At 70.1% G+C, this 54,338-nt stretch carries 56 protein-coding genes, 1 pseudogene and 1 riboswitch; of the genes and pseudogenes, 35 read left to right on the top strand and 22 right to left on the bottom strand.

The window, feature by feature from the left end:
• The first annotated feature begins 101 nt into the window (after window positions 1–101).
• Complete coding sequence (locus tag ACFQ7F_RS13455) at window positions 102–1,079, top strand: hypothetical protein (RefSeq protein ID WP_383269954.1); 978 nt, start codon at window positions 102–104, stop codon at window positions 1,077–1,079.
• Window positions 1,080–1,135: 56 nt separating this feature from the next.
• Here the strand turns inward: ACFQ7F_RS13455 and ACFQ7F_RS13450 are convergent, their stop codons facing one another.
• Complete coding sequence (locus ACFQ7F_RS13450) at window positions 1,136–1,597, bottom strand: hypothetical protein (protein WP_383269953.1); 462 nt, start codon at window positions 1,595–1,597, stop codon at window positions 1,136–1,138.
• Between the two features lie 349 nt (window positions 1,598–1,946).
• Window positions 1,947–2,618: a maleylpyruvate isomerase family mycothiol-dependent enzyme gene (locus tag ACFQ7F_RS13445; protein ID WP_383269952.1), complete on the bottom strand. Its 672-nt coding sequence runs from the start codon at window positions 2,616–2,618 to the stop codon at window positions 1,947–1,949.
• A gap of 73 nt (window positions 2,619–2,691) precedes the next feature.
• Between ACFQ7F_RS13445 and ACFQ7F_RS13440 the strand changes: the two genes are divergently transcribed.
• Together ACFQ7F_RS13440 and ACFQ7F_RS13435 are read left to right on the top strand one after the other, a co-directional pair.
• Window positions 2,692–3,330 (top strand): hypothetical protein, encoded by a 639-nt coding sequence (locus ACFQ7F_RS13440; RefSeq protein ID WP_383269951.1) that lies wholly within the window; start codon window positions 2,692–2,694, stop codon window positions 3,328–3,330.
• Between the two features lie 29 nt (window positions 3,331–3,359).
• The gene (locus tag ACFQ7F_RS13435) at window positions 3,360–4,430 is read left to right on the top strand and encodes a GNAT family N-acetyltransferase (RefSeq protein ID WP_383269985.1); all 1,071 of its coding nucleotides are present in this window, start codon (window positions 3,360–3,362) and stop codon (window positions 4,428–4,430) included.
• A gap of 45 nt (window positions 4,431–4,475) precedes the next feature.
• Here ACFQ7F_RS13435 and ACFQ7F_RS13430 read toward each other — a convergent pair whose 3' ends face one another.
• The 3 genes from ACFQ7F_RS13430 to ACFQ7F_RS13420 all read right to left on the bottom strand — a co-directional run bounded on the left by ACFQ7F_RS13430 (window position 4,476) and on the right by ACFQ7F_RS13420 (window position 7,750).
• Entirely contained in the window at window positions 4,476–5,141 is a 666-nt protein-coding gene (locus tag ACFQ7F_RS13430; protein ID WP_383269950.1) for an O-methyltransferase, read from the bottom strand.
• 73 nt (window positions 5,142–5,214) lie between these two features.
• Window positions 5,215–6,108, bottom strand: a complete 894-nt coding sequence (locus tag ACFQ7F_RS13425; protein WP_383269948.1) for an SDR family oxidoreductase — start codon at window positions 6,106–6,108, stop codon at window positions 5,215–5,217.
• Window positions 6,109–6,256: 148 nt separating this feature from the next.
• A complete protein-coding gene (locus ACFQ7F_RS13420; protein WP_383269947.1) occupies window positions 6,257–7,750 on the bottom strand; it encodes an MFS transporter in 1,494 nt (497 codons plus the stop codon).
• A 167-nt stretch (window positions 7,751–7,917) separates the two neighbouring features.
• On the opposite strand from ACFQ7F_RS13420, the gene ACFQ7F_RS13415 reads away from it, so the two are divergent.
• The 5 genes from ACFQ7F_RS13415 (at window position 7,918) to ACFQ7F_RS13395 (ending at window position 15,538) form a co-directional block, all read left to right on the top strand.
• A complete protein-coding gene (locus tag ACFQ7F_RS13415; protein ID WP_383269945.1) occupies window positions 7,918–8,496 on the top strand; it encodes a TetR/AcrR family transcriptional regulator in 579 nt (192 codons plus the stop codon).
• A gap of 198 nt (window positions 8,497–8,694) precedes the next feature.
• A complete protein-coding gene (locus ACFQ7F_RS13410; protein WP_383269983.1) occupies window positions 8,695–9,921 on the top strand; it encodes a Cmx/CmrA family chloramphenicol efflux MFS transporter in 1,227 nt (408 codons plus the stop codon).
• 61 nt (window positions 9,922–9,982) lie between these two features.
• Window positions 9,983–10,363 (top strand): hypothetical protein, encoded by a 381-nt coding sequence (locus ACFQ7F_RS13405; RefSeq protein ID WP_383269944.1) that lies wholly within the window; start codon window positions 9,983–9,985, stop codon window positions 10,361–10,363.
• Window positions 10,364–10,373: 10 nt separating this feature from the next.
• Entirely contained in the window at window positions 10,374–15,044 is a 4,671-nt protein-coding gene (locus ACFQ7F_RS13400; protein WP_383269943.1) for a caspase family protein, read from the top strand.
• 41 nt (window positions 15,045–15,085) lie between these two features.
• Window positions 15,086–15,538 (top strand): hypothetical protein, encoded by a 453-nt coding sequence (locus tag ACFQ7F_RS13395; RefSeq protein WP_383269941.1) that lies wholly within the window; start codon window positions 15,086–15,088, stop codon window positions 15,536–15,538.
• A 48-nt stretch (window positions 15,539–15,586) separates the two neighbouring features.
• Here the strand turns inward: ACFQ7F_RS13395 and ACFQ7F_RS13390 are convergent, their stop codons facing one another.
• Window positions 15,587–15,853, bottom strand: coding sequence for a DUF4031 domain-containing protein (locus tag ACFQ7F_RS13390; RefSeq protein ID WP_383269940.1), 267 nt, complete (start codon window positions 15,851–15,853; stop codon window positions 15,587–15,589).
• Window positions 15,850–16,257, bottom strand: coding sequence for a hypothetical protein (locus ACFQ7F_RS13385; protein WP_383269938.1), 408 nt, complete (start codon window positions 16,255–16,257; stop codon window positions 15,850–15,852). Before ACFQ7F_RS13385 ends, ACFQ7F_RS13390 begins: the two co-directional genes overlap by 4 nt.
• 141 nt (window positions 16,258–16,398) lie before the next feature.
• Between ACFQ7F_RS13385 and ACFQ7F_RS13380 the strand changes: the two genes are divergently transcribed.
• The 3 genes from ACFQ7F_RS13380 (at window position 16,399) to ACFQ7F_RS13370 (ending at window position 20,011) form a co-directional block, all read left to right on the top strand.
• Window positions 16,399–17,322 (top strand): MurR/RpiR family transcriptional regulator, encoded by a 924-nt coding sequence (locus ACFQ7F_RS13380; protein WP_383269937.1) that lies wholly within the window; start codon window positions 16,399–16,401, stop codon window positions 17,320–17,322.
• An 84-nt stretch (window positions 17,323–17,406) separates the two neighbouring features.
• Window positions 17,407–18,405, top strand: coding sequence for an N-acetylmuramic acid 6-phosphate etherase (murQ, locus tag ACFQ7F_RS13375; protein ID WP_383269935.1), 999 nt, complete (start codon window positions 17,407–17,409; stop codon window positions 18,403–18,405).
• 94 nt (window positions 18,406–18,499) lie between these two features.
• Window positions 18,500–20,011 carry a PTS transporter subunit EIIC gene (locus ACFQ7F_RS13370; protein WP_383269933.1) on the top strand — a complete coding sequence of 504 codons (1,512 nt, stop codon included), beginning with the start codon at window positions 18,500–18,502 and terminating at the stop codon, window positions 20,009–20,011.
• 86 nt (window positions 20,012–20,097) lie between these two features.
• Here ACFQ7F_RS13370 and ACFQ7F_RS13365 read toward each other — a convergent pair whose 3' ends face one another.
• Entirely contained in the window at window positions 20,098–20,676 is a 579-nt protein-coding gene (locus tag ACFQ7F_RS13365; RefSeq protein WP_383269931.1) for a TetR/AcrR family transcriptional regulator, read from the bottom strand.
• Between the two features lie 91 nt (window positions 20,677–20,767).
• Here ACFQ7F_RS13365 and ACFQ7F_RS13360 point away from each other — a divergent pair, with 91 nt between their 5' ends.
• From ACFQ7F_RS13360 to ACFQ7F_RS13340, 5 genes are all read left to right on the top strand, one after another.
• Window positions 20,768–21,214, top strand: a complete 447-nt coding sequence (locus tag ACFQ7F_RS13360; RefSeq protein ID WP_383269929.1) for an anthrone oxygenase family protein — start codon at window positions 20,768–20,770, stop codon at window positions 21,212–21,214.
• A gap of 111 nt (window positions 21,215–21,325) precedes the next feature.
• Window positions 21,326–21,676: an antibiotic biosynthesis monooxygenase family protein gene (locus ACFQ7F_RS13355; protein ID WP_383269928.1), complete on the top strand. Its 351-nt coding sequence runs from the start codon at window positions 21,326–21,328 to the stop codon at window positions 21,674–21,676.
• A 149-nt stretch (window positions 21,677–21,825) separates the two neighbouring features.
• Window positions 21,826–22,254, top strand: coding sequence for a DUF4267 domain-containing protein (locus ACFQ7F_RS13350; protein WP_383269926.1), 429 nt, complete (start codon window positions 21,826–21,828; stop codon window positions 22,252–22,254).
• Between the two features lie 243 nt (window positions 22,255–22,497).
• A complete protein-coding gene (locus ACFQ7F_RS13345; protein ID WP_383269924.1) occupies window positions 22,498–23,736 on the top strand; it encodes a YwqG family protein in 1,239 nt (412 codons plus the stop codon).
• A 101-nt stretch (window positions 23,737–23,837) separates the two neighbouring features.
• A complete protein-coding gene (locus ACFQ7F_RS13340) occupies window positions 23,838–24,173 on the top strand; it encodes a helix-turn-helix domain-containing protein (protein ID WP_383269922.1) in 336 nt (111 codons plus the stop codon).
• A gap of 87 nt (window positions 24,174–24,260) precedes the next feature.
• Here ACFQ7F_RS13340 and ACFQ7F_RS13335 read toward each other — a convergent pair whose 3' ends face one another.
• Window positions 24,261–24,827 (bottom strand): TetR/AcrR family transcriptional regulator, encoded by a 567-nt coding sequence (locus ACFQ7F_RS13335; protein WP_383269920.1) that lies wholly within the window; start codon window positions 24,825–24,827, stop codon window positions 24,261–24,263.
• Between the two features lie 105 nt (window positions 24,828–24,932).
• Here ACFQ7F_RS13335 and ACFQ7F_RS13330 point away from each other — a divergent pair, with 105 nt between their 5' ends.
• The gene (locus ACFQ7F_RS13330; protein WP_383269918.1) at window positions 24,933–25,841 is read left to right on the top strand and encodes an NmrA/HSCARG family protein; all 909 of its coding nucleotides are present in this window, start codon (window positions 24,933–24,935) and stop codon (window positions 25,839–25,841) included.
• 49 nt (window positions 25,842–25,890) lie between these two features.
• On the opposite strand, the gene ACFQ7F_RS13325 is transcribed toward ACFQ7F_RS13330, so the two are convergent.
• From ACFQ7F_RS13325 to ACFQ7F_RS13315, 3 genes are all read right to left on the bottom strand, one after another.
• A complete protein-coding gene (locus tag ACFQ7F_RS13325; protein WP_383269916.1) occupies window positions 25,891–26,493 on the bottom strand; it encodes a Uma2 family endonuclease in 603 nt (200 codons plus the stop codon).
• A gap of 113 nt (window positions 26,494–26,606) precedes the next feature.
• Window positions 26,607–26,837, bottom strand: a complete 231-nt coding sequence (locus tag ACFQ7F_RS13320) for a hypothetical protein (protein ID WP_383269914.1) — start codon at window positions 26,835–26,837, stop codon at window positions 26,607–26,609.
• Window positions 26,834–27,046, bottom strand: coding sequence for a hypothetical protein (locus ACFQ7F_RS13315; RefSeq protein WP_383269912.1), 213 nt, complete (start codon window positions 27,044–27,046; stop codon window positions 26,834–26,836). The genes ACFQ7F_RS13320 and ACFQ7F_RS13315 overlap by 4 nt, the downstream gene beginning before the upstream one ends.
• A 117-nt stretch (window positions 27,047–27,163) precedes the next feature.
• On the opposite strand from ACFQ7F_RS13315, the gene ACFQ7F_RS13310 reads away from it, so the two are divergent.
• The 4 genes and pseudogenes from ACFQ7F_RS13310 to ACFQ7F_RS13295 all read left to right on the top strand — a co-directional run bounded on the left by ACFQ7F_RS13310 (window position 27,164) and on the right by ACFQ7F_RS13295 (window position 29,868).
• A complete protein-coding gene (locus tag ACFQ7F_RS13310) occupies window positions 27,164–28,003 on the top strand; it encodes a helix-turn-helix domain-containing protein (RefSeq protein ID WP_383269910.1) in 840 nt (279 codons plus the stop codon).
• On the top strand, window positions 27,987–28,256 hold the full coding sequence (locus ACFQ7F_RS13305; protein ID WP_383269908.1) for a DUF397 domain-containing protein: 270 nt from the start codon (window positions 27,987–27,989) through the stop codon (window positions 28,254–28,256). The genes ACFQ7F_RS13310 and ACFQ7F_RS13305 overlap by 17 nt, the downstream gene beginning before the upstream one ends.
• 233 nt (window positions 28,257–28,489) lie before the next feature.
• Entirely contained in the window at window positions 28,490–29,380 is an 891-nt protein-coding gene (locus ACFQ7F_RS13300; RefSeq protein ID WP_383269906.1) for a hypothetical protein, read from the top strand.
• Window positions 29,361–29,868, top strand: a pseudogene (locus ACFQ7F_RS13295) (Uma2 family endonuclease). Before ACFQ7F_RS13300 ends, ACFQ7F_RS13295 begins: the two are co-directional and overlap by 20 nt.
• Window positions 29,869–29,889: 21 nt before the next feature.
• Here the strand turns inward: ACFQ7F_RS13295 and ACFQ7F_RS13290 are convergent.
• Both ACFQ7F_RS13290 and ACFQ7F_RS13285 read right to left on the bottom strand, forming a co-directional pair.
• A complete protein-coding gene (locus tag ACFQ7F_RS13290) occupies window positions 29,890–30,750 on the bottom strand; it encodes a hypothetical protein (RefSeq protein WP_383269905.1) in 861 nt (286 codons plus the stop codon).
• On the bottom strand, window positions 30,747–31,517 hold the full coding sequence (locus tag ACFQ7F_RS13285; RefSeq protein ID WP_383269903.1) for a GntR family transcriptional regulator: 771 nt from the start codon (window positions 31,515–31,517) through the stop codon (window positions 30,747–30,749). The genes ACFQ7F_RS13290 and ACFQ7F_RS13285 overlap by 4 nt, the downstream gene beginning before the upstream one ends.
• 344 nt (window positions 31,518–31,861) lie before the next feature.
• Here ACFQ7F_RS13285 and ACFQ7F_RS13280 point away from each other — a divergent pair, with 344 nt between their 5' ends.
• Window positions 31,862–33,112 (top strand): esterase/lipase family protein, encoded by a 1,251-nt coding sequence (locus ACFQ7F_RS13280; protein ID WP_383269901.1) that lies wholly within the window; start codon window positions 31,862–31,864, stop codon window positions 33,110–33,112.
• Here the strand turns inward: ACFQ7F_RS13280 and ACFQ7F_RS13275 are convergent.
• A complete protein-coding gene (locus tag ACFQ7F_RS13275) occupies window positions 33,090–34,181 on the bottom strand; it encodes a PP2C family protein-serine/threonine phosphatase (protein WP_383269899.1) in 1,092 nt (363 codons plus the stop codon). The two genes, ACFQ7F_RS13280 and ACFQ7F_RS13275, sit on opposite strands and share 23 nt — an antisense overlap.
• Before the next feature lie 305 nt (window positions 34,182–34,486).
• Here ACFQ7F_RS13275 and ACFQ7F_RS13270 point away from each other — a divergent pair, with 305 nt between their 5' ends.
• Window positions 34,487–36,568 carry an ATP-binding protein gene (locus ACFQ7F_RS13270; protein ID WP_383269897.1) on the top strand — a complete coding sequence of 694 codons (2,082 nt, stop codon included), beginning with the start codon at window positions 34,487–34,489 and terminating at the stop codon, window positions 36,566–36,568.
• A 94-nt stretch (window positions 36,569–36,662) separates the two neighbouring features.
• Here ACFQ7F_RS13270 and groL read toward each other — a convergent pair whose 3' ends face one another.
• The 4 genes from groL to thrC form a co-directional block, all read right to left on the bottom strand.
• Window positions 36,663–38,288 (bottom strand): chaperonin GroEL, encoded by a 1,626-nt coding sequence (groL, locus tag ACFQ7F_RS13265; RefSeq protein ID WP_055551550.1) that lies wholly within the window; start codon window positions 38,286–38,288, stop codon window positions 36,663–36,665.
• Window positions 38,289–38,662: 374 nt separating this feature from the next.
• On the bottom strand, window positions 38,663–38,866 hold the full coding sequence (locus ACFQ7F_RS13260; protein ID WP_005315736.1) for a cold-shock protein: 204 nt from the start codon (window positions 38,864–38,866) through the stop codon (window positions 38,663–38,665).
• A gap of 424 nt (window positions 38,867–39,290) precedes the next feature.
• Window positions 39,291–39,569, bottom strand: coding sequence for a MoaD/ThiS family protein (locus tag ACFQ7F_RS13255; protein WP_383269896.1), 279 nt, complete (start codon window positions 39,567–39,569; stop codon window positions 39,291–39,293).
• 112 nt (window positions 39,570–39,681) lie between these two features.
• A complete protein-coding gene (gene thrC / locus ACFQ7F_RS13250) occupies window positions 39,682–40,998 on the bottom strand; it encodes a threonine synthase (RefSeq protein ID WP_383269895.1) in 1,317 nt (438 codons plus the stop codon).
• A gap of 17 nt (window positions 40,999–41,015) precedes the next feature.
• Window positions 41,016–41,150: riboswitch (SAM riboswitch) on the bottom strand.
• 169 nt (window positions 41,151–41,319) lie between these two features.
• On the opposite strand from thrC, the gene ACFQ7F_RS13245 reads away from it, so the two are divergent.
• From ACFQ7F_RS13245 to ACFQ7F_RS13220, 6 genes are all read left to right on the top strand, one after another.
• Window positions 41,320–42,264, top strand: coding sequence for a glucosyl-3-phosphoglycerate synthase (locus ACFQ7F_RS13245; protein WP_383269894.1), 945 nt, complete (start codon window positions 41,320–41,322; stop codon window positions 42,262–42,264).
• Between the two features lie 77 nt (window positions 42,265–42,341).
• Window positions 42,342–42,656 carry a hypothetical protein gene (locus ACFQ7F_RS13240; protein WP_383269892.1) on the top strand — a complete coding sequence of 105 codons (315 nt, stop codon included), beginning with the start codon at window positions 42,342–42,344 and terminating at the stop codon, window positions 42,654–42,656.
• A 110-nt stretch (window positions 42,657–42,766) separates the two neighbouring features.
• The gene (locus tag ACFQ7F_RS13235; RefSeq protein ID WP_383269891.1) at window positions 42,767–44,158 is read left to right on the top strand and encodes a trehalose-6-phosphate synthase; all 1,392 of its coding nucleotides are present in this window, start codon (window positions 42,767–42,769) and stop codon (window positions 44,156–44,158) included.
• A 293-nt stretch (window positions 44,159–44,451) separates the two neighbouring features.
• The gene (locus tag ACFQ7F_RS13230; RefSeq protein ID WP_383269889.1) at window positions 44,452–44,841 is read left to right on the top strand and encodes a hypothetical protein; all 390 of its coding nucleotides are present in this window, start codon (window positions 44,452–44,454) and stop codon (window positions 44,839–44,841) included.
• An 88-nt stretch (window positions 44,842–44,929) separates the two neighbouring features.
• The gene (locus ACFQ7F_RS13225) at window positions 44,930–45,586 is read left to right on the top strand and encodes a sigma-70 family RNA polymerase sigma factor (protein WP_383269888.1); all 657 of its coding nucleotides are present in this window, start codon (window positions 44,930–44,932) and stop codon (window positions 45,584–45,586) included.
• Window positions 45,583–45,957 carry a hypothetical protein gene (locus ACFQ7F_RS13220; protein ID WP_383269887.1) on the top strand — a complete coding sequence of 125 codons (375 nt, stop codon included), beginning with the start codon at window positions 45,583–45,585 and terminating at the stop codon, window positions 45,955–45,957. Before ACFQ7F_RS13225 ends, ACFQ7F_RS13220 begins: the two co-directional genes overlap by 4 nt.
• 11 nt (window positions 45,958–45,968) lie before the next feature.
• On the opposite strand, the gene otsB is transcribed toward ACFQ7F_RS13220, so the two are convergent.
• The 3 genes from otsB to ACFQ7F_RS13205 are packed head-to-tail and all read right to left on the bottom strand — an operon-like array spanning window position 45,969 to window position 48,368.
• A complete protein-coding gene (gene otsB / locus ACFQ7F_RS13215; protein WP_383269886.1) occupies window positions 45,969–46,820 on the bottom strand; it encodes a trehalose-phosphatase in 852 nt (283 codons plus the stop codon).
• A 29-nt stretch (window positions 46,821–46,849) separates the two neighbouring features.
• Window positions 46,850–47,140, bottom strand: a complete 291-nt coding sequence (locus ACFQ7F_RS13210; protein ID WP_383269885.1) for a DUF3263 domain-containing protein — start codon at window positions 47,138–47,140, stop codon at window positions 46,850–46,852.
• Window positions 47,141–47,150: 10 nt separating this feature from the next.
• Window positions 47,151–48,368 carry an ABC transporter substrate-binding protein gene (locus tag ACFQ7F_RS13205; RefSeq protein WP_383269982.1) on the bottom strand — a complete coding sequence of 406 codons (1,218 nt, stop codon included), beginning with the start codon at window positions 48,366–48,368 and terminating at the stop codon, window positions 47,151–47,153.
• A gap of 249 nt (window positions 48,369–48,617) precedes the next feature.
• Here ACFQ7F_RS13205 and ACFQ7F_RS13200 point away from each other — a divergent pair, with 249 nt between their 5' ends.
• The 6 genes from ACFQ7F_RS13200 (at window position 48,618) to ACFQ7F_RS13175 (ending at window position 54,275) form a co-directional block, all read left to right on the top strand.
• Window positions 48,618–49,526 carry an SIS domain-containing protein gene (locus ACFQ7F_RS13200; RefSeq protein WP_383269883.1) on the top strand — a complete coding sequence of 303 codons (909 nt, stop codon included), beginning with the start codon at window positions 48,618–48,620 and terminating at the stop codon, window positions 49,524–49,526.
• 86 nt (window positions 49,527–49,612) lie between these two features.
• Window positions 49,613–50,596: an ROK family protein gene (locus ACFQ7F_RS13195; RefSeq protein WP_383269882.1), complete on the top strand. Its 984-nt coding sequence runs from the start codon at window positions 49,613–49,615 to the stop codon at window positions 50,594–50,596.
• Window positions 50,596–51,777, top strand: coding sequence for an N-acetylglucosamine-6-phosphate deacetylase (nagA, locus tag ACFQ7F_RS13190; RefSeq protein ID WP_383269880.1), 1,182 nt, complete (start codon window positions 50,596–50,598; stop codon window positions 51,775–51,777). Before ACFQ7F_RS13195 ends, nagA begins: the two co-directional genes overlap by 1 nt.
• Before the next feature lie 198 nt (window positions 51,778–51,975).
• The gene (locus tag ACFQ7F_RS13185) at window positions 51,976–52,908 is read left to right on the top strand and encodes a 1-phosphofructokinase family hexose kinase (RefSeq protein WP_383269878.1); all 933 of its coding nucleotides are present in this window, start codon (window positions 51,976–51,978) and stop codon (window positions 52,906–52,908) included.
• Window positions 52,909–52,973: 65 nt separating this feature from the next.
• Complete coding sequence (locus ACFQ7F_RS13180; protein WP_383269876.1) at window positions 52,974–53,822, top strand: ketose-bisphosphate aldolase; 849 nt, start codon at window positions 52,974–52,976, stop codon at window positions 53,820–53,822.
• An 81-nt stretch (window positions 53,823–53,903) separates the two neighbouring features.
• Entirely contained in the window at window positions 53,904–54,275 is a 372-nt protein-coding gene (locus ACFQ7F_RS13175; protein ID WP_383269875.1) for a hypothetical protein, read from the top strand.
• Window positions 54,276–54,338 lie beyond the last annotated feature (63 nt).

The raw sequence follows: 54,338 nt of genomic DNA, 5'->3' as shown, positions 1-54,338 counted from the left end.
GAGGCGATCTCGGCTTGACTTTATACCCCAGGGGGGTACCTTCGGAATGCATGAGGAGCGGCGGCCGCTCTCCTCCCCCCTCTCATCTCTCGGGAGCCGTCATGAACACCGGACTGAAGATCACCGCCTTCGCCGCGGCCGTCGCCGCGACCTTCGGCACCGCGTACGGAGTGGGCCGGGGCGTCGACCCCGTGACCTCGCAGAAGAAGCCCGCGAGCGAGCACGGCGGGCACACGGGCGAGAAGGAGGGGCCGGGGGACGCGGAGGCCGGCGCGGGGCACGCGGCCACCGTGCCCGGCGGCCTGCAGATCTCCGAGCGCGGCTACACGCTCGACCTGAAGACCTCGCGCATCGACGCCGAGAAGCGCGAGGAGCTGCGGTTCGCGGTGGTCAAGGACGGCACCGGAAAGGACGGCACCGGTAAGAGCGTCACCGCGTACGAGAAGGAGCACGGCAAGGAGCTGCACCTCATCGTCGCCTCACGCGACCTGACGACCTACCGCCACCTGCACCCGACCCGCGCTGCGGACGGCACCTGGTCGACGCCGGTCGAGCTCCCGGAAGGGGGTGGCTACCGCGTCTTCGCCGACTTCAAGCCCAAGGGCGCGAAGGAGGGCCTGACGCTGGGGGCGGACCTCGCGGTGGCGGGGACGTACGCGCCGAAGAAGCTGCCCGAGCAGAACGCGAAGTCGTCGGTCGACGGCTACGAGGTCAGCCTCGACGGCGAGTTGAAGCCGGGCAAGTCCAGTGACGTGACCCTGAGCGTGGAGAAGAACGGCAAGCCGGTCACCGACCTCCAGCCCTACCTCGGCTCCTACGGCCACCTGGTCGCCCTGCGCTCCGGCGACCTCGCCTACCTCCACGTACACCCCACCGGTGAACCCGGCGACGGCAAGACCGAGCCGGGCCCCGGCGTCTCCTTCATGGCAACGGCACCCAGCGCGGGGTCGTACCGCCTGTTCCTCGACTTCAAGCACGAGGGAAAGGTCCGAACGGCGGCGTTCACGGTCCACGCGGGGGCGGCCAAGGCGGGGGCCGGGGACGAGGACACCCCCGACCAGGACGGCCACCAGCACTAGCGGTGGCACGACGGGGCGCACGGCTCTCGGCGCGGATCGGTGAACCCCACCTGGGTTCACCGACCGCCGATGGCTCCGGCGTGGAACCTCGTCAGCGCAAAAATGATCAGGAGGTCGATGACCATCACCGGGATCGCCCACACCGGGTAGTACGGAACGAACATGAACTGGCTGACCAGGCTGATCGCCGCCAAGGCCACGCCGGCCCCGCGGCCCCAGCTTTTGTGCATCAAGATGGCCAGGCCCGCAACGACGAGCGCCACTCCGACCACGAGGTGGATCACGCCCCAGGTGGTGAGGCTGAACCGGTACGCGTACTGGGACGAGGCGCCGAACAGGTTGTCCTGTGCGATGCCGGAGGCGCCCATGAGAATGCTGAGCGGGCCGCTGAGCATCAGCATGGCCCCGGCGAAATCGGACGGGCCGATGATCGTTTCGCTGCCGGGCCCCTGGTGCCCGAGCGGTGACTTGTCTGGCATCGCTGTCATGGCCGTGGCCTTCCTCTCCAGCGCGGCCACCGACGCGTCGTGCCCATGCGAAGTCGGCCACGTTCCTCTTTCAGGATCACCGCAACTCTTCGGCACCGCGACTGCAACCCACCGCGGGGAGGCCGTCGGCCGTCACTGCGCTGTGGCGCTCAGCCTCGGCCGCGGGCTGGAGTATGCGCTCGATGTCGTCAGCAGCGCTACACCCCCTGCGGAAAACGGCCGAGTTGCCCTCGGTCCACCCGCTCCAGGCCATGCCAGAGGCCGAGCCGGGGTCCAGCGTGGCGCCCGGGTACGGCACCCAGGGCCCCGCAGGGGCGCGGGGAGCTGCGCACCCAGCCACCACACACACGCAGCTCCCCTCCCCCCCTCCGCGTCAGCCTCAGGTGAAGACCGACAGGTCAGCCTCCTTCGCCCCCACCAGTTCATACCGCGTCCCCGTCAGAGGGCGCCCGGCGCTGAGCCGGATCAGGGTCGGCGCATCGCCGATGTATCGGGCAGGCGGGGCGACGCCGGCGGAGGAGCCGAGCAGCAGCGGCTCATCCCGCCCGTCGATGTCCGCGTGCAACGCCACCGAGTTCACCGCCTTGCTGTGCGCGGCGAGCAACAGCAACGCATCCGGGAGCCCGGGCCCGCCATAGGCCCCCGGCCTGCCCCACGCCTCGCGGACATCGCCCGCGTGCACCCACTCGCCGATCGCGACCCCGTCGAGGAGCCCCTTGGACCGGGCGATGAACGGGCCCGCCTCCGTCATCCCGCGCTCCAACTCGTCCACCACACGGGAGTTGGACCAGTCGGCACGCTCGGCGATGTCACGCTCGTTGCTCTCCGGCGAGTACACGCCCTTCTCGAAGCGGCTCTCGACCACCCGCATCAGCGCGGAGCTGCAGTGCGCGAGCACATGGCGCACCGTCCAGCCGGGACAACAGGTCCTGATGTCGTACGCGGTGTCGTCGGCGTCCCTCAACAGCGGTATCAGAGCGTCGCGTTCGGTGCGCAGGAGGCGGCCGGGGCGCTCGGGGTCGTACGTCTCGTCAGTCCTCGTGGTCGTCATGGCCGCAGCCAACCCTGTCACCGCCGCGCATGGCAACGGGGAAAGGAGAAAGGGAGACGTCTAGGGTCGCCCCATGGCCGACGACAAGGAACTCCGCGCCCGCTGGCACGCGACCCTGCTCCACGCGAGCGAGGGAACCCCCGACCCCGCGCCCTACGCGGACAACCTGCTCACGCGCTGGGCCGAGCCGCAGCGGCGGTACCACACCACCGCCCACCTGACGGCGGTCCTCGACCACATCGACGTACTGGAAGAGCACGCGGACGACCCCGAGCTCGTACGGCTCGCGGCCTGGTTCCACGACGCGGTGTACGCGCCCGACCGCTCCGAGAACGAGGAGCGCAGCGCCCGCCTCGCCGAACGCGCCCTGCACGAAGCCGGGTTGACCGACGCGCGGACCGCCGAGGTGGCCCGCCTCGTCCGCCTCACCGTCACCCACGACCCCGCCGACGGCGACCACAACGGCGAGACGCTGTGCGACGCCGACCTGGCGATCCTGGCCGCCGCCCCGGACGTGTACGCCGCGTACGCCGCCGCCGTACGCGAGGAGTACTCCTTCGTGCCGGACGAGGACTTCCGCGCGGGCCGCGCGGCGGTGCTCCGCCAGCTCCTTGAGCTGCCCAGGCTGTACCGCACCCCGTACGGGACCGCGGAGTGGGAGGGCCCCGCGCGCGCGAACCTGACGACCGAAATTGATCTGCTGAGCGCCTGACGCTCCCGTAGCCTCGGCGCATGCTTTCCATGGGTGGGGACCAGCTGGACGAGGCCGTGGCGTACGCGGCGAAGGTGCTGCGTACGGCGGTGGAGCTCGACTGGAGCGTCAAGGCGGGCGGCCTCGACTGGAGCTGCCTGCAGACGGCCGAGCACGTCGCGGGCTGCATCGTCGCGTACGCCGGACAGTTGACCGGCCGGGCGACCGACACGTGGGTCCCCTTCGAGATCGCCTTCGACGAGGGCTCGGGCCCCGATGACGCGGTCAGCGTCATCGAGTCGACCGGCGGCCTGCTGTCGGCGGTGGTGCGGACCACGCCGCCCGGGGTCCGGGCCTACCACCCGTACCCGCACGGCAGCGCGGACGCGACGGGCTTCGCGGCGATGGGTGTCGCGGAACTGCTGCTCCACACGTACGACATCGCGCAGGCGCTCGGCGTGGACGCGGAGCCGCCCGCCGCGCTGTGCGAGGCGACCCTCGCCTGGCTCTTCCCGCAGGTCCTGCCCGCGCGCAGGCCCGCGGACCAGTGGGCGACGCTGCTCTGGGCCACGGGCCGCCGCGCTCTGCCGGGGCGCCCGAAGCGCGAGCGGTGGCGCTGGCACAACGCCCTGGAGATCCCCGCCGGACGGATCGTCCTGCGGGAGGTCTCCCCCGCGGCGGCGGCCGATCTCGCCGCGGGCGGCACGGGGGGTCTGACCTGGATCGAGGGCGGGCCCTTCGACGGGACCCGGACGGCGGCGGAGATGATCACGAAGGCTTACGCGTCCGGGGTCCACCGGCCCGAGTGGGGCATGTTCGCCCTGGTCCGCGTGGAGGACCAGGTCACCGTCGGCGGGATGGGCTTCCACGGGCCGCCGGACGAGGAGGGTGTGGCCGAGGTCGGCTACGACCTCGCGGTCGGCGCGCGGGGCCGGGGTTACGCCTCCGAGGCCCTCGGCTCCCTCTCCGAGTGGGCCCTGGCCCGGCCCGAGGCGTCGTCCCTCCTTGCCATCATCGAACCCGAGAACACGGCGTCCCAGGCGGTGGTCTCCCGAGCGGGATACGTCCGCATCTCGGACCGCGAGAACCTCCACGCGTACGCGCGTCGCGCCACCGCCTGAACCGCCGCTTGATCAGCGCTTGATCACCGCTTGATCAGCGCTTGATCAGAGGCGGCAGCTGATTTCGAGGCCGTCGTCGACGGGGAACGTGACGCTGTGGTAGCCGTTGTCGGTGTCACGGACGTGGTCGATGTAGGGGCGCAGGTCGGTGAAGTCCACGTCGTCGGCGACGACGAGGGTGCCGGGGGCGATGTGGGGCTCAAGGAGCTGAAGGACGGGCAGGCAGAGGTCCTTCCACCCGTCCAGGAACAAGAAGTCGACCGGCTCCTGTAGCGCGGCGAGCGACTCCAGGGCGTTCCCCTCAAGCACGGTGATCACGTCGTCGAGGCCGGTGGCGGCGAAGGTCTCGCGGGCGGCGGCCGCCTTGGACTTGCTCATCTCCGTGGTGATGACCCGGCCCGTGCCGTTGTCGCGAACGGCGGCGGCCAGGTGCAGGGTGGAGATGCCGAACGAGGTGCCGAACTCGACGACGACGGCCGGCTTGGTGGCGCGGATGAGGTTGTAGAGGAGTCGGCCGCCCTCGGCGGAGATCGGCATGTAGATCTCCTGCGCCGCGTCGGCGTATTCCTGCGCCGACAGCGCCGCCCGATCGTAGGACTGGGCGCTCCGCATGCGTGTCGCGGCCTCACCGTCACGGTCGGCGGCTTCGAACATGCGGGTCAGGGCGGCGGAGACACGTGGTTCGGCGAGGGTGTGGGTGTGTGTGGGCACGATGCTTGCTCCTTCGTAGGGGAGGGGGGTACGAGGGGGGGCGGCCCTGTGTCGGGCCGCCCCCCTGACTTCGTCAGACCGTGTAGGCACCCGCGTCGATGTCCGCGAGCAGGGACGGCCCGGCGGGCTCCCAGGAGAGAAGGTCCCTGGTTGCCTTGGAGGACGCGGTCATGGTGGAGGCGAAGAAGCTGCCGACGAAGCCGAAATGGGCTCCGGCGTCCTGCGGGGCGACGGATTCGACCGCCAGGCCGAGGCTGCGGCCGATCGCCTCGGCGATCTCCTTGGTGGTGACGGCCTCCTCGGCGACGGCGTGCAGCCGCGTCCCCGCGGGTGCCTGCTCCATGCCGAGGCGGATGAGGCGGGCGGCATCGTCGCGGTGCACCGCCGACCAGGCGTCGGAGCCGTCGCCGATGTAGCCGGACACTCCCTGCTTGCGGGCAGCCGCGGTGAGGAAGTTGACGAATCCCCAGTCGCCGCGGCCGTGAACGCTCGGCGAGAACCGGGTGATCACGGTCCGCACGCCCTGGGCCACGTAGTCCAGGGCGAGGTTCTCGCTGCCGCCCCGGTTGGAGTCCGGGCCGATGGCCGGAGAGACGTCGTCCTCCGTGGCGGGCCGGCCCTCGACGAGGCCGGAGAGAGGTGCGGCGACGACGAACGGGCGGTTGGTGCCGGCCAGGGCGTCGCCGAGTGCCTGGACCGCGGCGCGCTCGGAGCGGTCGGACTCGGCGGGGTTGCCCCAGTCGTGCTTGTTGGCCATGTGGATGACCGCGTCCGCCTGGACGGCGCCTCGCCGCAGCGAGGCGAGATCGTCCAGGTCGCCGCGGACGACGCCGACGCCCTTGGCCGCGAGAGCCTGCACGGCCTCGTCGGACCGGGCCAGGCCGGAGACCTGATGGCCCGCCGAGATGAGTTCGTCGACGACGGCGGAACCGATCCAGCCGGTCGCTCCAGTGACAAATGCACGCATGAGCGTGACCTCCTTCGCCCGGAAAAGGGCAGGTGAATGATGCGGATGGGGATGGGTGGTGGGTGGTGGGTGATAGGTGGTGGGTGGGAGTGCCCTGATCACGGCGCTGCGGTGTCGGCGCCGGGTCAGGTGGTCTGTGGCCCCGCTGCTACCGCGGGGCGGTCCGATGGGCGCGGCGGGCGCCCGCGACGACGAGCGCTCCTGCCAGGAGCACGACGAGGGCCGCGGCGCGCAGCGCGGTGTTGGCGCCGTGGGTGAACGCTTCGGTGACGGCGGTGTGGTCGCCCGGGGCCAGCGTGAGCGCTTCCTTCACCGTGCGCGGGAGAGGCGTGTGGCGGCTCAGATCGGCAGGCAGGTGGCGGGTGAACCCGGCCGTGAGGATGGTGCCGACGACGGCCACGCCCAGGGCGCTGCCCAGTTCGCGGGTCGCGGACTGCAGGCCCCCGGCGATGCCCGCTCTCTCCACGGGCAGGGCCGAGGCGATCGAAGCGGTCAGACAGGGCGCGGCCAGCATGATGCCGAGCCCGATGACGAGCAGACCGGCCGCGTACACGGGGTAGGCCATGGTCGAGGCGTACGAGAGGCCGAGCAGTCCCGCGCTGGTGAGCACGAAGGCCGCGGTAAGTGTCGCGGGGATGCCGAAGCGGCGGATGAGCCCGGGAACGTAGCGGGTGCCCACCAGCATCGGGACGGTCAGCGGGATGATCCCGAGCCCTGCCTGGAGGACGGAGAAGCCGCGCCCGTACTGCAGGAGTGAGGCGTTGACGTAGAAGAGCCCGAAGCTTCCGAAGAACGTGATGGTCATGCCGAGGCTGGCGCTGCTGAGTGCCGGGCTGCGGAACAGCCGCGGGTCGAGCATGGGGTGGGGGACGCGCAGCTCGACACGCACCCAGCACAGGCTCAGCAGGATGGCGCAGGCGAAGGCGGCGAGGACGACCGTGCTGCCCCAGCCCTGTTCGGGCCCTTCGATGATTCCGATCAGCAGCGCCACGACGGCCGCCACGAACAACAGCGTGCCGGGCAGGTCGAGGGTGCGTTCGTGCCGGGCACTGCGCGGCGCGGACCGTACCGCCCATGCCAGACAGCAGACCGCGATGAGGGCGACCGCCACGAACAGCGCGCGCCAGGAGCCCGCGCTCAGTACCGCGCCGCCTCCGACGTTGCCGACGACGCCCCCGATGCCGGAGGCCGCCGCCCAGATGGCCAGCGCGTGAGGACGCCGATCGGGGGCGGTGGCGTGCAGGAGGATGCCGACGCAGTTGGGCAGGACGCACGCGGCGCCGAGGCCCGTGACGGCCCGCCCGATCAGCATGATCGCCACGTTCGGCGCCACGGCCGACACGACGGCGCCGAACGCGAATATGCCGAGCCCCGCCATGAGGACGCCCTTGCGGCCGAGCTTGTCGCCGGCCGCACCGGCAGGGATGACCAGGCAGGCGAAGACCACGACATAGGCGTCGACGATCCACAGCAGGTTCGACGAGGTCGGCCGCAGCGAACTCGCGGCCAGCTGCGGCACCGCCAGGTTGATCGACGCGACGAATCCGACGACCAGGGCGGTGCACACGCTCACGCAGGCGAGCACCGGGCCGGACCGCGGCTGCGTCGGGCGCAGGACGCCTTCGAGTGTGGGAGCCACCATTGCTCTCGATTCCTTCTGGGATTGCGGTACACGAAGCACGGCATACGAAGCACGGCACACGAAGCACCGATACGAAGCACGGCCGGAGACTCATCAACCATTAACGAGTCACCGTGCACCGGAAAGGTAACACATACGAGGCACCGTGTCTCGTATAGAGTGGCGGCATGGTGGATGGAAGCGGCCGCGGCAGGCCCCGCAGTGAAAGCGCACGCGCCGCCGTGCTGCACGCCGTCGACGATCTGCTGGTCGAAGTCGGGTACGCGGCCCTGACCATGAAGGGCATCGCCGAGCGGGCGGGCGTGGGCCGACAGACCGTGTACCGCTGGTGGTCGAACAAGGCGGAAGTCCTCTACGAGGCCAGCGCCATCGACGCCCGGCAGGAACTGTCCGTGCCCGGCAGCGACGATCCCCGCAAGGACCTCAAGGCGTATCTCGACGCCCTCGTCGCCTTCTTGTCCCGCTCCCACGCGGGCGCGGCCTACCGCGCCCTCCTGGGAGAGGCCCAGCACGACGCGGACGTCGCCGCGCTGCTCGCCTCCCGCGACATCCTCGGGGAGAGCGCCGCGGAAGTCGTGGAGGCGGTACGGAAGTCGAGCGGCACCGCCCTCTCGCTCGAACAGGCGACCGCGCTCCTGATCGGCCCGCCGTTCTTCCACATCCTGTCCGGGCGCGGCGCGGACGGCATCCACACCGAGCAGCTGGCGGAGCAGTTCGTGCGCACCCTGAACCACCCGGGGACATGAGGCGTCCGGCCCGACGCGGGTAGGCACCACCCGTCACCAGGAACCCCGACACCAGGAACCCCGGCACCAGGAATGTCACGCGTGACCCATGCGTTCAGGACTGTTATGCCGTCACCTGACCCGAAGGCCACCAAGGCCACCAAGGCCCCTGCCCCCACGGCCCCCGAGCCAGGGAAAAGCACAAGCCGCACCACCCGCATGCCCATAGCCGTCTACATCCTCGGCCTGGCCGTCTTCGCTCTCGGCACGAGCGAGTTCATGCTCTCGGGGCTCCTGCCTCCCATCGCGGACGACATGAACGTCTCGATCCCCCGCGCGGGACTCCTCATCTCCGCCTTCGCCATCGGCATGGTCATCGGCGCCCCTCTTCTGGCCGTGGCGACCCTGCGTCTCCCCCGCCGTACGACCCTCATCACCCTCATCACGGTCTTCGGCCTCGGCCAGGTCGCCGGTGCCCTCGCGCCCACGTACGAGATCCTCTTCGCGTCCCGCGTCGTCAGCGCGTTCGCCTGCGCCGGGTTCTGGGCGGTCGGCGCGGCCGTCGCCATCGCGATGGTGCCGATGAACCAGCGCGCCCGCGCCATGGCCGTGATGATCGGCGGTCTCTCCATCGCGAACGTCCTCGGCGTCCCCGCAGGCGCGTTCCTCGGCGACAACTTCGGCTGGCGCTCGGCATTCTGGGCGGTGGGGGTCGCCTCCGCGATCGCCCTCGTCGGCGTACTCACGCTCATCCCGCGCATCCCGCTCCCGGCCGAGAAGCCGCGCCTGAAGCAAGAGATCGCCATCTACCGCGACCGGCAGGTCTGGCTCTCCATCGCGATCACCGCGCTCGCGGCGGGCGGCGTCTTCTGCGCGTTCTCGTACCTCTCCCCGCTCCTGACGGACGTCGCGGGCCTCGACAAGGGCTGGGTCCCGACCGTCCTCGGTCTCTTCGGGGCGGGCGCGCTCCTCGGCACGGTGATCGGCGGCCGTTTCGCCGACGCGCACCTCTTCGGCGTCATGCTGAGCGGCGCCGCGGCCTCGACGGTCTTCCTCGTGGCGCTCGCCCTCTTCGCCGGTACGGCGCCCGTGGCGATCGCCCTGTCCTTCCTCCTCGGCGTCTCCGCCTTCTACACCGCCCCGGCGCTCAACGCCCGCATGTTCAACGTCGCGGGCGCCGCCCCGACCCTCGCGGGCGCGACCACGACGGCCGCGTTCAACCTGGGCAACACGGGTGGCCCCTGGCTCGGCGGCACGGTCATCGACCTCGACCTGGGCTACGCGTCCACCGCGTGGGCGGGCGCGGCGATGACGGCGGTGGCGATCATCGCCGTGGCCGTCTCCATGCGGCTGCACCGCAGGACCCCGAGCCGCGTGATCACCACCTCCTCCGCCCCTTCCCTGAACCCTGCCGAGGACATCACCAAAAGCCCCTCCTGGAACTAAAGTTGACCGAGCCACGGAAATCAGGGAGATTCCGGGGCCCAGGGACCAGGGGTGGGGCAGGATGACGACGGCGAACGACGACGCGACGGACCGGATCGAGGGCCAGTCGCTGGCCTTCTGGGTCGAGGCGACCGACGAGGACGACAACCTCATCGGGGCGGACGGCGGCCCGGGAGGTGACTCCAAGGGACTCTTCAACCGGGACGGCGACGCCGTGCTGCGCGCGGTCCCGCTCGGCCCGCTCCGCAAGAACCTCGCGGACACGGTCGACGCACTGCAGCAGCTGTTCAAGAAGGTCGCCGAGCGCGACGACACGCTCGCGTTCGCCGAGGCGCAGCTCTCGTTCCAGGTGACGGCGAGCGGCTCCATCCAGCTCATCGGCACGGGACAGGTACAAGGAACCAGGGGCCTCACCCTGACGTTCAAGCGCCCCACGACCTGAGCGCGCGGCCGTGCCACAGCACAAGGCCCTCCTGATCGGGGCGAGCGACTACGACGAGACGCGCATCGACAGCCTCCCGTTCATCCAGGACGACCTGCTGCGGCTGCGCGACATCCTCACCGACCGCGGCTTCCAGTCGGCGGAGATCGTCGAGAACAAGCGGGGCATCATCCCCAGCGTCGTACACGCCCAGGTCCGCGGCTTCCTGCGGGACGCGAGGCCGGACGACACGCTGTGGATCCTGCTCAGCGGGCACGGCCACCACTTCGAGGGCCAGGACTACCTGATCCCCGAGGACGCGACCTTCGACGTCGAGCCGTTCTCCGACACGTGCATCGAGATCGGCTGGCGCAAGGAGCTGGAGGAGTCGCGGGCGGCCCACGTCGTCTTCCTCGTCGACGCCTGCCGCGAGGGCATCCAGCGGGACACCAAGGCGGGCCCCCCGGGCGTCCAGAGCTGGTCGCGCCGGAAAATCGCCGCGTCGCTGCGCCGCAAGGTCGCGTACGTGTACGGGTGCTCGGCGACTCAACAGTCCCTGTTCGTGCGCGAGTCGGAGACAGCGGATCCCGGCGCCGACACGGGCATCCCGCCCGGCGAGTCGTTCAGCCTCTTCACGCGCGCCGTCGGCGACGTGATCACGGAGAACCCGCACGCGATGCGCCTCCAGGAGTTCTTCCAGGAGGCGCAGACCCGGGTCACCGCCCTGCACGGCGCGTACAAGCAGTACAAACAACGGGACCGCGCCCCGCAGCAGATCAGGGTGGTCTGCGAACTCGCCCCCGGCGAGCAGGACTTCCCCCTCCTCCCCGGCCCCGACCGGCACACCGAGGCCCACCCGTGGATCCGCTCGGTCACCCAGCACTCCGTGTGGCAGCGCACCCGCCCCGGCCCGGCGCGGGACGCCCTGCACGAACTCTGCGGCACCCTCGCGAGCGGTCTCGCCGCCGGGTACGAGACGGCGGCGGCCGCGCTGCGCGACGACCCGTGGCACGACTCCGAACTGGCCCTGCGCGCCCACGCCAGGCTCGGCTTCCTCACCCGCCGGCTCGCGGACGACGTGGACCTCTCTCCGTCCGAGGCGGCCCTGGCCGTGCTGCTTCCACTGGTCGAGCAGACCTTCTGGGCGCAGGAGGCGGACCGGCGCCGCGGCGTCCTGGCCGACGACGGGAAGGGCCCGGCCCCGGACCGGGACCGCTTCGGCAAGTTCGCCCAGGGCTTCCCCAGGATCAAGCGCAGGCTGCGCGCCCTGGAGCAGGCCAAGGTCACGGACGGCTCGGTGGAGCGGATCCGCTGGTGGCTGTACCACCGCTGGCTGATCCAGCAGCCGGAGGTGTACGCGGCCGAGTCCCTGAAACTGCTGGTCGGCGGACCGGCGAACGCGTCGGACCATCCGCACTGGGTCACCGAGTCGCTCTCCGAGAAGCGGCTGATGCGCTTCCTCCAGGAGCACCGCGCGGCCCCCTTCGCCACCGCGCGCGGCGACGGCCTGCACGACCACGACACGGTGGCCGCGAGCGCGCCCGACGAGCACGAGGTCCGCGAACCGCTGGTCGCGGCGCTCACGAAGGCGGCGTACGCGATGGCGGTGGACCCCGTCGACCTCCCAGAGATCGTCGTGGAACACCTCGGCATCTCGGACAGCGTGAAGCTCGACGAACTCCTGACCACGGTGCGAGGCTCGGACTGGCGCACATCAGGCACGGGCCGTTCCCTCAACGCGGTGTGCGGTCACCCGGCGGTGCAGATCGCTCTGCGGGAACACGCGTCGCGGGTGGACGGCCTGTTCCGTGACATCAACCGCGCGAACAACCCGACACTCGCGCCGCTGGCGGCCTTGCCGCCCTACGCGGACGGCTCTCGGGTCCGGCTGGGCGGCAACACCCCGGAACAGCTCTCGGACGGCATCCGCTTCCAGTTGGCGGAGGACCGGGTCCAGGAGCTGCTGATGGGCGAGGAGTTGTACGGCGAGCGGGATCTGGCGGTCCGCGAGGTCTACCAGAACGCGCTGGACGCGGTCCGTTACGCCGACCGGCGAAGGGAGTTCCTGCGGCGCACCGGTCGGCCGGTCGGCGCGCCCTGGGAGGGCAGGATCGACTTCATCCAGGGCGTGGGGGACGACGGCCGTCCCTACCTGGAGTGCCGCGACAACGGCATCGGCATGAGCGTACGAGAGCTGCGCGACGTTTTCTCCCAGGGCGGCGCCCGCTTCGTCGACCTGCCCGAGTACATCGAGGAGCAGGCGGCCTGGGCGGAACTGCCCGACCCGAAGATCGAGCTGCACCCCAACTCCCGTTTCGGCATCGGGGTGCTGAGCTATTTCATGCTGGCCGACGAGATCGTCGTACGCACCTGCCGAATGGGCAAGGACGGCCACCCCGGACGACTGCTCAAGGTGTCGATCGCCGGGCCCGGCAACCTCTTCCGGGTCGAGGACCTGGGTCCGGGGGACGAGTGCGGAACGACGGTGCGTCTGCTACTCACCCAGTACCGTAGGCCGACCTCCTGTGTGGACGTTCTGCAGAAGGTGCTCTGGGTGGCGCCATACCGGACGACGGCCGAGCACGGCGCGCGCCGCCAGGAATGGATGCCGGGCGAGGCGTCCCTGACGGGGGTTGAGCTGATTCAGACGTCGCATCTCCACGGCGTGTCGGTGAGCAAGCGCAGCAACACCATCCACCCCTCGTCCGACCCAGATCTGTGGTGGGTGGACGGCAGGGGGTGGCTCTTGGCGGACGGACTGTGGGCCTCGACGCGCAACCTGGGCGACCTGCACGGCTTCGTGCTCAACCTGTATGGGGAGCGGCAGCCTGAGCTGAGCGTCAACCGCTCGAGCATCCAGGATTATGACTGGGAGCACGCCAAAGAGCGGGTCAGTGCGGCCGTGCCCAGTCTCTTCACCGGTCGGCGGTCCCTGGCAACGGTGACGTGGCTCGCGCGACTGTGTGACATGTCCGTCGACCTGGCTGACTGCGTCGGCGTGCACGCGCGCGAGGCGGACGTTCCCTGGGAGCTGAGCGCCGGGACCGTCCTGCCCTACAGCAAGGTTGGCTTCTTCCTCCCCGATCAGGCACTGCTTCCGCTAGTGACCGGCGACTTCCCCGAGGAGGCCGGGGGGCAGACAGCCTCGTACCTGTGCAACACCCCTTCTCTTGTGCTGCGTTGGCGCCTGTTGACACTGTATCGGGCCGGGCTCGGCGAGCCGCTCGCAGTCGGAGCGCCGGACGCGCCGGATCCGTGCGCCCGCCCGTCAGACCTAGCGCTGCTGAGCACCCACGGCGGGTTCACGCGTTGGGACGCGGACTTGGCCGTCTGGCGGCAAGGCAACAGCAGGATGGGGACACAGCCCTCACCGGCCCTGGCCCGGACCGGCGCCCCCAGTCTCAAGCTGCTCTATCCCTGGTGCGATCCGGACAGGACGTTGACCGTCACAGACATCTTCAATCGCGTCATGTTCACCGACCTGTCCGCCGCGGAAGTGGCCGACCGCCTCACCGCACTCGGTTACCGCGTCGAGCCCCTGCACGCGTGGTCCATGGTCGAGCAGGAGGACCTTCCCCTCCTGTTTGCCGGCCATTTCGGCACCTGGCTCGAGCCAGGGACGACCCTCACCGCCGCGCAGGTCTGCGTTAGCGCGGCGCGGGCCGAGTGCCCTACCCCGGAGGCGGCCCAACGGCTTCGGGAACTGGGATTCGGCGTGCCGGTAGACGTCCCCGTGAGGGAAACCTGGACCGAAGAGGATCAGACAGTGATCCACAACCTCTGGCAGGTGAACCCCGATCCCGCGCCCTCCGGCCTGGCCACGGATGTCTTGTCGGGCGAACTCGCGAGCGTGGCCCACGAGTCGGGCTGTTCCCTCCACCACGCGGCCGAACTACTCCGCGGACTCGGCTTCACCGTCGAGACGCCGGACACCGAGCTGTCTGACGACGACCGGGCCATCATGGAGTACGAGGGGGCTCGGCCCTGGCCGTACCGGCCCGTGCCCTGGGCGTACGTGATGGCCGCCGCTCGCCGATTCGGTTCACCCGAATCCACAGCGGAGCGGCTGCGAGGGCTCGGCTTCGAGGTCCGCCCTCCGCGAGCCGTCGATGAGCAACTGTCGAAGAAGGACATCGAGTTCCTCGGCCCGTTGGTGGGACACGACCCGGAGAGGGCCCTGCCGCTGATCGACCTCGCGGAGGTGGCACAGGAAGCCGATGTCTCGTTGTCCGAGGCGGCGGACCGGCTGACGTCCCTGGGGTACGCGTGTGCACCCGCCCCGGCCCTCCTCTCGGCACTGCGCCAGCAGGACGCCCAGGTCGTGCGCTTCGGGTTCCTGGTGCCCGACCCCGAGAGCCACGGATCCATCTCCCCTTCCCAGCACTATGCCGCCGCCCTGCACACCGGCCAGTACGGACCGGAGATCGGCGACATGACCGAGGCGATGCACCACCTCGGCTACGAGGTGGACCCTCGCCCGGAAGCCTGGGGCAAGGAACGCAACGCCGAATGGGACCTGACCAACGCGCTCCGGTCGCCGAAAACAAGCAACTTCCGCCTCCGCGAGACGAACGACACTCTGCTCTCCCTCACCACCCTGGTGACCGTCGCCGCCCGCCTCTCCCTCCCCTTCCACGAGGTGGCCCGCAAAGCCACCGCCCTGGGCCTGCGCCACGAGGCGGAGGGCTGGTTCGCCCCGTAAGCCTCCGCGCCCTCTCTACTCCTACGAACAGGCACCGTGCAGTGGACAGCAAACTGCAGCAGAAGCTCCGCGAACGCCGGGAGAAGGCGGCTCTGGAGGCCATCGCCGGAAAGCTGTCCGGCTTCAGCCTCGGGTTCGGGTCCGTTCCCGGCGGGGAGCCACCGTGGCTCAGAGCGGCCATCGACCGGTTCCAGGACATCCGCACAGACCCGGACGACGTGATCAGCGATGAAACGGCTTCCGGTGAACTCGACGCGTGGATACAGGAATTGCTGACCCGGAATGGAGTGGCGGGGCACTTCTACGTGAAGACCCACGTGGCCCGCGAACCTTGGGTGGAGTGCCGTGTCGCCGAGGGCGGCGGCGGCTGGGCCGCGCTCGTGCGCGAGGCGATCGAGGATCCGTGGATTTTCCTCGCGGCGGACCTGAGCAGGCTGATCGTCATCTGCGAAACGGAATACCACTTCGCGGCGTACGCGAGCCGGGCAGACTGACCACTCCACCGAAGCCCGACGAAGCCGACGAGAGGCCGACGGGCCCCCCTACGCCGGACGCCCCTTCGGCCGCCGCAGCCCCGCGTTCGTAAGCCTGCGCACCAGTTCCTTCGAGCCGATCTCGACCGCGCCCGCGCGCACCGCGTCCTCGTAGCGGTGCGAGGGCAGGTCGTAGTGGTCGCGCTCGAAAGCGCGCGTCGGGGCGCCGATGCCTGCCGCGAACGCGTGCAGTTCCTCGTACGAGAAGTCGCTGACCAGGTGCGACCACATACGGCCGTGACCCGGCCAGGTCGGCGGGTCTATGTAGACCGTCACGCCGGACCGCCCGTCGGGCCACTCGTCGGACCGCCAGTCGGACCGCCGCCCGCCAGGCCGCCCACCGGGGCCACGACGACGGCCGCCTTGGCGCACACCCAGTGCGGGTCGGGGCCGAGCTCCGGCTCCACCTCCAGGGCGTGCGGGTCGTCCGCGCCGCAGACCGGGCAGAGCGGCCAGCGGCCGTAGCGCTCCAGGAGTGCGTCCTGTACGTCCTGGGCGACGAGCCCCGCGACGTACTCGACGCCCTCGGGCCACTGCTCGACCCACCAGCGGCGGTGCACCACCGACTCCTCGACCAGCGAGACGACCTCGGCCTCGGCGACCTCACCCGCCACGAGGTCGGCCAGGACAAGGGCACGAGCGGCGTGCAGCGCCTGCTCCAGAGGGTCGATCGCTTCCATGCAGCCATTGTCCACCCCACGTGCAACCCGCCGGAGCCCGCGCGTGACCCACCGAAATCCGCGCGTGACCTCCGAAGATCCATCCGAGATCGGGACCAAAGGGGTCTTGACCGACCCCCGGTCCGAAAATATCTTTCAGGCGTGACCAATGACGTGAAGGAAATTTTCGCGGGCGCGGCGCCCCCCGCCCCGGCCGCCCTCGCGGCCAAGGTGCGGACCCTCGCCCCGTCCATGACCCGCTCCATGCAGCTGGTCGCCGAAGCCGTCGCCGGCGACCCCGCGGGGTGCGCGGCCCTCACGGTCACCGGCCTCGCCGAGCTCACCGGCACCAGCGAGGCCACGGTGGTCCGCACCGCGCGCCTCCTCGGCTACCCCGGCTACCGCGACCTGCGGCTCGCCCTCGCCGGACTCGCCGCCCAGCAGCAGTCGGGCCGCGCGCCCGCCGTCACCGCCGACATCGCCGTGGACGATCCGATCGCGGACGTCGTGGCGAAGCTCGCGTACGACGAGCAGCAGACCCTCGCCGACACCGCGGGCGGACTCGACACCGTCCAGCTCGGCGCCGCCGTCGCCGCGCTCGCCGTCGCACCCCGCACCGAGATCTACGGCGTCGCCGCCTCCGGCCTCGTCGCCCAGGACCTCGCGCAGAAGCTGCTTCGCATAGGCCACATCGCCCACGCGCACTCCGACCCGCACCTCGCCGTCACGAACGCGGTCACCCTGCACTCCAAGGACGTGGCGATCGCGATCACGCACTCCGGGTCGACCGGTGACGTCATCGAGCCGCTGCGGGTCGCCTTCGAGCGCGGGGCGACGACCATCGCGATCACCGGGCGGCCCGGCAGCCCCGTGTCGCAGTACGCGGATCACATCCTGACCACCTCCACCGCGCGCGAGAGCGAGCTCAGGCCCGCCGCGATGTCGTCCCGTACGAGCCAACTCCTCGTCGTGGACTGCCTGTTCGTGGGCGTCGCCCAGCGGACGTACGAGAGCGCGGCCCCCGCACTCGCCGCCTCCTACGAAGCGCTCGCGCACCGGCACAGCCCGCGCGGCGGCAGCCGCTGACCTCACCTGGCCTCTCCTGACCTCCCTCGTCCTGCGCCGTCTCCACCCCCCTCCACCCCGCCGCACACGAAAGAGCCGCACGCCATGCCCTCCACGACCGACGCCACCCCCACCCCCTCTCCCTCCCCCACCCCCGGCAGCGGAGAGACGTACGGCGAGCTCCGCGCCCAGCTGGACACGCTCACCACCGAGGCGTTCCGGCCCGAGCTCTCCGAGATCGACCGGCAGCCCACGCTGGAGATCGCGAAGATCATGAACGGCGAGGACGCCACCGTGCCGACGGCCGTCGCCGAGCAGCTCCCGGCGATCGCCGCCGCCATCGACGGCACCGCCGAGCGCATGGCCCGCGGCGGACGGCTCGTCTACGCGGGCGCGGGTACGGCGGGGCGCCTCGGCGTGCTCGACGCCTCCGAGTGCCCGCCCACTTTCAACACCGACCCGTCCGAGGTCGTCGGCCTCATCGCGGGCGGGCCGAGCGCCATGGTCACGGCGGTCGAGGGCGCGGAGGACAGCAAGGAGCTCGCGGCCGAGGACCTGGACGGGCTCGGTCTCACCGCGAACGACGTGGTCGTCGGCGTCTCGGCGTCCGGCCGCACTCCGTACGCCATCGGCGCGGTGGAGCACGCGAGGCGGCGGGGCGCGCTCACCATCGGCCTCTCCTGCAACGCGGACAGCGGGCTCGCGGCAGCCGCCGACCACGGCATCGAGATCGTGGTCGGCCCGGAGCTCCTCACCGGCTCAACCCGCCTGAAAGCGGGCACGGCCCAGAAGCTCGTCCTCAACATGCTGTCGACGATCACGATGATCCGCCTCGGCAAGACCTACGGAAACCTGATGGTGGACGTACGCGCGTCGAACGAGAAGCTGCGGGCCCGCTCGCGGCGGATCGTCTCCCTCGCCACCGGCGCGTCCGACGAGGAGATCGAGGCCGCGCTCGCCTCCACGGACGGGGAGGTGAAGAACGCCATCCTCACCATCCTCGGCGGAGTCGACGGCCACACGGCGGCCGACCTGCTCGCGTCATCGGACGGCCACCTCAGGGCGGCACTGGACACCGCGCGCACGCCCCGCACCACCACCTGACCCACCCCTTTTCCCCTTCCCCTTTTCCCCTTTTCCCCTTCCCCTGCCGCTGACCGAACAGCGCCACCCTGCACACAGCAAGGCACCCCGCACCATGGCAACTGACAAGAACCGCGCCACAGCCGCCGCGATCCTGCCCCTCGTCGGCGGCGCCCGGAACGTCACGTCCATCGCCCACTGCATGACGCGCCTGCGCCTGCGCCTCGCCGACCGCTCGCTGGTCGACGACGAGGCACTGAAGGCGCTGCCCGCCGTGATGGGCGTGGTGGATGACGACACGTACCAGATCGTGCTCGGCCCGGGCATCGTCGCCCGCGTCACCCCGGAGTTCGAGGCCTTGGTGGCGGAGGGCGCCGCGTCGGCAGCCCCGACGGCGCCCTCCGAACACGTGCTCACCGCTGATGAGTTGGCGACACAGGGGGCAGCCATCCGGGCGGCCCGCAAGGAGAAGAACGCCACCCCGTTCAAGCTCTTCCTGCGCCGCATCGCGAACATCTTCGTGCCGCTGATCCCGGCCCTCATCGGCTGCGGCATCATCGCGGGCATCAACGGCCTCCTGATCAACCTGGAGTGGCTGCCGGGCATCACCCCGGCGCTCGCGGCGATCGCCTCCGGCTTCATGGCCCTGATCGCGGTGTTCGTGGGCTTCAACACGGCGAAGGAGTTCGGCGGTACGCCGATCCTGGGCGGCGCGGTGGCGGCGATCATCGTGTACGCGGGTGTGGCGAACATCGAGGCGTTCGGTCAGAAGCTGTCACCCGGGCAGGGCGGTGTACTGGGCGCCCTGGGCGCCGCGGTCCTCGCCACGTACATCGAGAAGTGGTGCAGGCGCTGGGTCCCGGAGGCGCTGGATGTCCTCGTCACCCCCACGATCACGGTCCTCCTCTCCGGCCTGGTCACGATCTTCGGCCTGATGTTCCTGGCGGGCGAGGTCTCGACGGGCATCGGCACGGCGGCGAACTGGCTCCTGGACAACACGGGCGCGTTCGCGGGCCTGGTCCTGGGCGGCCTGTTCCTGCCCCTGGTGATGCTGGGCCTGCACCAGGCCCTGATCCCCATCCACACCACGCTCATCGAGCAGCAGGGCTTCACGGTCCTGCTCCCCATCCTGGCGATGGCGGGCGCGGGTCAGGTCGGCTGTGCGATCGCGGTGTTCAAGCGCCTGAAGAACAACACGTCGATCCGTACGACGATCAAGTCGGCGCTCCCCGCAGGCTTCCTGGGCGTGGGCGAACCTCTCATCTACGGCGTCTCGCTCCCCCTCGGCCGCCCCTTCATCACGGCGTGCGTGGGCGGTGCGGCGGGCGGCGCGTTCATCGGCTTCTTCTCGATGATCGGCGAGAAGGTCGGCTCCACGGCGATCGGCCCGTCGGGCTGGGCCCTGTTCCCCCTTCTGGACGGCAACAAGGGTTTGGGCCTGACGATCGCGATCTACGGCGGCGGCCTGCTTGTCGGCTACGTGGTGGGCTTCGTCGCGACGTACTTCTTCGGCTTCAGCAAGCAGATGCTGGTGGAACTGAACGTCGACACGACCGCGCACGAGCAGGTCGTCGCGGGTTCCCCCACCCCGTCAGCGGACCCGGCCAAGTCACCCGCGACGGTCTGACTTGTCCGGCATCTGACCTCTCCGACAACCGAGGGCGGCACCCTGCACGACGGGGTGCCGCCCTCGCGTTGCGCCGGGGCGGTGTGTCAGACCATGGCGAGCCGGTCCACAAGGAGTTCCACCCTCGGCTCGATGTACTCCGGCGGCAGCCGTCCCGCCCGGGTCAGGGTGGCCAGGCCGTGCAGGGCCGCCCAGAACGTCTCGGTGAAAAGGCCCGGGTCGACGCCGTCCCCTGCGACCTCGCCCAGGCTCTCCAGCAGCGCGGCGAAGGCGTCCTTCAGCGGCTCCGGGGTGTCGTCGTCCGCGAACGCCAGGCCGCCGTCGAGCTGGAACAGGGCGTCGTAGACCGCCGGGTTGCGTGCGGCGAAGTCGAGGTAGGCGCGGGCGAGGGCGGTGACCCGCTCGCGCGGGCTGTCCGCGCCGGAGGTCGCGGCCCGCACCGCCACGGCCATCTCGGCGGCGCCCTCGATGGCGACGGCGCCGATGATCTCGCGTTTGCCGCGGAAGTGGCTGTAGAGGACGGGCTGGCTGTATTCGATGCGCTCGGCGAGCCGGCGGGTGGTGACCGCGTCCCAGCCCTGCTGCTCGGCGAGTTCGCGGGCTGTCGCCACGATGAGGCGCTCCCGCTCCGCCCGTTCGCGCTGCTTGCGTTCCTGTACCGACATGACTCGATCCTAGCATCGCTAGACAATCGAGCGGCAGTAGCGCTAGCGTTGCCTCATCAGCTAGCAACGCTAGATTTCAGAAGAGGTCATCATGCTCAACGCACTTGAGGTGTTCACCACCGTGGTCGTCGGCGTGATGGTGGGGGTGGAGTTCTCCGTCGCCTTCGTCATGAGCCGGATCCTCAACGCCCTCCCCGAGGACAGCAGCCAGCTCGGCCACGCCCACGGGGGCCGGATGCTCGGCGCCGTGATGCCGTTCTGGTACATCGGCTCGCTCATCCTCATCGCGGTCTGGGCCGTCGCCGGATGGCACCACCACGGCACCGGTCTAGTCGTCACGGCCGGCGCGCTGCTGCTCGTCAGCGTGATCATGTCGATCCTGCTGCTCGTCCCGATCAACAACCGGAACAAGACGTGGACCCCCGAGAACCGGCCCGCCGACTGGAAGCAGCAGTTGAACGCCTGGGAGCGCTGGCACTACGTCCGCGTCGCCGTCATCATCGCCGCCTTCACCTTGCTGGTCGCCGCCCTCGCCTGAGCCCACGGGCTCACCCGCCCGGCCGTCAGCCGCAACCGCCCGGCCGTGCGCCCGAAGTGCGGCACCGCCACGGCGACACCCATTCACCGATAGCGAGAGGAATTTCCGACCATGGCCAAGCTGCAGAGTCTCGACCCGAACACACCGATGTTCGCGCAGTTCAAGGAGAAGACCGGGCCCATCGTCCTGGCCAACACCTTCTTCGTCCCGAAGGAGAGGACCGAATCGTTCCTGGCCCTCTTTCACCAGCAGGCGGAGTTCATGAAGGCTCAGCCGGGATTCATCTCCCTGCAGATGCACAAGGGAACGGCGGACAGCCAACTCCTGATGAACGTCGCGGTCTGGGAGTCGACCGAGGCTCTCGCCAGGGCGTTCGGCAGCCCGGAGTTCCAGCGCATGGCTGCCGAATTCCCCGACGACATCGTGTCGTACCCGCACATCTTCGAGCAGATCGACGCGTGACACGTCAGCTGCAGTAAGGCGATCTCGGCCGCCCCACCCGCACCGGCACCCGCACCGGTCCGCGTCATCCGGCACGTCATCGGCCGCCCCAGCTACGCCCGCCGCTGAGCCCTGCCCCACCCCAGGCTGAACATCGAAGGAGAAGCACCGTGTCGCTGAAGAACGTCAACACCGTCCTGGTCACCACCTGCGCCCTGTTCGTCCTCTACCTCGGACTGTCCTTCATCCTGACCCCCGAGACGTCCACTCCAGGCGTCGGCCTGCCGAACTGGCCCGCCGGCGACGGCGACGGCTTCCTCATCATGAAGGGCATCCGCGAATTCTCGATGGGCCTGGTCATCGGCATCCTGCTGGTGACGGGCCACCGCCGCGCGCTGGGCTGGGTCCTGCTGATGGAGGCCGTCGCCCCGTTCGGCGACATGATCAACGTCTTGGCCCACCACGGCTCCATCGCCGCAGCGTTCGGCATCCATGGCCTGACCTCGGCACTGATCGCGATCACCGGCCTGCTGATCCTCCGCGAGACCAGCAAGGCCCACAAGGCCCCCGCCCCAGCACCCGCCGCACAGCCCGCCTGACAGCTGCACGCCTCGAAGGGCCACCTCCGCGAGTTCGCGAATTCTGAAGGGTGCTTGGGACGAACCCATGGGTTCAACCGGGAAGTTGGCCTGCGCGGGCGCTCCGGTTCAACGGCTGCGCAACGCATCTGCGGTGGCGGAGATGGCGACGGCGGTCGTGTAGAGGAGGCCGGCCTTGGCGCGGCTGAGTCGGCCGGTGATTGGTAAGGTCGCCGATCATCATTGCTGGGTCGGAAGGCCAAGGTGGACAGGGAAGCTCTCGAAACGCTGCTGCGAGCGGGCTTGCCCGCGATGCACGGGCAAGCCCGATTGGAACTTGTCGAGCCCGGTCTTGACCTTGCGTCGGATGGGCGCCTCACCGTGAGGCTGTGCTTGCACAACGACGGCACCGGCGAATGCGGAGAGCAGACAGTCCAACTGGTCCCGGCAGCCCAGGACCCCGAGCGTGCCCACGCCTACGTCCAGGCGTGGGTGCAGTCGCTGCCGTCCCTGCTGGCATGTGCCGTCGACCGGATGGGCGGACGGTCCGTGGCCCCCAGCATGCTGGAGTTTCCCCAAGTAGTGCTCGAACAGAGCCAGGCGCAGACCACGACGCAGTTCGTCGAACAGTTCACTGATCCCCGCACAGTGCGGGCGTGGGCCGCAGCGGCGGATGCCGCCAACGCCGCGGAGTGGGTACGGGATGTCTGCCAGGGCCTGCGGTTGGGCAAGCACGCTGACGCGCTGGTGGCGTTGTGCCGCACCGGGATCGACCTGACCCCATGCTCCGACGGCATGGGCGCTGGACGCACCCGCCTGGGCGGCTTTCCCGACCTGCCGTCCGGTGCGGCCTGGCCACACCGCCGAGATCGCGCGATGACTTTCCTGGCGCAGATCGATCTGGCCGAGATGAGCCGGTGCGACGATGACCGATTGCTGCCCCCTGCCGGATTGCTGCAGATCTTCGCCGACCTCACCAGCGGCACCGCGTGGGACGACACGGCACACGGACCAGGGGTGCTGGTCATGACCCAACCATCAGACACCCGCGAATTGGTCGCCACAGCGACTCCTGCGGAAGCCGGGACGTTCCCGCGGCGCGCGGTGATCCCATCGGTGAACCTGTCGCTTCCCCCGTTGGACAGCCCCTTTTACCAAGACCTCACCGACCTGGACCTCACTGGCTGTGACCCCGCCGACCCGGGTGAGGAGTTCGCGGCGTTCATCGAGTTCCTCAACGAGTTCCATCCCCCGTTGGATGACGATGACCGGCCTCGGCACCGCCTGCTCGGCTACGCCGATCCCCTGCAGAACGACCCCTGGGAGCAGTGCTCGACCGCCGAACCGGACGTACCGCCCACGCAATGGCAACTGCTCGCCCAGATCGACTCCGAACCGGACGCTCCGCTCGGCGACGACGGCCTGATCTATATCTTTATCCCACGCGATGCGCTGGCGGCGGGCGACTTCACCAGGGCCCGTGGCGTATGGCACATGCATTGACCACATCCTCAGCTCTGCCACGACTTGCGACGAGGTGAGTGCGGCGGGACCGGCCGCCCTGCTGATCTGACGTATGACCGAGCCAAGGACGGAGACGCGAAATGAGCCACACACGCTGGACGCTGGCCCGCGAGAGGAAGCTCCGCGAGGGATACGCCGAGTCACCTGAAGCCGAGGCCGACCGCGCTGAGATCCGCCTCGCGATGGCCTTCGCCAAGGCCGTCTACGACCGCCGCAAGGAGCTGGGTCTCTCGCAGACCCAGCTCGCCGAACGCGCAGGCCTCACCCAGGCCAAGGTCTCCCGCATCGAAGGCGCGGACGCGGTCCCGACCCTGCCCCTCCTGCGCCGCGTGGCCACCGCGATGAACGCCTCCCTGAACATCGCCCTGGACGCCGACCACGAAGAGGTCACCTTCACCGCCCTCCCCGCGGCTTGATCCCCTTCTTACACTCCACCCCGCCCATGCCAGCTGCATCAGGCGGTCACGGCCTGCTGATGATGCGCGAGACCGATGCGGGCCCAGTCAGTCGATGGGGGCTGGGCCCACTCCCTGGATGGTGAGCTGGAGCAGGTGGTTGGCGTGGGTGAGGGGGGTGGCCTCGTGTTCCGTGGCCAGGGCGATGCCGGCGGTCAGGGTGATCAGGTCACGGAAGGTGAAGTCGCTTCGGACGGCCCCGTCGTCGATGGCGCGGCGCAGGAGCGGAGTGCCCGCGGCTTCCAGGACGGCGGCGCAAGAGTCCGGGGCGGCGTCCTCGACGGGTGGTTCGTAGGCGAGGGCGTCGGCGAGTCCGCGTGCGGAGACGGCGTAGGCGAGGAGGTCGTGCATCCAGGACAGCAGTGCCGCACGGCTGTCCTTCGCGGCGCTGCCGACGCGGGCCTGTTCGGCCAGGGTCTGGATGCGCTCGTGGAAGACGGCTTCGAGGAGGGCCTGGCGGGTGGGGAAGTGCCGGCGCACGGTCGCCGAGCCGACGCCCGCGGTGCGGGCGATCTGTTCGAGGGAAGCCTCGGTGCCGCGGTCGGCCACCTCCGCTTCGGCGACTTCGAGAATGCGCGCGTAGTTGCGGCGTGCGTCTGAGCGCTGGCCTGGCATGTTTCCCCTTGCTTGCTAAGTGGCGGGCCCCGCCATATCGTAACGGAGACGGAAACGGCGGACCCCGCCATTTGCGTGGCCCAAGACGTACGTGGAGATCCGACTATGCCTGCAACCCCTGCTCCTGTTCTGGTGACCGGCGGCACGGGCCGCCAGGGCGGCGCGACCGTCCGGGCCCTGCTTGCCGCTCAGGCACCCGTTCGAGCCCTGGTCCGTGACCCGCACACCGACGGGGCGAAGGCCATCCAGACCCTGGGCGCCGAGCTGGTCACCGGCGATCTGACCGACCCGGCTTCACTGGCCCGCGCCGCCCAGGACGTCCGTGCGGTCTTCTCCGTGCAGATGCCGCCCTTCACGGGCGAAGGCTTCGACTTCGCCGGAGAACTCACGCAGGCCACCAACCTGATCGAGGCAGCCCGGAAGGCGGGCGTGAGCCAGTTCGTGCAGTCCTCCACCAGCGGGGTCGGCGCACACACGCAGGCACCCGGCTGGGCCGAAGGCCGCTGGGCACCCCTGCAGCCGTACTTCGAGACGAAGCAGGCGATCATGGACGCGGTACGCCGTGCGGCCTTCCCGCACTGGACCGTGATCAAGCCCGCGTTCTTCATGGAGAACCTCCCCGCACTCGCACCCCACGGCCCCGACGGCGGCCTGGCGACCATCGTGAAGCCCGACACCGAGCTGGCCCTGGTCGCCCGCGAGGACATCGGCTCGGCCGTGGCCCACGCCATCGCCGACCCGGACCGCTTCCACACGCTGGAGCTGGAACTGGCGAGCGACCGGCTCACCATGAAGCAGATCGCCGAGGTCCTCTCGGAGGCGTGGGGCGTGCCGGTGGCCGCCCCGACGATGAACCTTGAGGAAGCGCTCGCGGCGGGCATGCCCGGCTGGGGAGCCGGACACGACTGGAACAACCTCGTCGGCCAGCCGGCCCGCCCTGAATACGCCCGGACGCTGGGCATCCCGCTGACCCCCTTCGCCGACTGGGCCCGCGCACACCTCACGGCGGCATAACCGCTCCACAGCGTCCCGCGGGGCGGTGCGTTGGCGTACGCGACCCCGACTAACCGGGGAAGTCGGCGGTATCGACGGTCGCCGCGAACGGATCCGGCAGCTTGAGGCTCTCCCCGAACGGCACCCGCTCGGCGTGCTTGTACGCCCCGTTCTGCGGGCCGGTGAACAACGTGGCTGTCGGGCCGTGCTCATCGAAGCGGTCCACGAGCAGGTAGACCGGAACCGGGGCATGCGCGTAGGCCCACAGCTTCTTGGTGCGGTCGTCCTTGGCGTTGCTCTGCGACGTGATCTCGACGACGAGCAGGGCTTCCGACGCGTCCAAGGGGTCGTTGGTGTCGGGGTCGGCGGCGTCGACGACCTCGCGGGCGGCCAAGACCAGGTCGGGCACGTACAACTTGTCCAAGGGGGCGATGTGGATGCCGAGGGTCTGGTAGACCTCCAGCTTCTCGGAGATCACCCCATAGAGCAGCCTGTGCAGCATGGCTGCGATTCCGTTGTGGTGCCTGTGCGGCGGCGGTACCAAGACAATCTGCCCTTCATCGATCTCGGCGTGCCAGCCCTCCGGCACATCCAGCTCACGCCATGCCTGGAGCAGAAGGTCCCACGAACGGCGGTCAGGAGCCGTGTCGTGCTCGACCAGTGCTGCGGTCATCGCGGGTCCCTTCTCTTGAAGCCTGCGGCGCGTGAGCGTAGATCGACGAGCCTGCGGTCGTTGACCGCTTTCTCCCAGCGTCCCACGAACGAGCGACCGAGGCGGCGATCCGCTCACCGTGGCCTCGCCTGGCCCTGCCGGTTCAGCTCCCGCACCCGTTCCCGCAGCACCTCCCCCGGTGGCGCCTCCCCCACCTTCTCGGGCGGGCAGTCCCACTCCCGGCCGCCACCCAAGGGGCGTAGCTGTACGAGACCGCCCTCGCAGCCCATGACCTGCCCCACGCTGCCGTCCCGGTAGTCGACGGCGTACGTCCCCGCCTCCGGAACACCCGGGTCGCCGGTCATCGCGCGCCCTCCAGTACGACGGCAAGACGCAACGCCGTGTCGAGGTTGCAGCGCCCCAGCTCCACCAGCGGCAGCGCCCCTTCGGTCGACGCCGTCAGGGGGTCCATCCGCAGCGAGGGCAGCGTGACCCCGGCCCCTTCGAGGCCCGCTCTCAACTGCCGTACGGCCTCCTCGACCGCCCGCACCCGTTCCTCCGCCGTCAGCGCCATACCCTCCGCCTTTCACACCGAGTGTTGCTTTTCCATCACCCAGCGTGTCCGTCGCTGCGTACCCTGAGAAGCGTCGGCGACCCAACAAACCCCCTTGTTCGGTGCAGGAGTTGCCCCATGACCCGCCCCAAGGACCTCGACCCCTCATCGAACCCCCGAGCCCTCCTGGGCTGCGAACTCCGCCACGCCCGTGAACGTGCGGGCCTCAGTCAGGACGCCCTGGGCGCGCCGCTCTTCGTCAGCGGCTCCTTCATCGGGCAGCTGGAGGCCGGTACGCGCCGGATGCATCTGGAGTACGCCCACCACTTCGACGAAGTCCTGGGCACAGGGGGCTTCTTCACCCGCAACTGCAAGGCCGTCGCCAAGTCCAAGTACCCGGATCACTTCGCTGAGGCGGCGGAGGCGGAGGCGGTTGCGACCGCCATCAAGCAGTACGCCACCTTGTTGATCCCGGGGCTACTTCAGACGGGGGCGTACGCGAAGGAGATCTTCCGCGCCTACCACCCGACGGCGACGGACGACGCGATCAACACCCAGGTGGAGGTGCGGCTCGAACGCGCTCGTCTACTCGACGACCCAACAACACCGCTGTTGTGGGCGATTGTTGACGAGGCCGCCCTCAGGCGGGCGGTGGGCGGCGGCGCGGTGATGGCGGAAGCGCTGCGCCACGTGGCGGTCCTCGCACGGAAGCACCGCGTCATCGTGCAGGTGCTGCCGTTCGACGCCGGGGCGCATGCAGCGATGGAAGGCCACCTGAAGCTGATGGAGTTCGAGGACGCACCTCCGCTTTCCTTCGTCGAAGGGCCGAACATGGGTCAGCTCTTGGACGACCCAGCCACGGTCACCCGCCACGCCCTGATGTTCAACCTCCTCCAGGCCGCCGCGCTCTCCCCGAAAGAATCCCTGGCCCTGGTCGAGTCGGTGGCGCAGGATTACGAGTATGGAGAACACCCGTGAGTACGAGTACGACCCGAGCGCGATGACCTGGCACAAGTCCAGCTACAGCGCTGGTGACGGCGGCAACTGCCTGGAGGTCGCCCGCTGGCGCAAGTCCACGTACAGCGGCGGCAGCGGCGGCGACTGCCTCGAAGTATCCGACGGCCACCCGGGGCTCCTCCCCGTCCGCGACTCCAAGAACCCCACCGGCCCGAAGCTCGTGTTCCGGGCCACGGCCTGGTCCGCGTTCATCGCGGATCTCCAGGTCAGCTAACCCCCGGGGCTCAAGCCACAAGCCCCGAGCCCTCTTTTCAAGGAACGGGAGGCGGGTATCAACCCGCCCTCCCTCCCCCGGCGTTGGCACAACTGACCACTTTCCGGGTTCGACTTGCCACGCAGCGTGACGACGCTCTACCGTGCCCGATTAACGAACAAAAACAACCCCCGTCAGGTGCTAGCAACACCTGCGGGGGCCTGACCACCAAGATCGAAAGCAGCGTCGATCCGATGGCTAATACGCAGCTTAGTGCCGCCCTCCGCCCTGCGCACGCAGACCCGCACCCGATGGCCAATCCGGGTTACGGGAAACGTTCGGCGCCCGCACAACTCCCCCGCACGGCGTACGACTTCACCCACCTTCAACCCCGCGAAGCGTCCATCGCCGCATACCTCGACCGCCTCCCCGACGGCGCGGACATCTCCGTAAAGACCCTGGCCAAGCACCTCCCGTACGGCCAGTGCGCTCTCCGTACCGCCCTCAACAGGCTCCAGGCAGCAGGCCACTTGCGGCGCGGCAGCGAACACGTGCGCGGTTCCGGCAGTGCTCGCTGGGTCACGCGGACGTGGTTCTCGCGGACCGCGAGGGACAACGACTGGTGGGCGGCGTTCACGCGCGGCGACGTACCGGAGGGCGAGCCGGACAGACCCCGGCACCCCACCCGCAGCCGCGCCTTCATCCTCCTGGCAGCCCTAGGCCGGACGGCCCCCTCCCTCTCCCTCGCGTACGTGGACTGCGCTGCCCTGGAGCCCCAGGTCACCGAGTGGTTCACGCGCGGGGCGACGGAGCCGGACATCCTCCGCGCCCTCACCTCGGGGCTGCCCACCCCGGTCCACAGCCCTGCGGCCCTCGTCCGCAGCCGCCTCAAGACCAAGCTCCCTCCGGAACCAGCGCCCCGCCCCGTACTCCGCGTACTGGAGTGCGGGAGGTGCGGCGCACCCGGCCGCCCCGAAGCCCTGCCCGGCGGCACCTGCGGCCCGTGCCGGGGTGAGCCCGGCCCCGCACCCCGCGCAGCGTCGACCCTGGCACCCACAGCCGTCCGCGCCCACGCGGCGGCAGCCCGCGACGCAACCAACGCCGCACAAGAGAGAAGGCACCTCCATGGCTCCTGGCATCGATGAGCGCCCGCAGATGACCGTCGAGGACTTCGAGGAACTGGAACGCCGAGCACCCGAAACCGTGCGGCTGGAGTACGTCAACGGAAAACTAGGGGTCAAGGCGATGCCGGACGGCAACCACAGCTCGATCCTCATGTGGCTGCTGCAAGGGACGCGCCCGCACGGACGGTTCCCTCGCACCGGTAGGCCACTTCAGGGGACACGGAGAGTGGTCCGATCCCGAGGGCATCCTCATGGCCGTCGAGATCACCTCCCGCGACAAGGACACCAACCAGCGCGACCGGATCGATAAGCCGGTCGGCTACGGCGAGGCCGACATCCCCGTCTACCTCCTCATCGACCGTGACAACAACACCCTGACCGTCTTCAGCGAGCCGAAGGACGGGGTGTACCAACAGAAGCCCTCCTACCCGTACGGAGCTGTCGTCGAGCTCCCGGCCCCCGTGAACATCACCCTCGAAACCGAAAAGCTCAAGGACTACGCCGACTGACCGAATGTCCGACCGCCGTCCTCACCTGCCGAAATGCACCGCAGGGAACGCGCCTTCCGCCCTGAGGGTCCCGGAGAACGCACCGGCAAGTTCGGTGAGGCGGGCGGTGGCCGCCTCACCGAGGTGGTCGTACGGGGCCGCGTCGAGGCGGTCCGTCAGCGCCTCCGTCTCGCCGCGCAGCGCCGTGCCCGCATCCGTGAGGTCCCCCGCCCCGTCCAGCAGGCCGCGCTCGCGCAACTGGTCCCGGGCAGCGTCCCACTGCCGCTCGGACCATCCGCGGGTCCGCATGAGCAGTGCCGATGTCGCCGCCTTGCCGGTGGCGTTGTGCAGGACCAGCGCCTCGATGCCGGACAGGCCTGCGACCGCCAGGGCGGCGAGGTGACCGTCGCCCCGGTGCTCGCGCAGCAGCGTCGCGGCGTGCCACAGGGCGAGGTGCGGTTCTTCGGGTACGGGGAGGTCGACGTTGGCTGCGTACAGCGGCCGTGCCTCCCGGCGGCACGCTTCGGTGGCGTGCAGTGCGAGTTCGGCCGCCTCGGTCATCTGGGTGGATATGAGGGCCTCCGCCCCGAGCAGCCGCCGCAGCGTCCCGTCCGCGCCACGCAGCCGCGCCGCGAGCACCGCCTCCGGTGTGGTGACGGTCCACGCGGCGGGGATGTACCGCCGTACATGCTCGTGATTGAAGTTGTAGAACGTCGCTGTGACGGTGCCCGCGTCGACGGCGCCGAGCGGTGCGGCGCGGCCCGCGAGGTAGACCATGGGGCCGGGCTCAAGGCCTAGTGCCGTGAGTTCCTCCTGCGGCTCCGGCGCGAAGTACATGGCCGCGTGCAGGGGGCTGACGGCGTTGTGGCAGTGGCGGCCTGCGCTCGCCTCGATGGACGTCATGCTGTGGCTCCGGTTTCGTCGATGGGGTCATCGGTGGGGTCATCGGTGCGTTCGTCGGTGGGGTCGTGGTGGGGGCAGTCGGTCAGTCCTGCCGCGGTCTGGGTGAGGTGCCGGGTCAGGACCTCGGCGGCGGTGTCGGCGTCGCGGGCCAGCGCCGCCTCCTCAAGGCGGCGATGCTCCAGGGCGCCGTCCCGGCCGGGGTTGCGGTGCGCCGACCAGCGGCGGGCCAGCTCGCTCGCGGTCCACATCCGGTCGAAGGTCTCCAGGAGGACCGCGTTGTCGCATCCCTCAAGCAGAGTCCGGTGGAAGATCCGGTGGGCCTCGGCCCATGCGCTGCTGTAGTGCTCGCCCTCCTCCGGCACGAACGCCGGGGTGCGGGTCAGGCGGTGGTGGGCGGCTCGTACCCGGGCTTCCCAGTCGACGTCGCCGCGTTCGACGGACATCCGCAGCATGACCGGTTCGATGGTCCTGCGGGCCTCCGCGATCTCCTGCCAGCGGCGGTCGGAGAAGGCAGGGACGGCGAAGCCGCGGTTGGGCAGCCGGTCGGCGAGGCCATCGCCGACCACCCGCACCAGCGCCTCGCGCACGACGGCCAGGCTCACGCCCTGCTCTTTGGCGAGGTCCTGGGGCTTGAGGGCGTCACCGGGAGCGTGATCGCCGCGCATGATCGCGTCCCGCAGGTGTGCGTAGACCTGCTCGGAGAGCATCTGCTTCCCCGCCGACGGCGAGGTCTGGGGCAGCTGGCTCCGGCTCTGGCTCTGACTCATGCCTGCACAATAGATGATCCGACAGATAATCGATTACTTATCTCGTTGTCGATTCTCATCGTCGATCTCAGCCGCGTACGCCTCCGACGCCTTCGGGACATACTTCCCCCGCGTCAGCGGGCATCCCCTGACCGAGTCGAATGCCGCCACGCCACACCCGTAACCGGCGCTCGCACCCTCCCCCAGGCCCGGCGGCGCTCACCCCCGTACCGCACACGCGAAAGCGGCCAACACCCCGCTGTCCGAAAGGATCCCGCTCTCCTTCCGGCGGCCGACCGACGTACCGAAGATGACACCCGCACGACATCCCGCCATCGGAGCCGCACCACCGGAGGGGACCCTTCATGACCGAGTTGAACGACACCGGGCAGCCCGACGAAGAGCAGATCGCCGAGGCCTTCGGGACCGCCGCCCGCATCACCCTGGCGCCCGGCCCCAGGGAAGTTTCCGAGGCCGCGCCCGCCCCGGACCAGGAGTGGACGCTGCCGGAAGGCAGGGCCTGGGTGTATCTCGCCAACCCAAAGGACGGGCTCACCAAGCCGGTCATCATCGGGGACGGGTTCAACACCGGGCCCAGTGACCTGGACTTCTCGTGGGAGACCCTGGAGCGCGGCCCGTACCCGTTCATCAGCACGCTGCGAAAGCGCGGGTACGACGTCATCCTGCTCGGCTTCGACGAGCGCAGCGCCTCGATCCTGGACAACGCCAAGGCCGCCAAGTCGGCGATCCAGGAGGCGATCGCGCGGCGCAGCGGCAACCACCCGCTGACCGTCGGCGGCTTCAGCATGGGCGGTCTGGTCACGCGGTACGCGCTCGCCAAGATGGAGCACGACAACGACGACCACGAGACCGAGCTGTACTTCTCCTTCGACAGCCCGCACCGCGGCGCCTGGATCCCGATCGCGCTGCAGTCGTTCGCGCACTACATCCGCCGGCTCAACGCCGCCTTCTCGAACCAGATGAACAGCCCGGCCGCGCGCCAGCTCCTGTGGCAGCACATCTCCGAGTGGGGCGACACCCCCGAGACGGACAAGGAGCGCGTCGAGTTCCTCGCCGAGCTGCAGCGGGTCGGCGGCTGGCCGAACCGGCCGCGGAAGATCGGTGTCGCCAACGGCGTGCGCACCGGCGCAAGCAACGGCATCGCACCCGGCGAGCAGGCGTTCCACGGCAGGGGCCTTGCCATCACCGGCACCCACCTCTACACGCAGCGCGAGGGCGAGGACCAACTCGTCGCGCAGCTGCGGGTGGTGACCCTGCGCAGGCCGCACATCCGCACCTCGTACCTGCCCGCGATCGACGGCGCGCCCGGCGGCACCCTGGAGGGCTTCGGCATCCTCGCCGACGAGCTCGACAAGATCCCCGCCATCATCGGTCTCGGCTCCGAGGCCGAGATCCGCGAGCACTGCTTCGTCCCCACCGTCAGCGCGGTCGCCCTGCGCGACATCGACACCCACGACAAGCTGTACTCCCCGGTCACGGCCTCGGCGGCGGAGGACAGCGAGCTGGACGAATTCCTCTGCGCCTCCCAGAACGAGGGCCACACCCTGGTCACCGAGGAACTCTGCACCTGGATCATCGACCGGCTGCCGGACTGATCCCCTCCTGGGGACAGGCCGAGAGCGGGGCCCCGGTCGCGTCGGTCGCCCGGCACAGGACGAGGACGACGTCGTCCGTGAGCGGGCGGCCGGTGTGCGCGATCGCCATGGCGTACAGGGCGTCGAGCGCATCGGAGTTCGAGGGCTCGGCCATCGCCTCGGCCACGCGCGGGAGCAGGGGGAACTCGACGCCGTCGGCGTCGCGGGCCTCGCTCAGGCCGTCGGTGTAGAACAGGAGGCGCTCCCCCGGCTGGAGGTAGACCCGGTGCGGCAGCGGGGTCGTACGCATCCCCAACGGGAGCGCGGGCTCCGGGGGTTCGAGGAGTCTGATCTGCTTGCCCACCCGAAGGGGCGCCGGGTGGCCGCAGTTGACCAGGCGGACCTCACCCGGCGCGAACTCGGCGATGACGGCGGTGACGAAGTCCTCGGGCCCCAGGTCCGGGGCGATCCTGGCGTCCATGGCCGTGGCCAGGTCGGCGAGGCCGGGGGTGAGATAGGCGAGGTCGCGGAAGGCCTTCATCGTCGCCGCGGTGGTCCGCAGGGAGTCCAGGCCGTGGCCGCGTACGTCCCCGACGAAGAGCCGTGTTCCGTACGGGGTGTGGACGACGTCGTACAGGTCCCCGCAGACCGAGGCCCCCCGCATCGAGCTGTGCTGCCGGGTGCACACCTCGATCCCTCCGACCTCGACCTCCAGGGGCCGCAGCAGCGCGCTCTGCGACGCGCACGCCACCTCCGTGACCCGGGCGAGCGCCGACTCCCGCTCGGCATGCCGGGCGGCGTTGCGGACGGCCAGTGCCCCGCCCGCCACCAGGACCGCGAACTCCAGACCAAAACCCGGCGTCCCCAGCAGACGGCGCACGACCCCGATCCCTGCCGCGAGGAGCACCGTCAGGGCGACCACCACCGCGGTACGCCGCACACTCGACCAGACACTGGCCAGCAACGAGCCGATCAGCAGAACGGCGACCCCCGTCGACCAGCCTCGGACGCACGTGCAGAGCGCGGCGAGGAGGCAGCTCACCCCGAGAGCCAGCACCCACAGGCTGCTCCGGCCGCGCCATTTCCTCATGTCTGCCTCCCGGCCCCACCTGCCGACGGGCATGGCCCGGCCCCACCCCCATGTTTACGCTCCGTGACGACTGACGGTCACTATGACCCACCCGCGCCTCCTCCCAGAAGGGATTGACCGGAGTGGGCGGTAGATGACCGGGCCTGACGCGGAAATGCGGCGATACGAGCGTCTCGCCTGACGAAATGGGCATCTCGCGACATCCACGGGCCCGGGACGGTGACGGAGAGCAGACTCGCGTGGCGGAAAAAGCGGCTGCGGGGCCGGAAGGGCTTGAGCGGCCGGAGGGCCAGAGGGGGGCCGCCATGCGGGAATTTGGGCAGGGCCGACAGGTGGGCAACCTGCCGGCCGAGCCGACGAGCTTCGTCGGACGAGGGGCCGAACTGCGGGTCATAGCGGAAGCCGTGACCGACGCCCGCCTGGTGACGCTGACCGGCGTGGGCGGCGTGGGCAAGACCCGCCTCGCACAGCGCGCCGGAGCCGAACTGCGGGAGGACTTCTCCGACGGGGTGTGGCTGGTCGGCCTCGCCCAGCTGAGCGATCCGGCCCTGATGGCGCTCGCTCTGTACGAGGCCCTGCGCCTCGCCGATCAGAGCACCCGGCCCGCGATCGAGGTGGTGGCCGACTGGCTGGCCGACAAGAACCTGCTGCTGATCATGGACTGCTGCGAACATCTGGCCGCCGACTGCGCCGACTTCGTACGCATACTGCTGACCACGGCCCCGGAAGTACACGTCCTGGCCACCAGCCGCCACCCCCTGGCTCTCCGGGGCGAGCAGGCGATCATCGTGCCCCCACTGCCCGTCGACGCCCACGGCACACAACCGTCCGACGCGGCCCTGCTGTTCATGGAACGCGCGGGCGTCACCGAGAAGCACGGCACAGCGGTGGCGGAGATCTGCACACATCTGGAGGGCATCCCCCTCGCCATCGAACTGGCCGCCGCCCGCCTGCCCGAGATGGACCTGGACACACTCCGGGAGCGCCTGCACACGCGCTTCGAAACACTCGCCGCCCTCTCTCCCTCCCCCGACACCTGGTACGGCGAGAGCGACCCCCGGCACCAGACCCTGCGCACGGCCATCGGATGGAGCCATGAACTGTGCACCCCACAGGAGCGGTTGGCCTGGGCCCGCCTCTCCGTCTTCGCCGACGGCTTCGAGCAGGAGGCGGCCGAACTGGTCTGCGCCGTCGGCCCGCTCGGCAGCGGGCAGATCGGTGGGCTGCTTTCCGCGTTGGTGGACAAGTCGCTCCTGCGATCGGCGAAGACCCAGCGCGGCCTGCGGTACTCGATGCTGGACACCGTCCGTGAGTACGGCGCGGAGTGGCTGCGAAATCTCGGCGAGGAACAGCAGCTGGCGCAGCGGCACCGGGACTACTACCGCTGGCTGGCCCGCACCGGCGGCCGGAAGTGGGCCGGTCCCGACCAGGTGGCCTGGTACGAGCGGTGCACGGCTGAGCACGCCAACCTGCGCGCGGCCCTTGAGTGCTGCCTCGCCGCCTCGGACCCGCGCGACAGCCTTGAGATGACCGGCAGTCTGTGGTTCTTCTGGCTCTGCTGCGGCTTCCAGCGCGAAGGCCGCCACTACTTGGACCGTGCCCTCGCCACAGCCCCGGGGCCGGGCCCCGACCCGGAACGCTTCTGGGCCCTGTGGGCCTGCGGAGCGGTGGCCTTCATGCAGGGTGACCTCGAAGCCTCCACCCAACTGGCGGGCATATGCACTCCGTTGGCGGACCAGGTCGACGACCCGGCGGCGGTCGACGCCGCTCTCTACCTCGAAGGGGTCCAGCTGGTACTGACCGGGCAGTCGGCGGGGGCGCTCCGCCTTCTCTCGCGGACGTCCCGCTCCCCCGACTGCGGCGGCGGTTCTCCCGCCGTCAAGCTCTTCGTGCTCTCTGTCGTGACGTACGCCCAACTCCATCTGGGCGAGTTCGGGCGGGCCACCGAGAGCGCCGACACCTTGCGCGAGGAGTGCGAGCGGCACGGCGAGCAGTGGATGCGCAGTTTCGCCTTCTACCTGCTCTCCAGGGCCGCGCTGGGCAACGGCGACCCTGCCTCGGCCGTCCGGCATGCCCGCGACGCCCTGCCGATCAAATGGCGGCTCCACGACGTCTTCGGTGCCGCCCTGAGCATCGACGCGCTGACCTCGGCCATGGCCGACCCGGAGCAGACCGGGCGGCTGCTCGGCATCTCCGATGTCCTGTGGCGCTCCAGCGGTGTCGCCCGGATGGGAGATCCGGAGCTCATGGCCACCCGCAAGGCCTGCGAGCGCCGTATCCGCGACGCCATCGGCGACCCGGCGTACGAGGCCGCCTTCCGCAAGGGTCTGGAGACCGACATCGACGAGGGCATCGCCTACGCCCTGACACCCGGGGCATGGCCCTGAACAGGCCCCCGGGCAACGCCCGAGGGCGGCACCCCTTCGTGAGAAGGAGTGCCGCCCTCGGTACGTGAAGACTGGCCTACCGAGCCGAAGAGGCTCAGAAGTCCATGTCACCGCCCGGCATGCCGCCGCCGGCCGGGGCAGCGCCCGCCTTCTCCGGCTTGTCGGCGATGACGGCCTCGGTGGTGAGGAACAGCGCGGCGATCGACGCGGCGTTCTGCAGGGCAGAGCGCGTGACCTTCGCCGGGTCGAGGATGCCCTCGGCGATCATGTCGACGTACTCACCGGTCGCGGCGTTCAGGCCGTGGCCGACGGTCAGGTTGCGCACCTTCTCGACGACGACACCACCCTCGAGGCCGGCGTTGACCGCGATCTGCTTCAGCGGGGCCTCGAGGGCCAGCTTCACAGCGGCGGCACCGGTGGCCTCGTCGCCCTCGAGCTCAAGCTTCTCGAAGACAGCGGCGGCCTGGATGAGGGCCACGCCACCACCGGCGACGATGCCCTCTTCGACGGCGGCCTTCGCGTTGCGAACGGCGTCCTCGATGCGGTGCTTGCGCTCCTTGAGCTCCACCTCGGTCGCGGCACCGGCCTTGATGACCGCAACACCGCCGGCGAGCTTCGCCAGGCGCTCCTGCAGCTTCTCGCGGTCGTAGTCGCTGTCCGAGTTCTCGATCTCGGCGCGGATCTGGTTGACGCGACCCTGGACCTGGTCGCTCTCACCGGAGCCGTCGACGATCGTGGTCTCGTCCTTGGTGATGACGACCTTGCGGGCACGGCCGAGCAGGTCGAGACCGGCGTTCTCCAGCTTGAGGCCGACCTCCTCGGAGATGACGGTGCCACCGGTGAGGATGGCGATGTCGCCGAGCATGGCCTTGCGGCGGTCACCGAAGCCCGGAGCCTTGACGGCGACGGACTTGAAGGTGCCACGGATCTTGTTGACGACCAGGGTCGACAGGGCCTCGCCCTCGACGTCCTCGGCGATGATCAGCAGCGGCTTGCCGGACTGCATGACCTTCTCGAGGAGCGGAAGGAGGTCCTTCACGTTCGAGATCTTCGAGTTCACGATCAGGATGTACGGGTCGTCGAGCGACGCCTCCATACGCTCCATGTCCGTGGCGAAGTACGCCGAGATGTAGCCCTTGTCGAAGCGCATGCCCTCGGTGAGCTCAAGCTCGAGCCCGAAGGTCTGCGACTCCTCGACGGTGATGACGCCTTCCTTGCCGACCTTGTCCATCGCCTCGGCGATGAGCTCGCCGATCTGGGTGTCGGCGGCGGAGATGGAGGCCGTAGAAGCGATCTGCTCCTTGGTCTCCACGTCCTTGGCCTGCTCGAGCAGGGCGCCCGAGACGGCCTCGACGGCCTTCTCGATGCCACGCTTGAGGGCCATCGGGTTGGCACCGGCGGCTACGTTGCGCAGGCCCTCGCGGACCAGCGCCTGCGCCAGGACGGTCGCGGTCGTCGTGCCGTCACCGGCGACGTCGTCCGTCTTCTTCGCGACCTCCTTGACCAGCTCGGCGCCGATCTTCTCGTACGGGTCCTCGAGCTCGATCTCCTTGGCGATGGAAACACCATCGTTGGTGATCGTGGGGGCACCCCACTTCTTCTCGAGGACGACGTTGCGACCCTTGGGGCCCAGGGTCACCTTGACGGCGTCGGCGAGCTGGTTCATGCCGCGCTCGAGGCCGCGCCGTGCCTCCTCGTCGAACGCGATGATCTTGGCCATGTGAAGTGGTCCTCCCGGACAGGGGTGGAATGCTGCTCCGGATCGCATCGGTGCCCGCGACGGACGGCCTGCGAGCCATGTGGTTCCTTGCCCCACCCGGCTTGCGAGCCTCACCGATCCGACCCAAGTTCTGTCACTCTCACTGGGAGAGTGCTAACGCCAATGATTAGCACTCGACCCCTACGAGTGCAAGCGCCTCTTACGGATCCCAGACACATGAGGGGGCGCGCGTCCGGGGCGTACGGCGGGACGCAACGCGGCACACGCGGCGGCACACGCGGCGGGACGTGCGACGGGACGCACGAGAGGCCCGTACCCCTGTCGGGATACGAGCCTCTCGTCACTCGCTAAGTCGCTGGCCGATCGCGCCGAGATCAGACGGCGAGCTTGACCATGTCCGCCTGCGGACCCTTCTGGCCCTGCGAGATCTCGAACTCCACTCGCTGACCTTCTTCAAGGGTGCGGTAACCGTCCATCTGAATCGCGCTGTAGTGGACGAAAACATCCGCACCACCGTCGACCGCGATGAAGCCGTACCCCTTCTCCGCGTTGAACCACTTGACGGTGCCCTGAGCCATGCCTAACTCCCCTATTACTGGCCCTTGCACGGACCCGCACTTCGCGGGCCCGGGTCAGACCTCACCCCCCCAATGGGTTGTGGAGGCGTGCGCCGGAACGCGTCGACCGCCGCTGAATGTATCTGTCCAACTGCCCTCTGCAACAGGTCAATCGGACGAGAATTCTGGGCACGCGCGATCGGAAATATGCGGAGAATTTGCCGGAGTTCAGGGCAAGTCGGGCCAGACAAATGCCGCAATAGGCTCAAAAAGGCAAGGCGCTTTGGCTACTTCTTGTCGGCCCCGGGCCGACTTCGTATATGCGCACGGCACAAACAGCGAAGCTTGCTTCCCAACTGTACCGCGCTCAACCATACAGAATTGCCCCCTCCGCTTCTCTCGCGGAGGGGGCAATAGAGGTAACGCTGCGTGCTTTCGGGCGGATTCAGCAACCGCCCGCGACGGCGGGAATGATCGAGACACCGGCGCCGTCCGGCGTCGCGGTCTCAAGGCCCTGCTCGAAGCGGACGTCGTCGTCGTTCACGTACACGTTCACGAAGCGCCGCAGCTTGCCCTGATCGTCCAGGACACGGGCCGCGATACCGGCGTGCTTGGCCTCAAGATCGGCGATGACCTCGGAGAGGTTCGCGCCCTCGGCGGCGACCTCGGACTTGCCGCCGGTGTAGGTGCGAAGAATGGTGGGAATGCGAACGTTGACGCTCATGGGATTCACCTCTTGATACAGGGGGAGAAATACGCCCCTTAAGGGGCGCGGGGAACTGCGCGAGGACGGACCACGACCGCCGCCCGTCGACGGCGATCAGGCCCTACGGCGACTAGTCGGCGAGACCCGCGGCACGGAATGCATCGAGGCTGGGCTTGATCGTCGCGGTCGCCTGAGACGTTTCGGCAACAGCGTCCAGGGTCTTGAGCCCGTCACCCGTGTTCAGCACCACCGTGGTCAAGGTGGGGTCGATGAGCCCGGCCTCAAGAAGCTTCTTCGTGACACCGACCGTCACACCCCCCGCGGTCTCCGCGAAGATGCCCTCGGTCCGCGCGAGCAGCTTGATCGCGTCCACGACCTGCTCGTCGTTCACGTCCTCCACCGCACCGCCCGTGCGACGCGCGATGTCCAGGACGTACGGCCCGTCGGCGGGGTTGCCGATGGCGAGGGACTTGGCGATGGTGTCCGGCTTCTGCGGGCGCACGACGTCGTGCCCGGCCTTGAAGGCGGTCGACACCGGCGAGCAGCCCTCGGCCTGCGCACCGAAGATCTTGTACGGCTTGTCTTCCACGAGCCCCAGCTTGATGAGCTCCTTGAGACCCTTGTCGATCTTCGTGAGCTGCGAGCCCGATGCGATCGGGATGACCAGCTGGTCGGGCAGCTGCCAGCCGAGCTGCTCGCAGATCTCGTACGCGAGGGTCTTGGAGCCCTCGCCGTAGTACGGCCGCAGGTTCACGTTGACGAAGCCCCAGCCCTCGCCCAGCGGGTCGCCGATGAGCTCGGAGCAGAAGCGGTTCACGTCGTCGTAGTTGCCCTCGATACCGACGAGCTCTCCGCCGTAGACCGCGGCCATGACGACCTTGCCCTGCTCCAGGTCGTGCGGGATGAACACACAGGAGCGGAAGCCGGCGCGGGCCGCGGCGGCGCCCACAGCGCCGGCGAGGTTGCCGGTGGAGGAGCAGGAGAGGGTGGTGAAGCCGAAGGCGCGCGCCGCCTCGATGGCCTGCGCGACGACACGGTCCTTGAAGGAGTGCGTCGGGTTCCCTGAGTCGTCCTTGACGAAGAGCTTGCCCTGCTCGACGCCGAGCTCACGGGCGAGGTTGTCGGCCTTGACCAGCTGGGTCCAGCCGGGGTTGATGTTCGGCTTCTGAGCGACGTCCGCCGGGACGGGAAGCAGCGGGGCGTAGCGCCAGATGTTGGCGGGGCCGGACTCGATCTGCTTCCGGAGCGCCTCGGGGTCGCCGGTCGGCAGGTCGTACGCGACTTCGAGCGGGCCGAAACAGGCCTCGCAGGCGAAGATCGGGCCCAGGGCGTAAAGCTCACCGCACTCGCGGCACGAGAGGCCGGACGCGGGGCCGAGATCCACGGAGCCCCAGTTGGAAGCCGTGGAAGGGGTGGTTTCGTTCGTTGCGACAGTCTGCGCAGCCATGGAGGCGAGGCCCTTTCTCCTCATCTTCCCCGCGACGAATCTCGTCGCGAGACGGAATTGGCACCTTCCCCACCGAGACCTCGCGTGCGCGGTCGGCGGGATGGTTGCCGGGGCTTCAACGGGCCGTATCCCTCTGCCCCTCTGGATGAGCGGTATGGCGCCGGGGCTTCAGGGGCCCCAGGGCATTTGTTACGCGCCGACCCCCGACATGCGATGGTCATCCGCGTTGTTCAAGACTGTAACCGACGGCCTGGACCCTTGAGATAGTCGTCCGAACCGCGAGATGGATCACATGTAGGCCACACACAGGAGGAATCACCCGTGCTGGAAGAGGCCGAGCGCTGGCTGACCAGGCGTTCCTGGTCCGTTGCCGACCGTCCGCTCAGCGCGCTCGTCGCCGCCAAACGGGCGTCGGGAGCCTCGGTGAGCGTCGTCCTGCCCGCGCTCGACGAGGAGGAGACGGTCGGCGAGATAGTCGCCGAGATCCGCCGCGAGCTCATCGAGAAGGCCGCCCTCGTCGACGAGCTCGTGGTGATCGACTCCGGCTCCCGGGACCGTACGGCCGAGGTCGCGCGGGATGCGGGCGCGCGGGTCGTGCACCGGGACGAGATCCTGCCGCGCATCCCGGCCGTGCCCGGCAAGGGCGAGGTCCTGTGGCGCTCGCTTCTGGTGACCGGCGGTGACATCGTCGCGTTCGTCGACGCGGACCTGAAGGAGTTCTCGGCGGACTTCGTCACCGGGATCGTGGGCCCGCTCCTGACCGAGCCCGACGTGCACTTCGTGAAGGCGATGTACGACCGGCCCCTTGCCGGGACCGCCGGTCAGGGCGGCCGGGTCACCGAGCTGATGGCGCGCCCGCTGCTCAACATGCACTGGCCCCAACTCGCGGGGTTCGTCCAGCCGTTGGGCGGCGAGTACGCGGCACGCAGGTCCCTCCTTGAGCGGCTGCCGTTCCCCGTCGGCTACGGGGTGGAGCTTGGCCTGCTCGTCGACGCGCTGCACACCGTGGGCCTTGACGCGCTCGCGCAGGTCGACGTCGGCGTGCGCAAGCACCGGCATCAGGACGGGCAGGCGCTCGGCAGGATGGCCGCGGCGATCTACCGGACGGCACAGGTCCGGCTCGCGCTCGGTCATCACGTACGCCCCGAACTCACACAGTTCGAGCGGGGCGAGCACGGGTTCGAACCGCGGACCCATTCGGTGGACACGGAGGAGCGTCCGCCGATGTCCGGCATCGCGGAGTACGCGGCCCGCCGCGTGGCGTAACCATCCAAGACCGGGCATTTTGTCTACATTCCCCACTTATGTGGGTATCTATGCGGGTCAGGCAGGTATTGAGAAGCGTGCGACGCATCGGTGGCGTGGTCGTGGCCACCGTCGGTCTCACGGCAGGGGCGCTGAGCGCCGCCGCAGCAGCGGACGTGCGTCACGACGTATCGCTGTACGGCAACTCCAGGACCATCGGTCACAGCGCCGGTCACAGCGCCGGTCACAGCATGCTCGACCACGCGAACGAGCAGCAGAGCAGTCGGGGTGAACTGGTCGACACGGGTGGCGAATCGCGCACGATGCTGTACGCGGGCCTCGCGTTCTCGCTGTGCGTGCTCGGCGTACTCGCGGTGGCGGCGGCGCGGAGCAGAAGGACCCTGAGGCCCTAGGCGTGGCCAACGGGCCCGGCTCTACGCCGGGCACGCGAACGTATACGGCGGGTCCGCCCCGGGTCCTGCCGCACGTTTGAGCCCTGCCGGTAAGGGCTAGGTTTCGGCACATGGTCTCCGAGCACGCCGCCGCCCAGGTCCTCGTCGCGTCCAACCGCGGCCCCGTCACGTACTCCCTGGAGGAGAACGGAGAGCTGACGGCCAAGCGGGGCGGCGGAGGACTCGTCTCCGGGCTCAGCGCGATCGGCGACTCCGCCGGGGACTCCCTGTGGGTCTGCGCGGCGCTGGGAGACGGCGACCGGGAGGCCGTGCGGCGCGGGGTCGGTGAACCCGGGGTGCGGATGCTCGACATCGACCCGCAGGTGCACGCCGACGCGTACAACGGGATCGCGAACTCCGTGCTCTGGTTCGTCCACCACATGCTGTACCAAACGCCGCTCGAACCGGCCTTCGGCCCGGAGTTCCGGGCGCAGTGGGCGTCGTACGAGACCTACAACCGGGCCTTCGCCGAGGCGCTCGCGGAGAGCGCCGCAGGGGGCGCGGCGGTCCTCGTCCAGGACTACCACCTGGCGCTTGTCCCGGGGATGCTGCGCGAACTCCGCCCCGACCTGCGCATCGGCCACTTCTCGCACACGCCGTGGGCGCCGGTGGACTACTTCCGGATGCTGCCGGACGACGTCGCGGAACAGTTGCTTCGCGGCATCCTGGGGGCCGACCGTGCGGCGTTCCTGACGGGGCGGTGGGCGGACGCGTTCACGGAGTGCTGCGTCGCCGTCATCGGCGGTACGTCGGGGACGCGGATCGGGGTGCACGGGCTCGGGGCCGACGCGGATTTCCTGCGGGAGCGGGCGGGGCGGGACGACGTGGAGGAACGGCTTGTCGCGCTGCGGGAGCAGGTCGGGACCGGCCGACGGGTGATCGTCCGGGTGGACCGGACGGAGCTGTCGAAGAACATCGTGCGGGGGCTGTTGGCGTACCGGGAGCTGCTGGCCTCCCGCCCCGAGTGGCGGGAACGGGTGGTGCACGTGGCCTTCGCCTACCCGTCGCGGCAGGATCTCGCGGTGTACCGCGAGTACACCGCGTCCGTGCAGAAGCTCGCCGACGAGATCAACTCCGAGTACGGCGTCGAGGGTTGGACCCCGGTCGTGCTCCACGTGAAGGACGACTTCGCGCGGTCGCTGGCTGCGTACCGCCTGGCGGACGTGGCCCTGGTGAACCCCATCCGGGACGGGATGAACCTGGTGGCCAAGGAGGTGCCGGTCGTTTCTGATGAGGGGTGCGTGCTGGTGCTTTCGCGGGAGGCGGGGGCGTACGAGGAGTTGGGCGATGACGCTCTCGTCGTGAACCCGTATGACGTGAGCGGGACGGCTTCTGCGCTGCATGAGGCGCTGACGATGCCGGTCGAGGAGCGGGCGGAGCGAACGAAACGCCTGGCGGCGGCAGCTACGGCTCTTCCCCCGGCTCAGTGGTTCCTGGACCAGCTGCGAGCCTTGCAGGACTGAACTGATTGGTCCCCAACCCCGCCCCTTCCCGAAAACCCGCTGGCGCGGGGGCCTTGGTGGACGTCATCACCGGCTCCGCCGAGTTCGTCCTCAAACTCCCCCAAGCTCTTAATGAGCAGGGGACCCCCTCGACAGGCTGAGAAAGCCGGTGGGACGGTGCCGTCGCCGACCCCGGGTGAAGGTGCCCGTGAAAACTCCGCGGCGACCTGCAACCTCCCCGGGGCCCGGACGTCTGTCGGGGTGAAGGCGCCTTCGTTCGATCCACCGACCCCGACCACGAATCGAGGAACCGCATGTCCCTGCGTCATGTCTCCATCCGCAAGGCCCTGGGCGCGGCGACGGCCATCGCGGCTCTCGCCCTGGGCGGCACGGTGGCACACGCCGCCACCGCCGATCCCTCCCCGGTCCCGGCCAAGAGCGGACACGAGGCACCGTCCCCCGTCCCGGCTACTCCGGGCAAGGGCGGACACGAAGCACCGTCCCCGGTCCCGGCTACTCCGGGCAAGGGCGGACACGAGGCACCGTCCCCCGTCCCGGCTGCTCCGGGCAAGGGCGGACACGAAGCACCGTCCCCGGCACCGGCTGCCCCGGGCAAGGGCGGACACGAAGCACCGTCCCCCGTCCCGGCTGCCCCGGGCAAGGGCGGACACGAAGCACCGTCCCCCGCCCCGGCTGCGAAGTGATGCCGCAGCGCCGGCAGTAGCCGCAAGCCGTAGGAGGGCCGCCGGGCCGATCACCCGGCGGCCCGCACGCCCCGCGTCCAGGAGAGCCATGAGGACAGCGACGTACCCGGTCGTCCCCGCCTTCCCCGTCACCAGCGCGCTGCGCCGTGGCTGGGAGCGCCTGCTGCGCGGGCTCCTGACTCGTACGGGTCAACCGCCGCCCGGGATCCGGCAGCCGGTCCCCGTGCCGACCGTGCCCCTCTCCACGCCGGGTGAGCCCGGTCCCGGGATCGACGACCTCTACCACTACCGCCGCCTGGACCTCGTCCGTCTCGCGCTGTTCCTCGTCGACGATCTGCCGACCGCCGAGGACGTCGTGCAGGACGCCTTCGCGGCGGTCTTCCGCAGACACGGCGCCCGCCTGGAAGGCGTGGACGACCCGGAGGCGTACCTACGGACGAGCGTGGTGAACCGCTCCCGTTCCGTGTTGCGCCGCCGCAGAACGGCCCGCGCGCACACACCCGAGCGCGAGGGCCACGTCCCGCCTGTCGACGAGCACGTCCTGCTGCGCGAGGAACACCGCGAGGTGCTCGAAGCGCTCAGGCGGCTCACCCGGCGCCAGCGCGAGGTGCTCGTGCTGCGCTACTGGTCCCACCTCACCGAGGCCCAGATCGCCGCCACCCTCGATCTCTCGCGCGGCACGGTCAAGTCCACCGCCAGCCGGGCGCTGGACGCACTCAGCAGACAGTTGGGAGGCTCCCGATGACCCCGAAGGACGGGCACGGTCCCGGCCCTGGGCAGGAACTGCTCGAAGACCGGCTGCGCGACGCGTTGGACGCACGGGCGCGCACGGTCGGCCCTGACTCCCTGCGGCGCGCCACCCCGCCGTCCGAGCAGGTGGGCAGGCGTTCTCCCGTCCGTGTGACGGCGCTGACCCTGCTCGCGCTCGCGGCGGCCCTGGCCTGCGTCCTGCTGGCCCTGGGCTGGGTCGAACGGCAGGGCGGGGAAGCCCCCGTCGAACCTGCGCACCCGCACGAGAGGACCACCCGGCCGCCGTCTCAGGCGCCGTCGCCGGTGCCGGCGCCGTCGGACCTGACGCAACCCTCACCCGTGCCCGACTCACCCGTACCCGACTGACAGCCAGTTCGTCAGTCCAGCTGCGCGGCGATCCTCGAAAGCAGGTCCACCACGCCCTGGGGACCGTCCACCACCACGTCGGCCCGGTCCGCCAGTTCCGCGACCTCCGCGCTGCCGCTGCACACCAGCAACCCCCGCACCTGGTCCGAGCGCAGCTTCTCCACCGCCGCGAAAGCGGGGAGGTCGCCCAAGTCGTCGCCCGCGTACAGGACAGTCTCGGCGCCCACTTCGCGTACGTAGTCGGCGAGGGCCACCCCCTTGTCCATGCCAGGAGGGCGCAACTCCAGTACCAGGCGGCCGGGTTCGACGATGAGGCCGTGGCGGGACGCCAGCTCGCCGAGAGGTTCACGCAGCGCCTCGAACGCGGCCTGCGGATCCTGCGCACGGCGCGTGTGGACCGCGACCGCACGGCCCTTCTCCTCTATCCACGAGCCGCGCCAGGCACCGATCTTGTCCAGGAAGCCGGGAAGTTCGGCGCGCACGGACGCCACCCCGGGGTGCGGTTCAGCCGCGTGCACCGTGGAGGAGACCGCGTCCCAGCGCTCGGCGCCGTAGTGCCCGAGGACGACGAGGTGTTCGAGGCCGGGGACGCCCGCGAGGCCGCCGTAGCGCACCGCCACGCCCGCAGGGCGCCCGGTGACGACGGCGACGGACCGCACCTTCGGTGCGAGCGCGGCGAGGGCGGGAACGGCGCCGGGATGGGCGCGGGCCTGCTCGGGGTCGGGCACGATCGGGGCGAGCGTGCCGTCGAAGTCGAGCGCGATCACGGCCTTCCCGGGCCGCGCGAGGAGCGCGGCGAGGCCCTCGCGCCCTGCGGGCGTCACGGGCTCGGGCAGCTCGGGAGAGTACACAGGGTCACCCATGGGCCTGACCCTACGCTCTGCCCTTACCCTCAACGCTCCCCGCGCCGGGACTCCCTGACCCGCCGGAGCCGGTTGACGGTCACCGGATCGTGCGCGAGGGCGCGGGGATCGTCGAGCAGGGCGTTCAGGAGCTGGTAGTAGCGGACCGGCACCAGACCGAGCTGCTCGCGCACGGCCCGCTCCTTGGCGCCGGGACCGCTCGCCCAGTCACGGCGCTCCAGGGCGAGGATCGCGCGGTCACGCTCGGAGAGGCCGGTGTCGGGGAACGCGTCGTCCCTCGCGTTGTCACCCCTCGCATCGTCGTCCGTGGCATCGGTCATGCCCGTCACGCTATTCCGAGTTCTCCTCGGTCGCCGCCTTGGTCTGGATCTGACTGAGGATCGACTGCGGGTTGCCGTCCGGGTCGACGGCCCTGCCGATGTACTTCTTGACGTCGACGGAGACCTGCGCCCAGGACGTCTTGCCCACCGGGTACAGCTGCGACGTGGGCAGCTCGTCGAGGAACTCGGCGAGCGCCTTGTCATTCTTGTTGCCCGTCATCTGCTGCGCCGCGGAGGTCGTGACGGGCAGCAGATCGTACTCGCGGGAGAAGTCCAGGACGTTCTTCGTGCTGTAGGCGAAGTCGAGGAACTTACCGATCTCCGGGCCGTTGCCGTGCTGCTTGAAGGCCATCATCCAGTCGGCGACGCCCATCGTGGCCCGGGCGTGGCCGTTCACGCCGGGCATCGGCACCATGCCGTACTTCACGCCCTTCTTGGCGGCCATCTGCATCAGCGTGGGGTGGCCGTTGAGCATGCCCACGTCGCCGCGTGTGAAGGCGGCGAAGGCCTCGGCGCGGTCGAGCTCGGCGGGCGGCGTGTCGCCCGTCAGGCCCTTGCCGACGAGCTCGTCCTTCAGCCAGGTGAAGGTCTTCACGTTCTGCTTGGAGTCGATGTCGTACGTGCCGACGTTGTCGGTGTAGTTGCCGCCACCGCTGAGCAGCCACTGCAACGTCTCGGCCTGCGCCTCTTCCGAGCCGAGCGGCAGGGCGTAGGGGATCTTCACCCCGCGTGCCTTGAGAGCCTTGGCGTCGGCCGCCAGGTCGGTCCAGCTCTGCGGCGGGGTGAGATCGGCGTCCTTGAAGATCTTCTCGTTGTAGAAGAGCAGGCGCGTGGAGGAGGCGAACGGCATGCCGTACTGGACGCGCTTGACCTCGCCCGCCTCGGCGAGAGGGGCCATGAAGTCGGCCTGGGTCGCGATGGAGACCAGGTCCTCGACGCGGTACAGCTTGTCCTGCGCGGCGTAGTCGGCGTAGGCGCCGATCTGGGCCATGTCGGGGGCGTCGCCCGCCTTGACCATTTCCTTGACCTTGCGGTCCACGTCGGTCCACGAGTACACGCTGACGTCGACCTTGATGCCGGGGTTCTTGGCCTCGAACTTCTTGGCGATCTTGTCCCAGTACTTCTGGGAGCTGTTGTCCTTGGAGTCGCCGTAGTCGGCGGCCACCAGCTTGAGGGTGACGTCGCCGGAGTCGCCCGGACCGCCGCAGCCGGCGAGCACCGCCGCCATGCCCAGTGCGGCTACCGCCGCGGTCAGTCCTGTCGCGCGCCGCTGCACAGCTTTTCCCACCCTCGAAAGATCTTCGTGAACTGCGATTTTCCCCCGCGTACGCACACGAGGTCTACACCACTCAAGTATCGCTTGTGCAACGGCGTGCTCCTTACGTCCCACCATTGCCGAGGGGGCCGACCTGCTGCTAAGCACGTCACGTTCCATGAGCACACGGTGAAGTCCCGCACTGGCAAGGAGCTTTGGCGCATGTCGCGTACCGCAACAGAGATCGCAACCCAGCCCGCCTGCTGGCACCGGGCGGCCGAGGCCGCCTCCGCCTTCGACGGACTGCCGAAGCCGGGCGAGCGGGTGGCCGTCACCGGGTGCGGTACGTCATGGTTCATGGCCATCGCGTACGCGGCGCTGCGCGAGGCCGCCGGGCAGGGCGAGACGGACGCCTTCGCCTCGTCGGAGTTCCCCGCCGGGCGGAAGTACGACCGGGTGGTCGCGATCACCCGCTCCGGTACGACGACGGAGGTCCTCGAGCTCCTCGGCGAGCTGAAGGGTGTCGTCCCGACCACCGCCCTCACCGCCACCCCCCGTTTGGGGACAGAAGCCTCCCCGGTCATGGACGCTGCCGACTCGGTGGCCGTTCTGGACTGGGCGGACGAGAAGTCGGTCGTCCAGACCCGCTTCGCCACGACCGCTCTCGCGTTCCTGCGGGCCGGGCTCGGTGACATCCCCGGCGTGAAGTCGGTCGCCGATGCCGCGGCCGACGCGGAGCTCGCGGTGACGGAGCCGTTGCCCGCGGCGGTCGTGGCCGCCGAGCAGTGGACGTTCCTCGGGCGGGGCTGGACGTACGGGCTCGCTCTTGAGGCGGCGTTGAAGATGCGGGAGGCGGCGGGGGCGTGGACGGAGTCGTACCCCGCGATGGAGTACCGCCACGGGCCGATCGCCATCACCGGGCCCGGCCGTGTGGCGTGGATGTTCGGCGTGCTGCCGGAGGGTCTTGCCGGTGATGTCGCCCGGGTGGGCGGTGAGCTTGTCGCCCGCGAGGAGGTGGACCCCCTGGCGGATCTGATCCGGGCCCAGCGGCTTGCCGTTGCACTGGCCGAGTCCCGGGGCTTTGACCCCGACCGGCCTCGGAACCTGACGCGGAGCGTCATTCTGGGCTAGTTCGGCCACCCACCCACCCGATTGCCCCGCACTGATTAATTGGAATGGACTAGACCTCTCGCGGGTCTCGCGCGAGACTGTCCCCCGTGAGACATGTCATCGCCCTCGATGTGGGCGGCACCGGAATGAAGGCCGCCCTGGTCGGGGCGGACGGCGCGCTCCTCTACGAAGCGCGGCGGGCCACCGGCCGGGAGCGCGGCGCCGACGCCGTGGTCGAGTCCATCCTCGACTTCGCCGCCGACCTCCGCGCCCACGGGATCAAGGAATTCGACGAACCCGCCGCCGCGGCGGGCGTCGCGATCCCCGGGATCGTCGACACCGAGCGCGGCATCGCCGTCTACGCCTCGAACCTCGGCTGGCGCGACGTCCCCATGCGCGAGCTCCTGAGCCGCAGGCTGGAAGGCGCACCCGTGGCCCTTGGCCACGACGTCCGCACCGGCGGCCTCGCCGAGGGGCGGATCGGCGCGGGCAAGGGTGCGGACCGGTTCCTCTTCGTGCCGCTCGGTACGGGGATCGCCGGGGCCATCGGGATCGGCGGCGGCATCGAGCCCGGCGCCCATGGCTCGGCGGGCGAGATCGGGCACATCATCGTGCGCCCCGGCGGCCCGCTCTGCGGCTGCGGTCAGCGCGGCTGCCTGGAGCGGCTCGCCTCCGCTTCCGCGGTGAGCGAGGCGTGGGCGGCGGCGAGCGGTGACCCCGAAGCGGACGCGGCGGACTGCGCGAAGGCCGTGGAGTCGGGCGACCCGCGGGCCCAGGCGGTCTGGCAGAACGCCGTCGACGCGCTCGCCGACGGCCTCATCACCGCCCTCACCCTCCTGGACCCGCACACCCTGATCATCGGTGGCGGTCTCGCCGAGGCCGGGGAAACCTTGTTCACACCCCTGCGGGCGGCCATGACGGAACGCATCGTCACGTTCCAGTCCCAGCCCCTCATCGTCCCGGCCGCACTCGGGGACACCGCGGGATGCCTGGGCGCGGGCCTGCTCGCCTGGGACCTCCTCGGCGCCCCTGACCACCCCACCGACTCCACCGCATCGACCGACACCGACTCCACGGAGGTAACCGCCTGATGGCCACTAGCAAGGTGCTCGCCGGTGCTCAGGTGGTCCTGCCCACCGGGACCATTTCCAACGGCCGCGTGATCATCGACGGCGCGCGCATCGGCGATGGGGGTCCCTCCCTGCTCGAGCGAAGCCGAGAGCTTGGGGGAGCTCCCAGCGATGCCGAAGTCATCGACCTCGCCCCCGGCCACTGGGTGGTCCCCGGCTTCGTCGACATCCACAATCACGGCGGCGGCGGTGCGTCCTTCACCTCCGGCACCGTCGATGACGTGCTCAAAGGCGTCCACACGCACCGCCTGCACGGCACCACGACCGTCGTCGCGTCGACCGTCACCGGCGAGATGGACTTCCTCGCCCAGCGGGCCGGCCTGCTCAGCGAGCTGGCCGAGCAGGGCGACATCGCGGGCATCCACTTCGAGGGGCCGTTCATCTCGCCGTGCCGCAAAGGCGCGCACAGCGAGGTGCTCCTGCGCGACCCGGACCCCGCAGAGGTCCGCAAGCTGATCGACGCGGCACGCGGCCGGGCCAAGATGCTCACGCTCGCCACCGAGCTGCCGGGCGGCATCGACTCCGTACGCCTCCTGGCCGAACACGGCGTGATCGCGGCCATCGGCCACACGGACGCGACGTACGAGCAGACGCAGGAGGCCATCGACGCGGGCGCCACCGTCGCGACGCACCTCTACAACGCGATGCCGACCCTCGGGCACCGCGCGCCGGGCCCGATCGCCGCGCTCCTGGAGGACGAGCGGATCACGGTCGAGCTGATCAACGACGGCACGCATCTGCACCCCGCGTCGTTCGAGCTGGCCTTCCACCACGCGGGCGCGGCCCGCACCGCGCTCATCACGGACGCGATGGACGCGGCGGGCTTCGGCGACGGCCGGTACATGCTCGGCCCGCTGGAGGTCGAGGTGTTGGACAGCGTCGCGCGGCTCGTCGAGGGCGGCTCGATCGCGGGCTCGACCCTCACCCTGGACCGTGCGTTCAAGCGCTCGGTGACCGTCGACGGTCTGCCGGTCGACGACGTCGTCCGCGCCATCTCCGTCAACCCGGCCAGACTCCTGGGGATGTACGACGAAGTCGGCTCCCTTGAGCCGGGCAAGGACGCCGATCTGGTGGTCCTTGACGCGGAGTTCGACCTGGTGGGCGTCATGCGCAAGGGCGAGTGGGTGGTCGCGCCCAAGTAGCTGCGGCAGAGACGTTGAAATGGCAACGAAGAGAGAGCGATTGGTCCGGACCCCTGGGCCAACCGCCTTCTTTTTGGCATGATCAGCCCGAAAGAAGACGGCAGCAGACGACAGCAGAGGACGCCGACAAGCGCGTCCTCCAGTGATCTCGGGAGCGGTCCCGGGAGCGATCTCGGAGGTATCTGGGGTGAGCGACGAGTGATTCTCACAGTCACGCTGAACGCCGCCCTGGACATCACCTACCGGGTCCCCGCCCTCACCCCGCACGCCTCGCACCGCGTCACCGAGGTCACCGAACGCCCCGGCGGCAAGGGCCTGAACGTCGCCCGCGTCCTCGCGGCCATCGGCCACGACGTGACCGTGACCGGCTTCGCCGGCGGCGACACGGGCCGCACCCTGCACGAGCGCCTCAAGCGCGAGCCCCGCGTCACGGACGCGCTTGTGCCCGTCGACGGCGCAACGCGCCGCACGCTCGCCATCGTCGACGCGGCGACCGGCGACACCACGCAGCTGAACGAACCGGGCCCGGCGGTATCGCCCGCGGAGTGGTCCGCGTTCCGGGAGTCCTACGAGGAGTTGCTGCGCGGGGGCGCGGCCGCGGTCGCCCTGTGCGGGAGCCTGCCGCCGGGGGTGCCGGTCGGCGCCTACGCGGCCCTCGTACGGGCCGCGCGCACCGCCAAGGTCCCCGTGCTCCTGGACACCAGCGGGGAGGCGCTGCGCCGTGGCCTCGCCGCCCGCCCCGACATCATCAAGCCGAACGCCGACGAACTGGCCGAGCTGACCGGCTCCCACGAGCCCGCCCAGGCGGTCCGTGACGCCCGCCGCAGGGGCGCGCACGCGGTGGTGGCATCGCTGGGCGCCAAGGGCCTGCGTGCCGTCACGCCGGACGGCACCTGGCAGGCGACTCCGCCGAGCCTGGTGCGCGGCAACCCGACGGGCGCCGGTGACTCGGCGGTCGCGGGCCTGCTCTCCGGTCTGGTGGAGGAACTCGCGTGGCCGGAGCGCCTCGCACGGGCCGTGGCCCTGTCAGCGGCGACAGTGGCGGCCCCCGTGGCGGGCGAGTTCGTGCTCTCGACTTACGAAGACCTGCTCACGCGGGTCGCGGTGACCGGGGAGGCCAGCGCGGCGTGACGTCACGCGTCAGCGCGTGAGTGACGCACAACGGGCCCAGGCGGCCCGAGAATTGGGGATTCATCATGCCACTCGTATCCACCGGCGACCTGGTGGCCGACGCGCGCGCGACGGGGCGCGGTGTCGCCGCGTTCAACGTGATCACGCTGGAGCACGCCGAGGCGATCGCCGCGGGCGCGGAGCAGGCGGGCTCCCCCGCGATCCTCCAGATCTCCGAGAACGCCGTGAAGTTCCACGGCGGCAACCTCTCCGCCATCGCGGCGGCAGCGGCGGCGGTGGCGCGTTCCTCGTCGGCCCCGCTCTCCCTGCACCTGGACCACGTCATGGACGTGGAACTCATGCGGGCCGCGCACCCCGAGGGCTTCAGCTCGGTGATGTTCGACGCGTCGAAGCTGACGTACGACGAGAACGTCAAGGCGACCGCCGATGCCGTGCGTTGGGGCCACGAGCGCGGCATCTGGATCGAGGCGGAGCTGGGAAAGGTGGGCGGCAAGGAGGGTGAGGCCCCGCTGGACGCGCACGCGCCGGGGGTGCGGACGGATCCCGCGGAGGCGGCGGCGTACGTGGCCGACACGGGCGTCGACGCGCTCGCGGTGGCGGTCGGCTCCTCCCACGCGATGACGTCACGCACGGCGTCCCTGGACCACGAGTTGATCGCGTCCCTGACGAAGGCCGTCCCCGTACCACTGGTGCTGCACGGCTCAAGTGGCGTGCCCGACGCGGAGATCCGGGCGGCGGTGGCATCGGGCATGGTGAAGATCAACGTGGGCACGGCGCTCAACACGGCGTTCACGGGGGCGGTGCGGGAGTACCTCGCGGGGGACACGACCGGGGTGGACCCGCGGAAGTACATCGCCCCCGGGCGCGAGGCGATGGCCGAAACGGTCGCGGGATTCCTCGGGCTCCTGGCATGAATGCGCCGTAGCGACATATCGTGATCAACGACCAAGATCACGAGCTAGTTGGGGGAACCCTTGCGCACGTCCAGTAAGACAATGCGTATCGCCGTGGCGGCTGCCGTCGCCTTCGGCGCCTTCACCGCCACCGCCGCGAGCGCGAGCGCCGATTCCAGGTCCGCCGCGGCCTCCGTCAGCACGGGGGCGGCTCAGGAGTGGGGCGGCGGCTGGAACAACTACGGCGACACCAGCGTCCGCGAGAAGGCGAGCACGGGGGCACGGAAGGTCGGCACGCTGAAGCGCGGCAAGAAGATCAAGTGCTGGGTGGCCGGTTGCAGCGGCACCCACAACGGCGGCACCTACCGCTGCTCCAGCTCCAGCCCCAAGGAGAAGGACTGGCACGCGGTGCGCTGGAACGGCAAGAAGGCCTGGGTCGCCAGCCGCTGCATGGAGTGGGGCCGCGTCGCCTAGCCGGCGGCTTCGGCACCCGGCATCACACGGCATGAGGCGCCGGTGGTCACCGTCCGTGGACGG

Source organism: Streptomyces sp. NPDC056486, from assembly GCF_042795295.1.
Lineage (GTDB): Bacteria > Actinomycetota > Actinomycetes > Streptomycetales > Streptomycetaceae > Streptomyces.
Note: the sequence above shows the minus strand (reverse complement) of the source record. Positions and strands in the feature narration are given on the sequence as shown.

Coding starts and splice junctions, on each gene's coding strand:
- ACFQ7F_RS13305 (WP_383269908.1), top strand. CDS start 27,987: ATGGAGAACACCCGTGAGTACGAGTACGACCCGAGCGCGATGACCTGG.
- ACFQ7F_RS13225 (WP_383269888.1), top strand. CDS start 44,930: ATGAGGACAGCGACGTACCCGGTCGTCCCCGCCTTCCCCGTCACCAGC.
- ACFQ7F_RS13200 (WP_383269883.1), top strand. CDS start 48,618: ATGTCGCGTACCGCAACAGAGATCGCAACCCAGCCCGCCTGCTGGCAC.
- ACFQ7F_RS13455 (WP_383269954.1), top strand. CDS start 102: ATGAACACCGGACTGAAGATCACCGCCTTCGCCGCGGCCGTCGCCGCG.
- ACFQ7F_RS13445 (WP_383269952.1), bottom strand. CDS start 2,618: ATGACGACCACGAGGACTGACGAGACGTACGACCCCGAGCGCCCCGGC.
- murQ (WP_383269935.1), top strand. CDS start 17,407: ATGCCCTCCACGACCGACGCCACCCCCACCCCCTCTCCCTCCCCCACC.
- nagA (WP_383269880.1), top strand. CDS start 50,596: ATGGCCACTAGCAAGGTGCTCGCCGGTGCTCAGGTGGTCCTGCCCACC.
- ACFQ7F_RS13440 (WP_383269951.1), top strand. CDS start 2,692: ATGGCCGACGACAAGGAACTCCGCGCCCGCTGGCACGCGACCCTGCTC.
- ACFQ7F_RS13230 (WP_383269889.1), top strand. CDS start 44,452: ATGTCCCTGCGTCATGTCTCCATCCGCAAGGCCCTGGGCGCGGCGACG.
- ACFQ7F_RS13325 (WP_383269916.1), bottom strand. CDS start 26,493: ATGACCGCAGCACTGGTCGAGCACGACACGGCTCCTGACCGCCGTTCG.
- ACFQ7F_RS13425 (WP_383269948.1), bottom strand. CDS start 6,108: ATGCGTGCATTTGTCACTGGAGCGACCGGCTGGATCGGTTCCGCCGTC.
- ACFQ7F_RS13320 (WP_383269914.1), bottom strand. CDS start 26,837: ATGACCGGCGACCCGGGTGTTCCGGAGGCGGGGACGTACGCCGTCGAC.
- ACFQ7F_RS13205 (WP_383269982.1), bottom strand. CDS start 48,368: ATGGCGGCGGTGCTCGCCGGCTGCGGCGGTCCGGGCGACTCCGGCGAC.
- ACFQ7F_RS13370 (WP_383269933.1), top strand. CDS start 18,500: ATGGCAACTGACAAGAACCGCGCCACAGCCGCCGCGATCCTGCCCCTC.
- ACFQ7F_RS13420 (WP_383269947.1), bottom strand. CDS start 7,750: ATGGTGGCTCCCACACTCGAAGGCGTCCTGCGCCCGACGCAGCCGCGG.
- ACFQ7F_RS13275 (WP_383269899.1), bottom strand. CDS start 34,181: ATGAGGAAATGGCGCGGCCGGAGCAGCCTGTGGGTGCTGGCTCTCGGG.
- ACFQ7F_RS13335 (WP_383269920.1), bottom strand. CDS start 24,827: ATGCCAGGCCAGCGCTCAGACGCACGCCGCAACTACGCGCGCATTCTC.
- ACFQ7F_RS13290 (WP_383269905.1), bottom strand. CDS start 30,750: ATGACGTCCATCGAGGCGAGCGCAGGCCGCCACTGCCACAACGCCGTC.
- ACFQ7F_RS13365 (WP_383269931.1), bottom strand. CDS start 20,676: ATGTCGGTACAGGAACGCAAGCAGCGCGAACGGGCGGAGCGGGAGCGC.
- ACFQ7F_RS13270 (WP_383269897.1), top strand. CDS start 34,487: ATGCGGGAATTTGGGCAGGGCCGACAGGTGGGCAACCTGCCGGCCGAG.
- ACFQ7F_RS13340 (WP_383269922.1), top strand. CDS start 23,838: ATGAGCCACACACGCTGGACGCTGGCCCGCGAGAGGAAGCTCCGCGAG.
- ACFQ7F_RS13435 (WP_383269985.1), top strand. CDS start 3,360: ATGGGTGGGGACCAGCTGGACGAGGCCGTGGCGTACGCGGCGAAGGTG.
- ACFQ7F_RS13310 (WP_383269910.1), top strand. CDS start 27,164: ATGACCCGCCCCAAGGACCTCGACCCCTCATCGAACCCCCGAGCCCTC.
- ACFQ7F_RS13330 (WP_383269918.1), top strand. CDS start 24,933: ATGCCTGCAACCCCTGCTCCTGTTCTGGTGACCGGCGGCACGGGCCGC.
- ACFQ7F_RS13285 (WP_383269903.1), bottom strand. CDS start 31,517: ATGAGTCAGAGCCAGAGCCGGAGCCAGCTGCCCCAGACCTCGCCGTCG.
- ACFQ7F_RS13315 (WP_383269912.1), bottom strand. CDS start 27,046: ATGGCGCTGACGGCGGAGGAACGGGTGCGGGCGGTCGAGGAGGCCGTA.
- ACFQ7F_RS13360 (WP_383269929.1), top strand. CDS start 20,768: ATGCTCAACGCACTTGAGGTGTTCACCACCGTGGTCGTCGGCGTGATG.
- ACFQ7F_RS13355 (WP_383269928.1), top strand. CDS start 21,326: ATGGCCAAGCTGCAGAGTCTCGACCCGAACACACCGATGTTCGCGCAG.
- ACFQ7F_RS13410 (WP_383269983.1), top strand. CDS start 8,695: ATGCCCATAGCCGTCTACATCCTCGGCCTGGCCGTCTTCGCTCTCGGC.
- groL (WP_055551550.1), bottom strand. CDS start 38,288: ATGGCCAAGATCATCGCGTTCGACGAGGAGGCACGGCGCGGCCTCGAG.
- ACFQ7F_RS13260 (WP_005315736.1), bottom strand. CDS start 38,866: ATGGCTCAGGGCACCGTCAAGTGGTTCAACGCGGAGAAGGGGTACGGC.
- ACFQ7F_RS13220 (WP_383269887.1), top strand. CDS start 45,583: ATGACCCCGAAGGACGGGCACGGTCCCGGCCCTGGGCAGGAACTGCTC.
- ACFQ7F_RS13300 (WP_383269906.1), top strand. CDS start 28,490: ATGGCTAATACGCAGCTTAGTGCCGCCCTCCGCCCTGCGCACGCAGAC.
- ACFQ7F_RS13210 (WP_383269885.1), bottom strand. CDS start 47,140: ATGACCGATGCCACGGACGACGATGCGAGGGGTGACAACGCGAGGGAC.
- ACFQ7F_RS13180 (WP_383269876.1), top strand. CDS start 52,974: ATGCCACTCGTATCCACCGGCGACCTGGTGGCCGACGCGCGCGCGACG.
- thrC (WP_383269895.1), bottom strand. CDS start 40,998: ATGGCTGCGCAGACTGTCGCAACGAACGAAACCACCCCTTCCACGGCT.
- ACFQ7F_RS13405 (WP_383269944.1), top strand. CDS start 9,983: ATGACGACGGCGAACGACGACGCGACGGACCGGATCGAGGGCCAGTCG.
- ACFQ7F_RS13385 (WP_383269938.1), bottom strand. CDS start 16,257: ATGGAAGCGATCGACCCTCTGGAGCAGGCGCTGCACGCCGCTCGTGCC.
- ACFQ7F_RS13235 (WP_383269891.1), top strand. CDS start 42,767: ATGGTCTCCGAGCACGCCGCCGCCCAGGTCCTCGTCGCGTCCAACCGC.
- ACFQ7F_RS13415 (WP_383269945.1), top strand. CDS start 7,918: ATGGTGGATGGAAGCGGCCGCGGCAGGCCCCGCAGTGAAAGCGCACGC.
- otsB (WP_383269886.1), bottom strand. CDS start 46,820: ATGGGTGACCCTGTGTACTCTCCCGAGCTGCCCGAGCCCGTGACGCCC.
- ACFQ7F_RS13255 (WP_383269896.1), bottom strand. CDS start 39,569: ATGAGCGTCAACGTTCGCATTCCCACCATTCTTCGCACCTACACCGGC.
- ACFQ7F_RS13280 (WP_383269901.1), top strand. CDS start 31,862: ATGACCGAGTTGAACGACACCGGGCAGCCCGACGAAGAGCAGATCGCC.
- ACFQ7F_RS13175 (WP_383269875.1), top strand. CDS start 53,904: ATGCGTATCGCCGTGGCGGCTGCCGTCGCCTTCGGCGCCTTCACCGCC.